59 protein-coding genes (2 of these 59 cut by a window edge) are annotated in these 54,770 nt (G+C 63.9%); 25 read left to right on the top strand and 34 right to left on the bottom strand.

What is annotated here, in order from left to right:
• Positions 1–42, top strand: the 3' end of a protein-coding gene (gene uvrC / locus WBP06_RS05840) for an excinuclease ABC subunit UvrC (protein ID WP_395332764.1). The gene continues 1,920 nt to the left of window position 1, outside the view; the window shows 42 of its 1,962 coding nt (coding positions 1,921–1,962); the start codon falls outside the window, past its left edge; it ends in the stop codon at positions 40–42.
• 16 nt (positions 43–58) lie between these two features.
• Here uvrC and WBP06_RS05845 read toward each other — a convergent pair whose 3' ends face one another.
• Positions 59–733, bottom strand: a complete 675-nt coding sequence (locus WBP06_RS05845; protein ID WP_395332766.1) for a hypothetical protein — start codon at positions 731–733, stop codon at positions 59–61.
• A gap of 212 nt (positions 734–945) precedes the next feature.
• Between WBP06_RS05845 and WBP06_RS05850 the strand changes: the two genes are divergently transcribed.
• Positions 946–3,642, top strand: coding sequence for a M1 family metallopeptidase (locus WBP06_RS05850; protein WP_395332768.1), 2,697 nt, complete (start codon positions 946–948; stop codon positions 3,640–3,642).
• A 206-nt stretch (positions 3,643–3,848) separates the two neighbouring features.
• Here the strand turns inward: WBP06_RS05850 and WBP06_RS05855 are convergent, their stop codons facing one another.
• The 8 genes from WBP06_RS05855 to hisG form a co-directional block, all read right to left on the bottom strand.
• Positions 3,849–4,712, bottom strand: a complete 864-nt coding sequence (locus WBP06_RS05855) for a transcriptional regulator (protein ID WP_395332770.1) — start codon at positions 4,710–4,712, stop codon at positions 3,849–3,851.
• Positions 4,709–5,872 (bottom strand): GNAT family N-acetyltransferase, encoded by a 1,164-nt coding sequence (locus WBP06_RS05860; protein WP_395332772.1) that lies wholly within the window; start codon positions 5,870–5,872, stop codon positions 4,709–4,711. The genes WBP06_RS05855 and WBP06_RS05860 overlap by 4 nt, the downstream gene beginning before the upstream one ends.
• 110 nt (positions 5,873–5,982) lie before the next feature.
• Complete coding sequence (locus WBP06_RS05865; protein WP_395332774.1) at positions 5,983–8,076, bottom strand: sodium-translocating pyrophosphatase; 2,094 nt, start codon at positions 8,074–8,076, stop codon at positions 5,983–5,985.
• 640 nt (positions 8,077–8,716) lie between these two features.
• The gene (locus tag WBP06_RS05870; protein WP_395332776.1) at positions 8,717–9,088 is read right to left on the bottom strand and encodes a hypothetical protein; all 372 of its coding nucleotides are present in this window, start codon (positions 9,086–9,088) and stop codon (positions 8,717–8,719) included.
• A 204-nt stretch (positions 9,089–9,292) separates the two neighbouring features.
• Positions 9,293–10,252, bottom strand: coding sequence for a thiamine-phosphate kinase (thiL, locus tag WBP06_RS05875; protein ID WP_395332778.1), 960 nt, complete (start codon positions 10,250–10,252; stop codon positions 9,293–9,295).
• 70 nt (positions 10,253–10,322) lie between these two features.
• A complete protein-coding gene (gene nusB / locus WBP06_RS05880; protein WP_395332780.1) occupies positions 10,323–10,778 on the bottom strand; it encodes a transcription antitermination factor NusB in 456 nt (151 codons plus the stop codon).
• A complete protein-coding gene (gene hisD / locus WBP06_RS05885) occupies positions 10,775–12,064 on the bottom strand; it encodes a histidinol dehydrogenase (protein ID WP_395332782.1) in 1,290 nt (429 codons plus the stop codon). Before hisD ends, nusB begins: the two co-directional genes overlap by 4 nt.
• Positions 12,064–12,720 carry an ATP phosphoribosyltransferase gene (gene hisG, locus WBP06_RS05890; protein ID WP_395332784.1) on the bottom strand — a complete coding sequence of 219 codons (657 nt, stop codon included), beginning with the start codon at positions 12,718–12,720 and terminating at the stop codon, positions 12,064–12,066. Before hisG ends, hisD begins: the two co-directional genes overlap by 1 nt.
• A gap of 36 nt (positions 12,721–12,756) precedes the next feature.
• Between hisG and WBP06_RS05895 the strand changes: the two genes are divergently transcribed.
• The gene (locus WBP06_RS05895) at positions 12,757–13,854 is read left to right on the top strand and encodes a DUF2332 domain-containing protein (protein ID WP_395332786.1); all 1,098 of its coding nucleotides are present in this window, start codon (positions 12,757–12,759) and stop codon (positions 13,852–13,854) included.
• A gap of 165 nt (positions 13,855–14,019) precedes the next feature.
• On the opposite strand, the gene WBP06_RS05900 is transcribed toward WBP06_RS05895, so the two are convergent.
• Positions 14,020–14,292: a BolA family protein gene (locus tag WBP06_RS05900; RefSeq protein ID WP_395332788.1), complete on the bottom strand. Its 273-nt coding sequence runs from the start codon at positions 14,290–14,292 to the stop codon at positions 14,020–14,022.
• A 39-nt stretch (positions 14,293–14,331) separates the two neighbouring features.
• Between WBP06_RS05900 and WBP06_RS05905 the strand changes: the two genes are divergently transcribed.
• Positions 14,332–14,922, top strand: a complete 591-nt coding sequence (locus WBP06_RS05905; RefSeq protein WP_395332790.1) for a DnaJ domain-containing protein — start codon at positions 14,332–14,334, stop codon at positions 14,920–14,922.
• A 9-nt stretch (positions 14,923–14,931) separates the two neighbouring features.
• On the opposite strand, the gene WBP06_RS05910 is transcribed toward WBP06_RS05905, so the two are convergent.
• The 8 genes from WBP06_RS05910 to WBP06_RS05945 all read right to left on the bottom strand — a co-directional run bounded on the left by WBP06_RS05910 (position 14,932) and on the right by WBP06_RS05945 (position 19,631).
• Positions 14,932–15,417, bottom strand: coding sequence for a GFA family protein (locus tag WBP06_RS05910; RefSeq protein ID WP_395332792.1), 486 nt, complete (start codon positions 15,415–15,417; stop codon positions 14,932–14,934).
• Between the two features lie 8 nt (positions 15,418–15,425).
• The gene (locus WBP06_RS05915; RefSeq protein ID WP_395332794.1) at positions 15,426–15,884 is read right to left on the bottom strand and encodes an SRPBCC family protein; all 459 of its coding nucleotides are present in this window, start codon (positions 15,882–15,884) and stop codon (positions 15,426–15,428) included.
• A 42-nt stretch (positions 15,885–15,926) separates the two neighbouring features.
• Positions 15,927–16,592, bottom strand: a complete 666-nt coding sequence (locus WBP06_RS05920; RefSeq protein WP_395332796.1) for a glutathione S-transferase family protein — start codon at positions 16,590–16,592, stop codon at positions 15,927–15,929.
• Positions 16,589–17,077: a VOC family protein gene (locus WBP06_RS05925; protein ID WP_395332798.1), complete on the bottom strand. Its 489-nt coding sequence runs from the start codon at positions 17,075–17,077 to the stop codon at positions 16,589–16,591. The genes WBP06_RS05920 and WBP06_RS05925 overlap by 4 nt, the downstream gene beginning before the upstream one ends.
• Complete coding sequence (locus tag WBP06_RS05930; protein WP_395332800.1) at positions 17,074–17,700, bottom strand: glutathione S-transferase family protein; 627 nt, start codon at positions 17,698–17,700, stop codon at positions 17,074–17,076. The genes WBP06_RS05925 and WBP06_RS05930 overlap by 4 nt, the downstream gene beginning before the upstream one ends.
• Before the next feature lie 84 nt (positions 17,701–17,784).
• Entirely contained in the window at positions 17,785–18,585 is an 801-nt protein-coding gene (locus WBP06_RS05935; protein WP_395332802.1) for a VOC family protein, read from the bottom strand.
• A gap of 2 nt (positions 18,586–18,587) precedes the next feature.
• The gene (locus WBP06_RS05940) at positions 18,588–18,959 is read right to left on the bottom strand and encodes a DUF1428 domain-containing protein (protein ID WP_395332804.1); all 372 of its coding nucleotides are present in this window, start codon (positions 18,957–18,959) and stop codon (positions 18,588–18,590) included.
• Positions 18,960–18,962: 3 nt separating this feature from the next.
• The gene (locus tag WBP06_RS05945) at positions 18,963–19,631 is read right to left on the bottom strand and encodes a glutathione S-transferase family protein (RefSeq protein WP_395332805.1); all 669 of its coding nucleotides are present in this window, start codon (positions 19,629–19,631) and stop codon (positions 18,963–18,965) included.
• Between the two features lie 152 nt (positions 19,632–19,783).
• Here WBP06_RS05945 and WBP06_RS05950 point away from each other — a divergent pair, with 152 nt between their 5' ends.
• From WBP06_RS05950 to WBP06_RS05960, 3 genes are all read left to right on the top strand, one after another.
• Positions 19,784–20,497 (top strand): winged helix-turn-helix transcriptional regulator, encoded by a 714-nt coding sequence (locus WBP06_RS05950; RefSeq protein WP_395332807.1) that lies wholly within the window; start codon positions 19,784–19,786, stop codon positions 20,495–20,497.
• A gap of 83 nt (positions 20,498–20,580) precedes the next feature.
• Entirely contained in the window at positions 20,581–21,573 is a 993-nt protein-coding gene (gene cobS / locus WBP06_RS05955; protein WP_395332809.1) for a cobaltochelatase subunit CobS, read from the top strand.
• A 229-nt stretch (positions 21,574–21,802) separates the two neighbouring features.
• Positions 21,803–22,318, top strand: a complete 516-nt coding sequence (locus WBP06_RS05960) for a CAP domain-containing protein (RefSeq protein ID WP_395332811.1) — start codon at positions 21,803–21,805, stop codon at positions 22,316–22,318.
• 120 nt (positions 22,319–22,438) lie between these two features.
• On the opposite strand, the gene WBP06_RS05965 is transcribed toward WBP06_RS05960, so the two are convergent.
• Complete coding sequence (locus WBP06_RS05965) at positions 22,439–23,044, bottom strand: hypothetical protein (protein ID WP_395332813.1); 606 nt, start codon at positions 23,042–23,044, stop codon at positions 22,439–22,441.
• Positions 23,045–23,363: 319 nt separating this feature from the next.
• Here WBP06_RS05965 and WBP06_RS05970 point away from each other — a divergent pair, with 319 nt between their 5' ends.
• Entirely contained in the window at positions 23,364–24,773 is a 1,410-nt protein-coding gene (locus tag WBP06_RS05970) for a methyl-accepting chemotaxis protein (RefSeq protein ID WP_395332815.1), read from the top strand.
• Positions 24,774–25,011: 238 nt separating this feature from the next.
• Here WBP06_RS05970 and truA read toward each other — a convergent pair whose 3' ends face one another.
• Entirely contained in the window at positions 25,012–25,758 is a 747-nt protein-coding gene (truA, locus tag WBP06_RS05975; RefSeq protein ID WP_395334050.1) for a tRNA pseudouridine(38-40) synthase TruA, read from the bottom strand.
• A 96-nt stretch (positions 25,759–25,854) separates the two neighbouring features.
• Between truA and WBP06_RS05980 the strand changes: the two genes are divergently transcribed.
• Positions 25,855–26,388: a cupin domain-containing protein gene (locus tag WBP06_RS05980; RefSeq protein WP_395332817.1), complete on the top strand. Its 534-nt coding sequence runs from the start codon at positions 25,855–25,857 to the stop codon at positions 26,386–26,388.
• Positions 26,389–26,391: 3 nt separating this feature from the next.
• Here the strand turns inward: WBP06_RS05980 and fmt are convergent, their stop codons facing one another.
• Complete coding sequence (gene fmt / locus WBP06_RS05985) at positions 26,392–27,300, bottom strand: methionyl-tRNA formyltransferase (RefSeq protein ID WP_395332819.1); 909 nt, start codon at positions 27,298–27,300, stop codon at positions 26,392–26,394.
• Positions 27,301–27,360: 60 nt separating this feature from the next.
• On the opposite strand from fmt, the gene recR reads away from it, so the two are divergent.
• From recR to rmuC, 3 genes are all read left to right on the top strand, one after another.
• On the top strand, positions 27,361–27,957 hold the full coding sequence (gene recR, locus WBP06_RS05990) for a recombination mediator RecR (RefSeq protein ID WP_395332821.1): 597 nt from the start codon (positions 27,361–27,363) through the stop codon (positions 27,955–27,957).
• A 73-nt stretch (positions 27,958–28,030) separates the two neighbouring features.
• The gene (gene def / locus WBP06_RS05995) at positions 28,031–28,600 is read left to right on the top strand and encodes a peptide deformylase (RefSeq protein ID WP_395332823.1); all 570 of its coding nucleotides are present in this window, start codon (positions 28,031–28,033) and stop codon (positions 28,598–28,600) included.
• 68 nt (positions 28,601–28,668) lie between these two features.
• Entirely contained in the window at positions 28,669–30,264 is a 1,596-nt protein-coding gene (rmuC, locus tag WBP06_RS06000) for a DNA recombination protein RmuC (RefSeq protein ID WP_395332825.1), read from the top strand.
• 2 nt (positions 30,265–30,266) lie between these two features.
• Here rmuC and WBP06_RS06005 read toward each other — a convergent pair whose 3' ends face one another.
• The 8 genes from WBP06_RS06005 to WBP06_RS06040 form a co-directional block, all read right to left on the bottom strand.
• Positions 30,267–30,758, bottom strand: a complete 492-nt coding sequence (locus WBP06_RS06005; protein ID WP_395332827.1) for an META domain-containing protein — start codon at positions 30,756–30,758, stop codon at positions 30,267–30,269.
• Between the two features lie 155 nt (positions 30,759–30,913).
• A complete protein-coding gene (locus WBP06_RS06010; protein ID WP_395332829.1) occupies positions 30,914–31,723 on the bottom strand; it encodes a TrmH family RNA methyltransferase in 810 nt (269 codons plus the stop codon).
• A 10-nt stretch (positions 31,724–31,733) separates the two neighbouring features.
• Positions 31,734–32,012 carry an HPr family phosphocarrier protein gene (locus tag WBP06_RS06015; RefSeq protein ID WP_395332831.1) on the bottom strand — a complete coding sequence of 93 codons (279 nt, stop codon included), beginning with the start codon at positions 32,010–32,012 and terminating at the stop codon, positions 31,734–31,736.
• Positions 32,009–32,416 (bottom strand): PTS sugar transporter subunit IIA, encoded by a 408-nt coding sequence (locus WBP06_RS06020; protein WP_395332833.1) that lies wholly within the window; start codon positions 32,414–32,416, stop codon positions 32,009–32,011. The genes WBP06_RS06015 and WBP06_RS06020 overlap by 4 nt, the downstream gene beginning before the upstream one ends.
• 66 nt (positions 32,417–32,482) lie before the next feature.
• The gene (gene rapZ, locus WBP06_RS06025) at positions 32,483–33,445 is read right to left on the bottom strand and encodes an RNase adapter RapZ (RefSeq protein WP_395332835.1); all 963 of its coding nucleotides are present in this window, start codon (positions 33,443–33,445) and stop codon (positions 32,483–32,485) included.
• Between the two features lie 52 nt (positions 33,446–33,497).
• Positions 33,498–33,941: an HPr kinase/phosphorylase gene (locus WBP06_RS06030; RefSeq protein ID WP_395332837.1), complete on the bottom strand. Its 444-nt coding sequence runs from the start codon at positions 33,939–33,941 to the stop codon at positions 33,498–33,500.
• Complete coding sequence (locus tag WBP06_RS06035; RefSeq protein WP_395332839.1) at positions 33,938–35,545, bottom strand: stimulus-sensing domain-containing protein; 1,608 nt, start codon at positions 35,543–35,545, stop codon at positions 33,938–33,940. Before WBP06_RS06035 ends, WBP06_RS06030 begins: the two co-directional genes overlap by 4 nt.
• Positions 35,538–36,308: a response regulator transcription factor gene (locus WBP06_RS06040; RefSeq protein WP_395332841.1), complete on the bottom strand. Its 771-nt coding sequence runs from the start codon at positions 36,306–36,308 to the stop codon at positions 35,538–35,540. The genes WBP06_RS06035 and WBP06_RS06040 overlap by 8 nt, the downstream gene beginning before the upstream one ends.
• Positions 36,309–36,540: 232 nt before the next feature.
• Between WBP06_RS06040 and WBP06_RS06045 the strand changes: the two genes are divergently transcribed.
• The 3 genes from WBP06_RS06045 to WBP06_RS06055 all read left to right on the top strand — a co-directional run bounded on the left by WBP06_RS06045 (position 36,541) and on the right by WBP06_RS06055 (position 39,597).
• On the top strand, positions 36,541–38,148 hold the full coding sequence (locus WBP06_RS06045) for a phosphoenolpyruvate carboxykinase (RefSeq protein ID WP_395332843.1): 1,608 nt from the start codon (positions 36,541–36,543) through the stop codon (positions 38,146–38,148).
• A 140-nt stretch (positions 38,149–38,288) separates the two neighbouring features.
• On the top strand, positions 38,289–39,152 hold the full coding sequence (locus WBP06_RS06050) for a class I SAM-dependent methyltransferase (protein ID WP_395332845.1): 864 nt from the start codon (positions 38,289–38,291) through the stop codon (positions 39,150–39,152).
• A gap of 91 nt (positions 39,153–39,243) precedes the next feature.
• Complete coding sequence (locus WBP06_RS06055; RefSeq protein ID WP_395332847.1) at positions 39,244–39,597, top strand: hypothetical protein; 354 nt, start codon at positions 39,244–39,246, stop codon at positions 39,595–39,597.
• Between the two features lie 74 nt (positions 39,598–39,671).
• On the opposite strand, the gene WBP06_RS06060 is transcribed toward WBP06_RS06055, so the two are convergent.
• Both WBP06_RS06060 and WBP06_RS06065 read right to left on the bottom strand, forming a co-directional pair.
• Positions 39,672–40,064 carry a DUF3597 domain-containing protein gene (locus tag WBP06_RS06060; RefSeq protein ID WP_395332849.1) on the bottom strand — a complete coding sequence of 131 codons (393 nt, stop codon included), beginning with the start codon at positions 40,062–40,064 and terminating at the stop codon, positions 39,672–39,674.
• Positions 40,065–40,267: 203 nt separating this feature from the next.
• The gene (locus tag WBP06_RS06065) at positions 40,268–42,106 is read right to left on the bottom strand and encodes a DUF885 domain-containing protein (RefSeq protein ID WP_395332851.1); all 1,839 of its coding nucleotides are present in this window, start codon (positions 42,104–42,106) and stop codon (positions 40,268–40,270) included.
• A gap of 93 nt (positions 42,107–42,199) precedes the next feature.
• Here WBP06_RS06065 and WBP06_RS06070 point away from each other — a divergent pair, with 93 nt between their 5' ends.
• Positions 42,200–42,409 (top strand): hypothetical protein, encoded by a 210-nt coding sequence (locus tag WBP06_RS06070; RefSeq protein WP_395332853.1) that lies wholly within the window; start codon positions 42,200–42,202, stop codon positions 42,407–42,409.
• A gap of 41 nt (positions 42,410–42,450) precedes the next feature.
• Here the strand turns inward: WBP06_RS06070 and WBP06_RS06075 are convergent, their stop codons facing one another.
• The gene (locus WBP06_RS06075; RefSeq protein WP_132385172.1) at positions 42,451–43,107 is read right to left on the bottom strand and encodes an alpha/beta hydrolase; all 657 of its coding nucleotides are present in this window, start codon (positions 43,105–43,107) and stop codon (positions 42,451–42,453) included.
• Between the two features lie 133 nt (positions 43,108–43,240).
• Here WBP06_RS06075 and WBP06_RS06080 point away from each other — a divergent pair, with 133 nt between their 5' ends.
• From WBP06_RS06080 to parC, 4 genes are all read left to right on the top strand, one after another.
• Positions 43,241–44,296 (top strand): cysteine desulfurase family protein, encoded by a 1,056-nt coding sequence (locus WBP06_RS06080; RefSeq protein ID WP_395332855.1) that lies wholly within the window; start codon positions 43,241–43,243, stop codon positions 44,294–44,296.
• On the top strand, positions 44,293–45,372 hold the full coding sequence (locus WBP06_RS06085; RefSeq protein ID WP_395334052.1) for a cysteine desulfurase family protein: 1,080 nt from the start codon (positions 44,293–44,295) through the stop codon (positions 45,370–45,372). The genes WBP06_RS06080 and WBP06_RS06085 overlap by 4 nt, the downstream gene beginning before the upstream one ends.
• A gap of 1 nt (position 45,373) precedes the next feature.
• Entirely contained in the window at positions 45,374–45,706 is a 333-nt protein-coding gene (locus WBP06_RS06090; RefSeq protein ID WP_395332857.1) for a 2Fe-2S iron-sulfur cluster-binding protein, read from the top strand.
• A 91-nt stretch (positions 45,707–45,797) separates the two neighbouring features.
• Complete coding sequence (gene parC / locus WBP06_RS06095; protein ID WP_395332859.1) at positions 45,798–48,092, top strand: DNA topoisomerase IV subunit A; 2,295 nt, start codon at positions 45,798–45,800, stop codon at positions 48,090–48,092.
• A 52-nt stretch (positions 48,093–48,144) separates the two neighbouring features.
• Here the strand turns inward: parC and WBP06_RS06100 are convergent, their stop codons facing one another.
• Positions 48,145–48,459: a Rieske (2Fe-2S) protein gene (locus WBP06_RS06100; protein WP_395332861.1), complete on the bottom strand. Its 315-nt coding sequence runs from the start codon at positions 48,457–48,459 to the stop codon at positions 48,145–48,147.
• A 179-nt stretch (positions 48,460–48,638) separates the two neighbouring features.
• Between WBP06_RS06100 and WBP06_RS06105 the strand changes: the two genes are divergently transcribed.
• Together WBP06_RS06105 and WBP06_RS06110 are read left to right on the top strand one after the other, a co-directional pair.
• Positions 48,639–50,369, top strand: a complete 1,731-nt coding sequence (locus WBP06_RS06105) for an FAD-dependent oxidoreductase (RefSeq protein ID WP_395332863.1) — start codon at positions 48,639–48,641, stop codon at positions 50,367–50,369.
• 173 nt (positions 50,370–50,542) lie between these two features.
• Positions 50,543–51,316, top strand: a complete 774-nt coding sequence (locus tag WBP06_RS06110) for an SDR family NAD(P)-dependent oxidoreductase (RefSeq protein ID WP_395332865.1) — start codon at positions 50,543–50,545, stop codon at positions 51,314–51,316.
• Positions 51,317–51,327: 11 nt separating this feature from the next.
• Here the strand turns inward: WBP06_RS06110 and WBP06_RS06115 are convergent, their stop codons facing one another.
• Positions 51,328–51,813 carry a hypothetical protein gene (locus WBP06_RS06115; RefSeq protein WP_395332867.1) on the bottom strand — a complete coding sequence of 162 codons (486 nt, stop codon included), beginning with the start codon at positions 51,811–51,813 and terminating at the stop codon, positions 51,328–51,330.
• 200 nt (positions 51,814–52,013) lie between these two features.
• Between WBP06_RS06115 and WBP06_RS06120 the strand changes: the two genes are divergently transcribed.
• From WBP06_RS06120 to WBP06_RS06130, 3 genes are all read left to right on the top strand, one after another.
• Entirely contained in the window at positions 52,014–53,159 is a 1,146-nt protein-coding gene (locus tag WBP06_RS06120) for an acyl-CoA dehydrogenase family protein (RefSeq protein ID WP_395332869.1), read from the top strand.
• On the top strand, positions 53,159–54,076 hold the full coding sequence (locus WBP06_RS06125; RefSeq protein ID WP_395332871.1) for an acyl-CoA dehydrogenase family protein: 918 nt from the start codon (positions 53,159–53,161) through the stop codon (positions 54,074–54,076). The genes WBP06_RS06120 and WBP06_RS06125 overlap by 1 nt, the downstream gene beginning before the upstream one ends.
• A 190-nt stretch (positions 54,077–54,266) precedes the next feature.
• On the top strand, positions 54,267–54,770 hold the 5' portion of the coding sequence (locus tag WBP06_RS06130) for an SDR family NAD(P)-dependent oxidoreductase (RefSeq protein ID WP_395332873.1). Its footprint extends 300 nt past the window's final position; the window shows 504 of its 804 coding nt (coding positions 1–504); it begins with the start codon at positions 54,267–54,269; its stop codon lies off the right edge, out of view.

Consider the following 54,770-nt stretch of genomic DNA (forward strand, 5'->3'; position numbering starts at 1 on the left):
GTGGCGCAGACGATCTACGATTTCTATCACCCCAACGGGTAGGGAGGGCGGATCTCGCCTACTTGCACTTGGCGTGCGTGCCGATGTCGCGCACGTCGCTGGCCTTGCCGTCGGCGGTCGTCATCTGCACGCACTGCCCGGAATCCCGGCGATACCAGATCGTGTAGGACGTACTGCCGCTCTGGAACGCGTCGACATTGGCGAAGCAGCGATTGCGCAGTTCGGTATCGGCGGTGGAGGCGCGCCAGCCATTGAGGTCGGACACGGTAACGGCGCCGTTTGCCGCACCGGTGCCGCTGCCTGAGCTGGATCCGGCATCCGTCGTCTTCTTGTCGTTCGACTTGTGGGAGGCTGCCGCCGCCAGCGCCGCGATCAGGGCCGCGCCTGCCACCACGGCGACGGCGGTGCCCGCGCCGGAGCCCGATTTCTTGCCGCAATCCTTGTCCGTGGCATCGTCGATGGAGCGGATGCGGCCGTTGCGCGTCACCACCGCAACGCAGCGGTCATGCTTGCCGTTCCACCAGAAGGCATGGGCACTCTTCTCGCCATCGTAACCGGTCTGGTAACGGTAACCGCGGTCGTCCAGTTCGCGCTCCGCGGAACTGGCGCGCATGCCGACAAGGTCGTTGAGATCGGAATAGTCCCTGGCCGCGCCCGGTGTCGAAACCATGGCACCGGCAAGCGTCAACGCGATGGCAAAGGCGCGCGTCGCGCCACGATCAGCCCCGTACATTCAATCCCCCGAGTCGAACCCCGATATTGATAGGATTGCAGAAATCGGGGCGAATGTCCTTGCGTCAATTCGATACCAACAGCCGACTCGCATCGACGAACGACATGGCGCGCGGGTGGTCCCGTTGCGAACTTCCGGCTACGACGCGCGCATGACTGGCGCGACGTTCCGATCGCGCAACGGCCACCCGATTTCCCGGAGCTTTCCTCCCCATGCGTTCTTCCTTGCGTACCCTTGCCACGGCCGGTGCCGTGATCGCTTTTGCCGTTTCCGCCCACGCTTTCGCAGCCGCTGCGCCGTCGCAGCCCGCACCAGCCCCCGCTGTCGCGCCGCTTGCCGAAAGCGTACCCAGCGACCTGCCGCGCAATGCCCGCCCGACGCACTATCGCATCGAGGTGACGCCCGATGCGCAGGCGCTGACTTTCACCGGCAAGGTGTCGATCGACGTCACCGTCTTTTCCGCCACCGATGCGCTGGTGCTGCATGGTAACGGCCTGACCGTCGCGAATGCCGCCCTGGTAGGCGGGGACGGCAAGCCGGTTTCGCTGACCGCCACCGCCGACGAGGCGGCGCAGACGCTGCGCTTCGCCGCGCCAAAGTCCATCGCGCCGGGCCAGTACCGTTTGGACATCGCCTATTCGGGCAAGATCGGCACGCAGCCCTCCGGCCTTTTCGCGCTCGACTATCCGGACAAGCGCACCGGCAAGGAAGTGCGCGGCCTGTTCACCCAGTTCGAGGCGCCGGACGCGCGCCGCTTCGTCCCCAGCTTTGACGAGCCCAGCTACAAGGCCACGTTCGACCTTTCGGCCATCGTTCCGGCCGATCGCATGGCGCTGAGCAACATGCCGATCAAGGGGCAGGAAGTGCTGGCCGGCGGCTTGAAGCGCGTAACCTTCGGCACCACGCCGAAGATGAGTTCTTATCTGCTGTTCTTCGGCGTGGGCGATTTCGAACGCTCGGCCCAGAAGGCGGCCGATGGCGTGGAAGTGGGCATCGTCGCCCCCACCGGCAGCGGCAAGCAGGCGGACTTCGCGCGCGAAGGTCTTGCCCAGATTCTGCCGTGGTACGACGATTACTTCGGCGTGAAGTTCCCGCTGCCCAAGCTGGACAACATTGCAGCGCCCGGCACCTCGCAGTTCTTCGGCGCGATGGAGAACTGGGGCGCGATCATGACGTTCGAGCGTATCCTGCTGCTCGATCCCGCCACCACCAGCCCCAACGGCGTGCAGTCGATCTATTCGGTGCAGGCGCATGAAACCGCGCACCAGTGGTTCGGCGATCTGGTGACGATGGGCTGGTGGGACGACATCTGGCTGAACGAGGGCTTCGCCAGCTGGATGGCCGACAAGGTCACCGATCACTTCCATCCCGAATGGAACTGGAAGCTGGGCGGCATCGACGGCCGCGAAGGCGCCATGGCGCTGGACGCACTGCCCACCACGCACCCGGTCGTGCAGAAGGTGCGCACCGTTTCGGAGATGGAACAGGCCTTCGATTCGATCACGTACCAGAAGGGGCAGGCGGTCATCGCCATGCTGGAAGACTACGTGGGGCCGGATACCTGGCGCAACGGCATGCAGCTTTACATGAAGCGCCACGCCTATTCGAACACCGCCAGCCGCGATCTCTGGGCGGCGATGGAAGATGCCGGTGGCAAGGACGTGGACCGCATTGCAGAAGCGTTCACCCATACGCCCGGCGTGCCGTTGCTGCGCGTCAACACGGTGGCGTGCAACGCCGGGCAGACGCGCCTCGATCTGACGCAGGCCGCCTTCACGCTGGATCCGGCGGCACGCCCGGCCGAAGCGCCGCTCTGGCCGATGCCTTTGCTGGTTCGCGTGGGCAGCGCGGAGCCTGCGCGTCACTTGATGGCGGGCCGTAATGAGAGCGTGACGCTGCAAGGCTGCGGTCCGGTGCTCGTGAACGCGGGGCAACTTGGCTATTACCGCACGCTCTATTCGGCACCGGCGGCCAAGGCATTGGTGGGCGCATTCGCCTCGTTCGCGCCGATCGACCAGTACGGACTTGTGCGCGACAATCTGTCGCTGGCGCTGGCCGGCTATCAGGACATGTCCGTCGGCCTCAACTTCCTTGCTGCCTTCCCGAACTCTGCCGATGCCACGCTGGCCGGCAAGGTCGCCGCGCAGTGGCAGTCCGTCTATGGCCTGCTCGACGGTGATGCCGCCAAGCCCGCTCGCACCGTGCTGGGCGCCCGCATTTCGAAGCTCTGGTCGCCGCGCCTCGACAAGCTGGGCTTCGATCCGGCTGCCGGCGAGCCGCTGGTGGACACCAAGCTGCGCGCGCAGCTGATCGAGACGCTGGGTTCCGTGGGCGATCCGCGCGTGGTTGCAGAGGCGCGCCGCCGCCTTCAGGGCCTTGCTGCCGATCCCAAGTCACTTGATGGTCCGCTGAAGGGCACCTGGCTCGCGGTCGCCGCGGCCAACGCCAATCGTGCCGATTGGGAATTGCTGCGCAAGCAGGCCGCTGGCGCGACCAGCTTCGTCGAGCGCCAGATGTATTACTCGAACCTTGGCCAGGCCAAGGATGATGCACTGGCCAAGGATGCGCTGGCACTGGCGATTTCGGGCACGCCCGATGCCACCAGCGCCTCGCAGATCATCACCTCGGTCGCGCGTTCGCATTCGGAAATGGCGTTCGATTTCGTGCGCGCCAATCAGCAGAAGGTCGACGCGCTGATCGAACATTCGGGCCGTGCGCGCTTCTTCGCCCGTATCGTGGCTGGCAGCACCGATCCGGCGATGGTCGCCAAGGTGGAGGCCTATGCCGCGACGCTTCCCGCCGATGAGGCAAAGCCGGTGGTGCAGGCGCTGACCGCTCTGAAGGAACGCATCGCCAATCGCCCGCGCCAGCGCGATCAGGTGGCGAAGTGGGTGAAGTCAGCGAAGTGATTAAGGGAGGGGAGGGCGTACGGCTCTCCCCCATTTTTGCGACCCTAAACGCTAGCTTTAACTCGTCGCCCCCGCGAAGGCGGGGGCCCCGCTTCCTTCTGGCTACCTCTCAGGAACAAGCGGGATCCCCGCCCTCGCGGGGATGACGGTGATGGGGAGGCGTTTGTGTTCAGCCGTCGCTATGAATGGCAGATCGAACCGCTCTGTTACAGTCCGATCCCGACCTTCCGCAGCAACCGCCAAGCCAAGGCCTTGGCGTGATTGCGTGCCGGCCAACGGCCCGGCGCTTTCGGCTTCAGGCCCAGCCTCCGCAGCACGCCGTTGAACGCCCGGGCATCCGCCTCTGCAAAGCTCCATTCGGACCGCCAGGTGATCGAGAGCGAGATCGACGGCTCGGCGCCGTTCTTCACGAAATGCGGTGCCATCACCGGCACGAAGACCGCTTCGCCCGATTGCAGCGCGAACTCACGGCCGCCTTCCAGCAATTCATCGCGCCACTTGAGTTCGCGCCCGCCGCCGGTGTGATAGGTTTCGTGCACTTCGTCCGGCGCGAAGCGGGCGTCCCCGGCGGGGAACTGGGTCATCACCTTTTGGCCGCGCACTTGCAGCAGGATATTGTGCTCGGGATCGAAGTGATAGGGCGTCACGCCTCCGGCAGACGTGACGAAGATGAAGCCCTGCAGCTTCATCATCCGCCCGGTGCGCGGCTCTACGACAGGGCGCAATTCCGCAAGCAGCTCATCCAGCAAGTGGGCGTAGTCCGGATGCTGCTCGACATTTTTGATCACTGCCCACGAATTGGTCGTCTCGATCTCGCGGATGGTGCGGCCGATGGGAATGCCGGTGGGCGCGGGCTTGCCGTCGACGCCCAGCGGCTGGTTGCCGAAATTGTATTCGACCGAGCGGGCAGGGAGTGTTTCGGCGAGCAGGGCCAGTGCTTCCAGTTCCAGCAACGGATGGCTGCGCAGGCCGTGCGCCAGCTTGTGCGGCGTTTCGGGATAGCCCTGTACGAAGGCTTCGCGCGCCGCATCGTCGAAAACGGGGCGACTGGAAGGGGGAAGGGCGTTCATGTGCGGGGTCCTGCGGGGTTGCGCGCCAGTTCGGCGGCGACGAAACGGCGAAACAGGGCGTGGCGCAGACGTCCGCCGATGGCGATGGAAAGCCGCCCGACCTGGCGGCGTTCGCGCCAGATATGGTCGATCATCGGATGATCCTCCGCCGCGCAGCTGTCGGTCCAGTCGATCTCCGGCCGGGTGAGCATGTCGAGATATTCGCGCTGAAGCAGGACGCCGGGTGAGAAGCGAGCGAACCGCTCGTCGAACGCGGTCTTGAAGGAAAAGGCGCCGGGCGGGGCAAGGAATGTCGCCAGCATGGCCACGGGCTTGCCGTCCAGCGTCAGGGCAAGCCGTTCCAGCCGGCCGCGCAAGGCGGCGCCGGCCAATGCATCGCGGAACAGTGCAGCGGTGGGTTCGCCGCTGGCCAGCGCCGATCCGGCGCGGCCTTTCCAGCCGGCTGCTTCAAGCGTCAGGAACTGGTGAATCCAGTCATCGAGCCCATCGTTGCCGTGGCACCGCTCGATCGCGAGATGACCAAGTTCGGCCAGCCGGTTCCACTGGCGACGGATTTCCTTGCGCTTCTTGCCGGAGAGCGAGGCTTCCAGATAGCCGTCGGGCGAAAGGCTGGACTGGAGCAAGGCGCGTTCCTCGCGATGCACTGTCGCACACAGGCGCGGACCCAGCGCGGCGATCAGCCCGCGATGCACCGGACCGTCCAGCGGCATGGCACGTAAATGCAGGAACAACGCCGCTCCGGACGCGCCATCCGCCCAAGCGAGCACGGCACGCCAGAATGCACGTTCGGCTCCTCGTTCGATCAGGGGCGTGCCCAGGAAGGCATTGGCGTGAAGCCAGCCGGACAGATTGGGGATTGGCCAGCGATAATAGCTGCGGCTGCGAACGATCGGCAGCAGGCCCGTCAGTCGTCCATTCCGCTCAAACCGCAGGATGCTTACGCATTCGGAACCGCCAAGGTGGCGCAGCGAGGGCAGCAGGTACCAGCTTTCGCAAAAGGGATTGGGCTCGCTGGCCCGCCGGGAGAGGGCATCCCACGCTGCTTCTTCCTGCACCATCGCTGACCATGGGACACAGGCGATCGTTCCATCCCCGGCAGAGACCGGCATGGCAGGATCGACGATGCCGTCCTCGTGCAGCGGGGGGGAGGAACTGAACATGGACCCTGTCTGTAGCGCCCTGGTTTCAAGGAAACGCTAACGACCCTCCGGAAAAACGAAGGGCGTCGACGGGGAATTCCCGCCAACGCCCTTGTCGCAGATCAGCGTCGTCAACCCGCGGCCAGCGCAGCCAGCAGCAGGAGGGCGACGATATTGGTGATCTTGATCATCGGGTTGACGGCCGGACCGGCGGTATCCTTGTAGGGATCGCCCACGGTATCGCCCGTCACTGCGGCCTTGTGGGCTTCGGATCCCTTGCCGCCGTGATGGCCGTCCTCGATGTACTTCTTGGCATTATCCCACGCGCCGCCGCCCGACGTCATCGAGAGGGCGACGAACAGCCCGCCGACGATCACGCCCAGCAGCAACGCGCCCAGCGCGGCGAAGCCGTTTTCCACGCCGGCGACGAAGCCGATCACGAAGTAGACGACGATCGGCGCCAGCACCGGCAGGAGCGACGGGATGATCATCTCCTTGATCGCTGCCTTGGTCACCAGATCGACCGTTCGGGCATAGTCCGGCTTGGATTCGTAGGTCATGATGCCGGGATTGGCCTTGAACTGCTCACGCACGTCCACCACCACATCGCCGGCCGCGCGGCCCACCGCCGTCATGCCCATCGCCCCGAACAGATAGGGCAACAGCGCCCCCAGCAGCAGGCCGACGATGACATAAGGGTTTTCAAGGCTGAAATCGACGTCGAGATCGGGGAAGAACTCCCGCAAGTCGGTGGTGTAGGCGGCGAACAGCACCAGCGCGGCAAGGCCGGCGGAACCGATGGCATAGCCCTTGGTAACCGCCTTGGTGGTGTTGCCCACCGCGTCCAGCGCGTCCGTCTTTTCGCGCACGCTGTCGTCGAGACCCGCCATTTCGGCGATGCCGCCGGCATTGTCGGTGACAGGGCCATAGGCATCGAGCGCGACGACCATGCCCGCCAGTGCCAGCATGGCGGTGGCCGCATAGGCAATGCCCAGAAGCCCGGCGAGCTGATAGGCGACGATGATGCCGGTCACGATCACCAGCGTCGGCAGGGCGGTCGCCTCAAGGCTGATGGCAAGGCCCTGGATCACGTTGGTGCCATGGCCCGTTTCCGATGCCTTGGCGATCGAGCGGACCGGGCGATAGTTGGTGCCGGTGTAGTATTCGGTGATCCAGATGATCAGCCCGGTGATGACCAGACCGACCAGCGCGCAATAGAACAAAGTGCTGCCGAAAAATCCGGTGGTGCCGATTTCGGCGCTCATGTCGCCCAGCGAGAAGCTGATCGCCCACCAGATCGCCGGGATCGACAGCACCGCGGTCACCAGGAAGCCCTTGTACATGGCGCCCATGATGTTCTTCGAATTGCCGAGGCGGACGAAGTAGGTGCCGATGATGGAGGTGACGATGCAGACGCCGCCGATCAGCAGCGGCAGCGACATCAGGGCGGAAAGGTTGTCGATGCCCTTCATCAGCAGCGCGGTTAGTACCATCGTGGCGCCCACGGTGACGACGTAGGTTTCGAACAGGTCGGCGGCCATGCCGGCACAGTCGCCTACGTTATCGCCCACGTTGTCTGCGATCACGGCGGGATTGCGTGGATCATCCTCGGGAATGCCGGCCTCCACCTTGCCGACAAGGTCGGCGCCGACGTCAGCGGCCTTGGTGAAGATGCCGCCGCCAAGGCGCGCGAAGATCGAAATGAGCGATGCGCCGAAGGCCAGCGCGGTAAGGCCCTGCACCACGGTGCGGTCCTCTCCGCCGACGGTGTGGCCGCCGGGGCCGGTCAGATACCAGTAGAACACCGCGATCGCGAGCAAGGCCAGGCCGGCCACGAGCATCCCGGTGATGGCGCCTGCGCGGAAGGCCAGCGTCAGGCCCGGTTGCAGCCCGGTCTGCGCGGCGGCAGCGGTGCGCACGTTCGATCGGACGGAAATGTTCATGCCGATGAACCCGGCCGCGCCCGAAAGGATCGCGCCGATGACGAAACCGATCGCGGAGATGTGCCCCAGCGTCAGCGAGATGATGATGGCGACGACGATGCCGACCACGGCGATCGTCGAATATTGCCGCTTCAGGTACGCCTGCGCGCCTTCCTGAATGGCGGCGGCGATCTCCTGCATCTTGTCGGTCCCGGCCGGAGCGCCGAGGACCTGTCTGCTCGTAATGAAGCCATAGAGAATGGCAAGAAGCCCCAGGATAATTGCGATCGTGACTGGATTCACAAAACGCCCCCTTTTTTCCCAATGCGAACATTCGCTATTTCGACGGGTTTTCCCGTTCTGGACGTAAAGGGCTATAGACAAGGAGGATTACTGGCAAGCGACTTCGTCCGAAGTCGATTTTGTCGGGGTGGGACTTGTCGGGCAGAGGCATTTTGCCTGAGGGAGTATCCCGCCCGAACGAAGTACGCTGCCCGGAAAGCGGACCTCGCTCCACCCATCCCGCTCATCCAGAGTCTGTCGAAGGATGGGGACCCTTGCGCCAAGTCTTGGGGGCTTCGACAAGCTCAGCCTGAGCGGGTGGGGAGGTCAACTTTGGGTGGGAAGCAGACGTAGTGGTCTATATCGCTACCCTTGATTGACCCGGAGGCGTGCATGGACTTTCAAAATCGCGATTTCGTCGAACTGGTTAAGCGCACTCGCGAGAAATTCGGGATATCAATCCAAGAAGCACATGATCTGATTTTCGCGGACGAGGAAATGCGACGGCTTGTTGCCATTCGGATCAACCGCGAGCCAGAGTGCAGAAAGCAAGCGGCATCCGATATACGTAGCCATTGTGAACAATCCCGATTTGCTCGCGATGGTGAAAGGCTCGTATTTCGTCGCCGGGATGGGCAGCGGGGTTGACCGATTTGGGTGGCTACCGGACATCACAATGCACGTAGGGGATTGGGCGGATCGACATCATCCGCTCCACCTGAAACTCTGATCCAAATGCGCCTAAATGACCATATCCGAAGCCAAGAAGCGTACCCAATCCAAGGAACTCAGAAACCTTCCGCCGCCCAACAAACTTCACGTGATAAGCCGCCACCGGGTAGCGCCCATATTCACTGATGAACACCCCTGATTGTCGATTGGCACTCACCATTACGCCCTCCGCCGTGGCTTCAGACGGATAGTATGCCAGCCAAGGTGCGCGGTGGAAATGCGGCCCACAGGCATCCGCGGCCGTTTGATTTTCGAAGAAGCTCGACCCTTCAAAAAGGTCTATCCACGTTCCTTCGATCACGCGCGTTCGTTGAACGTACGAAATTGCGCCGATCCAAGCGGAGGCGACCAGTGCAACGGCGACGAGTATCAGTGACGGCTTGCGGTACAGCACAGCTCGAAATTAGCTGAATGTTCAATGACGGCAATGGGGCGTAACCGAAACGGCAGCTTAAATACGGCAACTGCTAGGAGCCGTCGTCGCCGCGCAAGTGCGTGCTCCAGTTTAATGCTGGTAACCCAGCCGATCCGGCAGGGAAATCGGCGCCCCCTTCCACTCCAGAACGATGCCGCTACCCTCGGCAACCGTGCCGATGGCGTGGATCTGCGTATCGAGACCCTTGGCTGCCGCGCGCAAGTAGGCGCTGTTCACGGGCGGGGCGGTGAACAGCAGAACGTAGTCGTCGCCTGCCGTCATCGCCGCGATGCGTTGTTCGACGTTGTCTCCGGCGACAGCGCAATAAGCGTCCGAAAGCGGCACTTCGGAGGCATCGAAATGAATGGCCACGCCGCTGGCGTCCGCCATGCGGCGCGCGTCGATCAGCAGCCCGTCCGATACGTCCATCATCGCGCTGGTCAGCGGGGCAAGCGCCACGCCCAGCGCCGGTTCGGGCATCGGGCGGCGATAGCGGTCGATCAGCCAGGCGTGATCGGGGCTGACGTCCTTTACCCGGTCCGACAGCAGGGCCAGGCCCAGGCCGGAATCGCCAAGCGTGCCACTGCACCAAACCAGGTCGCCGGCTTGCGCACCGCTGCGGGTGGGCACGGGCACGTCCTCAAGGCCGCGACCGATGGCAGTCAGCGAGAAGCTGCGCGCCGATCCGCGCGGCATGCGCACAGTGTCTCCGCCCAGCAGGGGCAGGTGGAAATGACGGCAGGCCTGCTCCATGCCGCCCAGGAACGCGCGGTCCCACTCATCCTCACCCAGCGCGTGGGATTTCAGGCAACCGAGCGGTTCGGCGCCTTTGGCGGCAAGGTCCGACGCGTTCACCGCCACCAGCTTCCAGGCGATGCTTTCGGGGGGATCGTCGGCGAGGAAGTGGATGCCTTCGACCAGCGTGTCCATGGTCAGGACGAGCTTTTCGCCGCCGATTTCCAGCACCGCCGCATCGTCCGCAAGGCCGCGCGCAGCCGGGCTGACGGCGATGGCGCGCAGGGCTTCGATGAAGGCGAATTCGCGGGTCATGATATAACAATGGGCCCCGCAGGGCCCATTGTCGAGATCAGGAGTGCACCGTCATGCTGCGCAAAAAAGCTCAGCGTACGGCCTTGGCAACGGCATCGAGCACGCCGTTGACGAACTTCGCCTCGCGCGCGTCGAAGAAGGCGTGCGCAACGTCGAGGTACTCGCCGATCGCCGCGCCCGTGGGCACGTCCGCGCGGGCGAGCAGTTCGTAGGCGCCGGCGCGCAGGATCTGCAGCATGGTCTTGTCGAGACGGACCAGCGTCCAGCCTTCGGCCAGCTTGCCAGACAGCAGTTCGTCGATCTCGTCACGGCGGGCGATCACGCCCTTCACCACGTCATCGAAGAAGGCGACTTCGGCCTTGGCGTACTGGTCCTCGTCGATTTCCGCGCCAAGCCGGTGGCGGTGGAATTCGTCGAGCAGGATGGCCTGCTGCGTGCCTTCCATCTCGAACTGATAGAGGGCCTGAACGGCGGCGAGGCGGGCGGCGGAGCGGGCCTGCTTCGAATTGGGCTGCGATTTGCTCATTGGGAAAGTCTCACGGAAATGGAGCGCGCGTGCGCGGGAAGCCCTTCGGCATCGGCAAGGGCAACGGCGGCGGGGCCAATGGCCTCCAGCGCCGCCTGGTCGAGCTGGATGAAGCTGGTGCGCTTCATGAAATCAAGGACCGAAAGGCCCGATGCAAACCGCGCGCGGCGCCCGGTGGGCAGCACGTGGTTGGGGCCGGCGACGTAATCGCCCACCGCTTCGGGGGTCATGCGGCCCAGGAACACCGATCCGGCATGGCGGATCTTGCGGAACAGGCTTTCGGGATCGTCGGTGGCGATCTCGACATGTTCGGCGGCGAGGGCATCGGCCAGCGCCGGAGCCTCGTCAAAGCTTTCGACGACGACGATCACGCCATAGTCGTTCCACGACTGGCGGGCGGTCGCCTCTGTGGAGAGGGCGGAAAGTTCGATCTCCACCGCTTCGGCAACGGCATCCGCATAGGCCGCATCGTCGGTGATGAGGATTGACTGCGAGGTGGGATCGTGCTCGGCCTGGCTCAACAGGTCGGCAGCGATGCGGCGCGGTTCGTTCTTGGCATCGGCGATGACGAGGATTTCGCTGGGGCCGGCCACCATGTCGATGCCGACGACGCCGTAGAGCTGGCGCTTGGCCTCGGCTACCCAGGCATTGCCCGGGCCGGTGATGACGTCCACCGGGGCGATCCTGTCGGTGCCATAGGCCAGCGCGCCCACCGCATGGGCGCCGCCCACGCGCCAGACCTCATCGACGCCGGCAAGGTGCGCGGCGGCGAGGACGAGCGAATTGACTTCGCCCTTGGGCGTCGGCGTGACGACGACGAGACGCTCGACCCCTGCCACCTTGGCGGGGATCGCATTCATCAGCATCGAGGACGGATAGGCCGCGCGGCCACCCGGAACATAGAGCCCGGCGGCGTCAACTGCGCGCCACACTGCACCAAGACGCACGCCGGCGGCATCGGTATAGTCGCGGTTTTCGGGCAACTGAGCGGCGTGATAAGCGCGGATGCGCTCGGCTGCGAGTTCTAGGGCGCTCCGCAGGTCGGGCGAGAGGGCCTCGAACGCCGCGCGGCAGGTCTCGGCGTCGATGCGCCAGCCGGTCTGGTCGAGGTCGTGGCCGTCGAAGCGGGCGGTGTAGTCGGCCAGCGCCGCGTCACCCCGCGCGCGCACGGCGGCCAGGATATCGGCCACGTCGCGTGCCACATCCGTTGCGCTCTCGCGTCGGTCCGCGACGACGCGCTGGAACGCTTCGGCGAAACCCGCATCCTTGCTGGAAAGGCGTTGCATCAGGCGGCGGCCTTCTGCTCGGCCACCAGCGCGCGGAAGGCGTCGACCAGCGCGGCCACGCGCTCGTCGGTCTTCAATGCGGCGCGATTGACGATGAGGCGCGCGGAAATGTCGAGAATGCGGCTCGTTTCCACAAGGCCGTTTTCCTTCAGCGTGCGGCCGGTCGATACGAGATCGACGATGCGGCTGGACAGGCCCAGCGAGGGCGCCAGTTCCATCGCGCCGTTCAGCTTGACGACCTCGGCCTGCACGCCCAGCTTTTCATAGTGGCGGCGGGTGAGGTTCGGGTACTTGCTGGCCACCCGCAAGTGCGAGGGCAGCGCGCCGCCCTGTTCGCCTTCGCGCTCTGCCACCGACAGGCGGCAATGGCCGATGTTGAGGTCAACCGGGGCGTAAAGGTCGGGATAGGCGAATTCCTCCACCACGTCCGAACCCACGATGCCCACTTGCGCTGCGCCATGCGCCACGAAAGTCGCCACGTCGAAAGCGCGCACGCGGATCAGGCGCATGTCGCTGTTCTCGCACGCGAAAGAAAGGGTGCGAGACTTCTTGTCGTGGAACTCCGCCTCGGGCACCACACCGGCACGTTTCATCAGCGGCAGTGCTTCGTCGAGGATTCGGCCCTTGGGCACGGCAAAGGTCAAGGTTGTCGGCATGGTGCGCGCATAGGCGGCAAGTGACGAAAGGGCAACATGGCACAGGACGAGAAACGATTAGCCAGTGGTTCCCTCGGTGGGTTCGCCAGTGGTTTTGGTGGCAATGTGGCCGAGGCATTCGCCAATCAGGTCGATTATTGCCGCAAGAACGGCGCACCGATCACCGCGCGCATCGTCGCCGCGCTGGCGGCCGTGTTGGACGATCCGGATGCGGGTGCATTTCTGACCCGGATCCGCGAATGGCAGGGCAAGCCGCTGGCGGACGCGGTTCCCTTGCGCGCGGCAGGGGGGATTCATGCGCTGTATCAGTCGGGCGTCGAACCTTCGCTGGCGCCGATCTATGCGGGCGAGGCTGCCGACGATGCGGCGATCGTCGGTGAAGTGGCGAGACGCCGGGCGGACGATCTGATGCCCTGGCTCGATGGGCCGCCGCAGACCAATGAGGCGGGGCGTTCGTCGAATTTCGTGGCGGCCATGCTCTGGCTTGCCGGGCAGGGGCTGCCGGGGCGGTTCGAATGCTTTGAGATCGGCGCGAGTGCCGGGATCAACCTGATGCTGGATCGCTACCGCTATGATCTGGGCGGCGTGGAGACGGGCCCGGAGGCTGCCGTGATGACATTCAATCCGGAATGGCGCGGATCGCCGCCCCCGGCCGAGGCGATTTCATTCGCTTCGCTGAAAGGCTGCGATGTGGCGCCGGTGGACCTTGCCGACCCTGCGCAGGCGCAGCGGTTGCGGGCCTATATCTGGCCTGAACATGCAGAGCGTTTCGCCCGGCTGGACGCGGCCGTTGCCGCGGCAGAGGAGCGCGCTCCGGATCTGGTGAAGATGAACGCGGCCGATTTCGTGGAGCAGCAGCTTGCCGCGCCGCAGGAAGAGGGCGTGACGCGGGTGCTGATGCATTCGATCGTCATGCAATACGTGCCCGAGGACCAGCGCGAACGGATCGGTCGCGCGATGGAGGCGGCGGGTGAAAAGGCCAGTCCGGAAAAGCCGCTGGCGTGGATCGCGGTGGAGGCTGATCGCACGCTTCTGGGGCATGGCGTGAAGGTGCGTTATTGGCCCGGTGGCGAGCAATGGCATTTGCTCGCCCGATCGCACGCGCATGGCGCGTGGATCGAGTGGTTGGGCTAGCCAGCACGTCGCTGCATTTCGTTCCACGCTAAAACACACCCGTCATCCCCGCGAAGGCGGGGATCCCGCTTTTCTTCGCGGCGTGGAGAAAAGCAAGCGGGGCCCCCGCCTCCGCGGGGGCGACGAGGTATTTGAATCAAAGTCAGCGATTTCAACCGCGAGGGCTTATTCCCCCGGAGCGCGCGCCTTGATCGCCACCGCGTGGACGCGGTTACCGGGAATGTCGCCGAGGGCGGCATTGACCAGCCGCTGGCGCTGAAGGCGGGAAACGCCGGCGAATTGCGGCGATTCGATCTCGATGGTGAAGTGCGATTCGCCGCTGCCGTCATCGCCCGAATGGCCGCGATGGGTGGCGGAATCGTTGATCACGTCGAGCTGCGTGGGGGCGAAGGCAGCGGCGAGCAATTGCCGCATTTCCTGTTCGAGAGGTCCGGTCATGGCTTCCATTTAGGCGTTCGATCCCCCATCTGGAAGCCGGTGAGACATTCTAGATTTCATGGCAGGGTCGAATCCGGTGGGCGCGCATGCAGTTGGCCGGGATGCGACGAGGCGGGCGAGTTTCGCGCGCCGGGCGCACGCACGCCCAGTTTCGATGGCCCGGGCGACTACCGCTGGTTCTGTCTGGATCATGTGCGCGAATTCAACGCCGGCTACGACTATTTCGAAGGCATGGATGCGGAGCAAATCTTTCGTGCCCAATCGCCCCTGCATGGCTGGGAAACGCAAACGCGCGCGTTTCGCCCCGATGCGGGCGTGGACGGCGCCCCGCGCTGGGCCGATTTTGCCGACCCGCTGGAAGCGATCAGCGGGCGGGCGAGGGCGCATGTTCACCAGCGCCAGGCCGACATGAAGCCGGAGAATGCCCGGTTTACGCCGGACGAGCGGCGCGCGCTGGGGGTTCTTGGGCTGGATGGGGATATCGATCGCAAGACGCTGCGCCTGCGTTACACGCGCCTGCTGCGTCAATATCACCCCGATCACAACGGCGGGGATCATGGCCATACCACGCGGCTTCAGGCTGTGGTGGAGGCTTATCAGTTACTCAAAAAGGCCCATGCCTTCGCCTGAGCCGTTCGATCAGCGGCCGCGCAGGACACCCCAGCGGGCGGCGCCGTTCTCCCCATAGATGCGCACGACGTCCTTGCCCGAATAGAAGATCGGATACTGTTCCGCATTTTCGGGCAGGACCACCCAGGGCTGCTTGCTCTCGGTAAAGACATGGACATCAGGCGGGCAGGTGTCGGGATCGTCCAGTGTGCCGACACGGACATAGTCGGCCTTGTCGCCCGCGCCGCCATAATGGCTCCAGAGCGCCACCTTGCAGGTGGGGCAGCGCAGGATCGCCTGTCCCTTGCCGCTGAGCGAGGGCGTGTCGATCCGTTCGGGCGCGGCTTCGCCGATCAGTTCCACCCGGTCCGCCTCGATCACGGCGTTGAGCGCGAAGGCCGTTCCGCTTTCGCGCTGGCACCAGCGGCAGTGGCAACAATGGACGACGATGGGATCGTCCAGCAGGCGGTAACGGACTTTGCCGCACGCGCAGCCGCCTTCGGCTCCGCCGCTCAAGCTTCGGCTCAAGCAGCCTTGCCTTCGCAGATTTCGGCGAGTTGTTCGGCGCAGGCGGACCAGCCGTCCTCGAAGCCCATATCGGCGTGCTGCTTCATCGTTTCGGCATTCCAGTGCCGGGCGCGGGCGGTATAGCGGGTGCCGTTGCCTTCGGGGGCAACTTCCCAGATGCCGATCATGAAGGGGCCGGCCGGTTGGAAATCGCCGGTCACGGCATCCGTCGTCACGAAGCGGCGGCCTTCGTCGAACGCGAGGTAGATACCGTTCTGTGGTGCCACTTCGCCGTCCGGGCCGTACATCGTCATCCGGCAGACGCCGCCGGGGCGCCGGTCCTGCTCATCCACTTCGACGCGCCAGGGGCGCGGGCACCACCACTCTTCCTGGCGATTGGCCAGTACGTCCCAGACTTCGCCAACGGGCGCATCGATGTAACGGGTGATGACAAGTTCGTGGTCGGTATCGCTCACGGGCATTCTCTCCGTCTTTTCGTTCGGTCGCGCGCCTATGGGTCAGTCCCGGTCGGGCGCGCCCAGCGGGAAATAAGGGCGGAAGGGGCGGGCATCGTCGACGCAGCGGGCGATGGCGGGCAAGCTCAGCAGATGTGCGCGCCACTGCCGAAGGCGCGGCAGTTCTTCGGGAATGGGGTGGACCCAGTCCGCATAGAACAGCGAAGGCGCGGCGGCGCATTCGATCAGCGTGATGTGATCCATCCGCGGATAGAACCGCAGCCATCCTTCCAGCCAGGCGTAAGTCCGATCCAGCTTCGCGCGCGCCTCGGCACAGCGGGCCAGGTCCGGCGCGTCGGGGTCGCGAATGTATTCGTCCACCACCACCTGCATCACGTTCATGACGTAATTGTCGAAGACGCGATCGAGCATCCGCATGGCGTTTGCCGCATCGGGATCCTCCGGGATCAGCGTGCCCGGAGTAATGTGGTGGCGGTCGATATATTCGAGGATGGAGCTTGCCTCGAACAGCAGGTTTTCGTCGTCGCGGAGAACCGGGAATTTGCCTTGCGGTCCGGCCGTCTGCACGACTTCGGCATTTTCCGGGTGCTCTGCATCCAGGATGCGGAAGGCAAACGGCACTTCGTAGGCATAGAGCGCGATCAGCACCTTCCACGTGTAGGACGAGAAGGGGTGGCCGAAGAGTTCCAGGCTGGGTTCGGGGTTCACGCAGCGCTCCCCGCCAGTGCCGCCTCGATCGTGGCGATGTCGATCTTGCGCATCGTCATCATCGCTTCCATCGCCCGTTTGGCGGCCGCGCGGTCAGGAAGGGTAAGGGCATCGGACAGGACCTTGGGCGTGATCTGCCAGGAAAGGCCCCACTTGTCCTTGCACCAGCCGCACATGCTTTCGGCACCGCCATTGTCGACGATGGCGTTCCAGTAGCGATCAGTCTCTTCCTGCGTCAGCGTTTCGACCTGGAAGGAAAATGCCTCCGAGTGGGGGAAGGCGGGGCCGCCATTGAGGCCGATGCATTCGATGCCCATGACCGAGAATTCCACGGTGATGACATCGCCCGCCTTGCCGTCCGGATAGTCGGTTGGTGAGTTGACGACTTGCGTCACCTGCGTGTCCGGGAAGACGCTGGCATAGAACCGTGCGGCTTCTTCGGCACCGCCATCGTACCAGAGGCATATCCTGTTTTTGGCAGTCATTTCTTCATCTCCGCGATCAGGGTGTTGTCCACCGCCTTGGCGGCCTTGTAACCATCGCGCGCCTGCAGCCGTTCGGCATAGGCGGCGAAGGCCGGGCGTGGAGGCATCGTGCCGAAAGTCAGGCCCCAGTCCACGCTGCTGCCCACGTAGACGTCCGCCATCGTGAAGCGCCCGCCGCAAACCCAGTCGTTGACGTCGAAGTGCTTTTCCAGCGCGTTCATCGTCCGGTCGAAGCTGCCCCAGCCGGCCATCACTTCCTGCTCGGGCGCGGGTTCGCTCTTGAAATGGCGCGATGTGATGGCCTGCTCCACCGGGCCGGAGGCGAAGAAGGTCCAACGGTAATAGTCCGCCATTTCGGTGTCGCTGGGCAGCAGGCCGGCCTCTGGATGCATTTCCGCCAGGTAGAGGCAGATCGCGGCGGCTTCGGTCACTATTCGGTCGCCGGATTCGGCGTGGTGGACCAGGGTGGGCACTTTGCCCATCGGGTTGATGTCCAGGAAGCCTGCCGGCTTGTCCTTCCAGTCGATGATGACCTGATCGTAATCGGCACCGGCCTCATGCAAGGCCCAGCGGGCGATCTGGCCGCGCGACATGGGGTTGGTGTAGAAGGTGTAGTCGGCCATTCCCGTGCTCCTTCACGTGCATCCGGGTGGAACAATTATGGAACAAACGCCCGCCGTCAAGCCTTGATCGGCGGGCGTTGCCGTTCAGTCGCCTTTCGGGCCGACGAGGCCGAATCCCGCGCCTTGCGGGTCCATCGCGACGACGATCCAGTCTCCGCCGGGAACTTCGTGCGGGCCCATCAGGACCTTGCCGCCGTTGTTCTCGATCGCCGATTTCGCCGCCGTGATGGAGGGTACGCCGAAGTAGAACAGCCACATCGCCGGCTGCTGGTCGCTCTGGCGCTGCATGATGGCGCCCAGGGTCTGCCCGTGGTGGCCGATGAAGCAATAATCGCCCATCTCGCCCATCGACATCTTGTCGTTGAACGTGAAGCCGAAGTGCTTGCCATAGAATGCCATGGAGGCGGCCTGGTCCGGGCTGGCAAGTTCGTTCCAGCGCACGTGCTGGTTTTCGGTGACGGAGAAGACGTCGCTGGTGGCGTCGGGATTATCCGCAGGCGGCACCGGCTTCATCAGGTAGATCGGCACGCCCTGCGGGTCCGCAACCATGGCGATGCGGCCCACCGGCATGTCGAAGGCGGGCAATTGCTCGCGCCCGCCCTCTGCAACGATGGCGTGGACTTCGGCATCGACGTCATCGACATTGAGGTAGGGCAGCCAGCAGGGGCGGGCGCCGCCCATCTGCATGTCCCGAGTGATCTGCATCGCGCCGCCGGCCATGCCGCCATCGTCGCGCTGGATCATGCGATAGTCCATCCCGCCGGATTCCGAGGCGGAATGGGGCGTGATCGTCCAGCCGACCACCGCCTTGTAGAAGGCGGCCGCGCCGTCGATGTCGCTGGTGAGCAGTTCGTACCAGATGAAGCTGCCGACAGGATTGCCCATGGTCATTCTCCTACCACGACGACGGGCTGGAACCCGCCGAAGATCATGCGTGCACCGTCGAACGGAGGCGGATTGTTCTGCGGGTCGAAGCGCGGATCGTTCTTCATCAGTTCCATCAGCAGGCCCATCTGCCGATCGCGCGTTTCCTTGTCGGGCCATTCGATCCAGCTGAAGCAGACAGCCTCGCCCTCCTTCGCCTCAACGGCGCGGTGGAAGTCGGTCTGTTTGCCGTGGGGCACGTCGTCGCCCCAGCATTCCCAGACGCGGGTGGCGCCGTATTCGATGAAGTAGGCGTCGAATTCACGGGCGTGCGCGATGAACTTGTCCTTGTTGGCAAGCGGCACGGGGATCACGAAACCGTCGACGTAGGCCATGGTTCACTCTCCTGCGGGGGCGGAATAGGCTTCCAGTTGCTCTGTCAGGGCGCGGCGGAACGCCGGGCGGGCTTCGGCGCGCGCCTTGTAGGCGGCGAGCGCGGGGAAGGCGGCGATCATGTCCGTATGGTCCAGGCAGCGCAGCACCGTGACCATCAGGATATCGGCGATGGTGAAGGGCCCGGCCAGCCAATCGCGGTCTGCCAGCGCCTTTTCGACCACGGCCAGCTTCTTTTCCGCCAGCTTCACCGCGCCCGGACGGGCCTGCGCGGCCCATTCTTCACCGACGTGGAATATGTCGATCGCGTTGATCTGCAGCACATGCGGTTCAACGCTGTTCATCCCGGCGAACAGCCAGGTGATCGCCTGCCAGCGCGTGGCGGAGGCGATGGGCAGCAGACGCGGGTCCTGTTCGCCAAGGTAGAGCAGGATGGCGCCGCTTTCGAACATGCGAATCTCGCCATCGTCGAAGGCGGGAACCTGCGCGAAGGGCTGCCATTCGCGATATTCGTCGCTACGCGGCGTCATCGCATCGAACAGCTCCATCCGGTAATCGCGCCCGATTTCCTCAAGTGCCCAGCGGATGCGCAAATCGCGCACCACGCCGCGCACCGGCGGGGGCACGTTGTTGAATCCGCTGACTACCGTTGCTGCGTTGTCGCACACAGGCATCTGCTTTCTCCCACTGATGGCCATAACACAGGTCCGCTGCCGAGCGACCTGCGAAGTGATTGCCGCGCGTTCTCTTGCGGCGAATCGTTATTGCCTGACGCTGCTCTCATGGGTTACTAAAAGCAACTATGAAGTTACAAAATGAAACCAGTATGACGACGAAGCGAGAAAAGGAGGCCTGCAAGGCTGAGGATGGCAAGACGCGCCATGGCCGCTGGTACGAGGATGCCTGCGGCGGCTCGCTGGCGCTGGAACTGATCGGCGAACGCTGGTCGCTGCTGATCGTGCGCGAGATGCTGCTGGGCCCGCGCCGCTTCAACGAACTGCGCGCCGCGTTGCCCACGCTGAGCGCCAAAGTGCTGACCGAGCGGCTGGGATCGCTGGAGGCATCCGGAATCGTCCGCCGGACGAAACTGGCGCCGCCGGCATCGGTGCAGGTCTATGGGCTTACCGAATGGGGCCACGGGCTGGAGCCGGTGCTGCTGGAATTGGTGCGCTGGGGCCTGCGCTCTCCCGGTCACGATCCCGCACTGGCGTTCACGCCGGTTTCGCTGATGCTGTCGCTGCGCGCCCTGATCGACCGGCCGCGCGCGGGCGATCTTTCGCTGCTGGCGGCTTTCGATATCGGCGACCAGAAATTCGCAGCACAACTATGTGACGGCGAATTGGAGGTTCGCCCGACGGGAGAGGGCGCGATTGCGCCGGACTTGCGCTTTTCGGCCGCCACTGCATCCGATTTTCTCCCGGTCTTCTATGGCAAGCGCTCGGTGGAGGAAGCGGGCGGAAAGCTGGCGATCGAGGGAGATTCCGTCACGGCGGCGCGCTTCATCGATCTTTTCGCACTGCCGCCCAAGTTCCGGGTCTGACGCGAAATACTGGCCCGGCCGATGTCATTCCATGGTCAAAGCCTGTTGCGGTGCAGCGCCCGCTTGTCTACCCGGTACGCACGATGACTGAGTCAGAGACCATGAAGCCCGACAACCGCGACACCACCGTCCTTGCCGCTCCCGACATCGAAGTCGACGTTCGCGAGACGTTCGGCATCGATATCGACATGAAGGTGCCTGCCTTCTCCGTTGCCGATGAGCGTGTTCCCGATCTGGACGAAACCTACGTTTTCGATCCGGACACCACCCTGGCGATTCTGGCGGGCTTTGCCTACAACCGCCGCGTGATGGTGCAGGGCTATCACGGTACCGGCAAGTCGACGCATATCGAGCAGGTGGCCGCGCGCCTGAAGTGGCCGTGCATCCGCATCAACCTGGACGCACACATCAGCCGTATCGACCTGATCGGCCGTGACGCCATCGTGCTGCGCGACGGTCTTCAGGTTACCGAATTCCGCGAAGGCCTGCTGCCCTGGGCGCTTCAGCACCCGGTGGCGCTGGTGTTCGACGAATACGACGCCGGCCGCCCGGACGTGATGTTCGTGATCCAGCGTATCCTCGAAACCGAGGGCAAGCTGACGCTGCTCGACCAGAACCGCGTGATCCGCCCGGACAAGCATTTCCGCCTTTTCGCCACCGCCAACACGGTGGGCCTTGGCGACACTTCGGGCCTCTACCACGGCACCCAGCAGATCAACCAGGGTCAGATGGACCGCTGGAACCTGGTCGTCGGCCTCAACTATCTGCCGCAGCCGGTCGAGACGGACATCGTCACGAAGAAGGTGCCGCAGGTGGACGCCACCACGATCGCCAATATGGTGAAGGTGGCCGATTTCTCGCGCCAGGGCTTCATGAACGGCGATATCTCCACCGTGATGAGTCCGCGCACGGTCATCACCTGGGCGCAGAACACCGCGATCTTCAAGGACGTGGGCTTCGCCTTCCGCCTCTCGTTCCTGAACAAGTGCGACGAGACGGAGCGCGTGATGGTGGCCGAATACTACCAGCGCGTGTTCGGCACCGATCTGCCCGAGAGCGTCGTCTCCAAGGCCTGAGCGCGCCACAACGAACAGGAAAAGGGAGGCTGCGGCCTCCCTTTTTTTGTGCCTTCGCGGGGGTGCTGCGGGATCACCGAAAACCAACCGACTTCGTGGTGCGATCGCGCGCCAGCCAGGGGGCGTGGGTGCTTGTGTTAACTGTTTTCGCGATAGGGTGGGGCTGTTCGGCAAAATGACAGGATTTCCGGTGTAGCTGGGCCGCAAGGTCAGGGATCAAGGAGTTTCAATGGTGTTTGGCGTACTTGCGGCGGCGGCTGTTGCTGCCTCCGGCACCCGGCCTGCCGTGAGTGAAGCTCAGTTTCAGGACATCGTGCTGGCCATGCACAACAAGGAACGGGCTGCCGTAAATTCTCAGCCGCTGCGCTGGAGCGCCAAGCTGGCGCGCGACGCAGGCTACTGGGCGGACAGGCTGGCGGCTTCCAGCGTATTTCAGCACGACGCATCGAACCGGACCGAGGGGGAAAACCTCTGGATGGGAACGCGCGGCGCCTTCGGCGTCGAGGAGATGGTTTCCGGCTGGACCAATGAGAAGATCCCGCTGCGCCGAATGCGCTCCTGGCAGGACAATTACTATCGCGTCGGCCACTACACGCAGATGATCTGGTCCGGGACGACGGAAGTTGGCTGCGCCGTGTCGAAAGGCGTTCAGTTCGAGTATCTGGTGTGCCGCTACGATCCGCCGGGCAATGTCCTGAACGAGAGCCCCTATCGCGGCACCGCCGTGGCGTTTGGCGGGCAATAGACTTTCTGATTCACGACCTGGCAGTGTGGACAAATTCCAATCTCAAAAAGCGTCCGCTCTCGAGAATTTGGGGATGTGGCATGAAGGGCTGGGGGGAGGCCGGCATGAGGGCAAAGGACATTACTTGCCAAATGAAATGGAGCTGAGCTTTTGACCATTCCTCGCCGCTACGCCGTCAAGAAAAACGCACTTTGTCTTTTTTATTATATCGTCATCGGCGTGGGATACTGATGAAGGGGGTGAGTATTTATCGTAAAGGTTGCCAGATTCTAGCGCTTGGCGAACGCGGAATCCACATATATTTTTAAATAAACTGTTGCTAATGCAACGATCTAGAAATTTCATTTCCCAATTTGCCAACCTGCGGTTGAGCTGGTTTTCCCTCTCTTCTTCTACTCGTTTTGCAAACACATTATTAAGCCCGGCGGAGAGGTAAAAGTACCCCTTATATGAAGTCCAGCCCGTTCGGCTTCGAAATGACGGCATGTCGCCTAAGATGGCACCAAGCGTACCATAGCCGCATTCACGGGCGACAAAGTCAATATCTGACTTCATCAGCATAATTTGAGGAAAGGCGTCGTCAAAGGTTCTCAATAAACGTGACGCATCGCTCGGATCGCCTGATCTTTTGGAAGATGGAGCAACTGAAGCCATCAAGGCAAATGCAATTGGTCCAAAAATAACTGCAGCGAGCGAAAAAAGCAGTATACGCAGCGATCTTTGCATATCATCGAACTCGCAAACTTCGATTTCTCAAACGCTAATCTGCCTGCTGGATATCCGCAATGTCGGCGGCTCCGGAAAGGCGGCTTCGAGGTTGAAATCGTGAAAAGCTGCCATCTATCTGGTTCTGGTGGAACCGGACAGATGGCAGCTTTTTCAAGAAAAACCATAAAATCGGGCGGCCCGGCGGCGGAAGAATCAGTCTACGCGGCTTAGTTGAAAGCCCTTAGCGGGCATCCGCCAATCCTTTGTAAATCCCAGTTAGATCACCGGCTCGCCCGAGGCATTCCGTCCTCGCGGAAAATGGTCAGCGAGGCCGACGATGTTCGACTGGTTCGAAAAATACGCACCGATCCGGCTCAAGTTCCGGACCCTCTTCTATCTGCATGGTCTGTGGGGATTGCTCTCCTCCGCCGGTGCGGTTCTCGCCGCCCGACATTTCACGACGGCCGGGATCGGGCTGGCCGTGTTCTCGCTGCTGGCATCGCTGGCGACGGTGAAGATCAGCGGAAAGCTGATCTGCGATCCCTATGTGGAAACGGTCGTGCGCATGGAAGGGTTGGCGGCAGGCGATCTTGCCAGCCCCATCCGGTTTACCGATCACAGCGACTGCGTGGGCCGGATGACCAAGGCCATGGCGGTGTTTCGTGACAATGCCGTCCAGATCCAGTTGAACTCCACCCGTCAGGAGATGGTGGACGCGCTGGAGCGTGGACTGGTCGCGCTTGAAGGCGGGGACATGACCGTCAAGCTGGAGACGGCCTTCGCCGAGGAATACGAAAGCCTGCGCGCCAGCTTCAACCGTACGGTGATCGGCTTGGAGGCGAGCATCGCGCAAGTCGTCTCCTCGGCCGAATGCGTGCGCACCGGCTCGGCGGAAATCCGCGCGGCATCGGACGATCTGGCCCAGCGCACGGCAACCCAGGCCGCCACGCTGGAACGCACTTCCGCTTCCATGAAGAACGTGACCGGAATGGTCGAAGTGACGGCCCGCAGCGCGGGCGAGGTGCGCCTTGCCGTGGGCGCGGCCAGCGGGGATGCCGATGATGGCGCCAAGGTCGTGCGCAATGCCGTCGCCGCGATGGACGCGATCGAGCAGAGTTCGCTGCAGATCAACCAGATCATCGACCTGATCGACGGCATTGCCTTCCAGACCAATCTTCTGGCCCTGAACGCGGGCGTTGAGGCCGCCCGCGCCGGCGATGCCGGCCGGGGGTTCGCCGTGGTCGCCAACGAAGTGCGGGCGCTGGCGCAGCGATCGTCCGACGCGGCGCGCGAGATTCGCGCGTTGATCACCACCTCGTCGACGCAAGTTGCGGAAGGGGTCGATCTGGTCGGGCAGACCGGGCGGATGCTGGAGCGGATCGGCACCAAGATTGCCGAGGTCAACAGACTGGTCGACGCGATCGCCCGTGGGGCGGAAGTGCAGTCGGAGGCTTTGACCGACATCGGCGGCGGCGTGGTGAGCATGGACCAGATGGTCCAGCAGAACGCCGCAATGGTCGAACAGACGGCCGCCGCAGCGCGGGGGCTTGCCTCGGAAGCCCAGGAGCTTGCCGAATTGACCACGCGCTTCAAGCTGAACTCGGGCGAAAGCGGGCCGGTGCGAATGCTGGCCAGGCGCGCGCCCGCCGCGCCGGCAACCGCCTTTGCGCGTCCCGCGCTTTTGCCGGTGCACGGAAATCTGGCGGTAAGCGCTGCAAAGTCTGGCGAGGATTGGTCGGAATTCTAGGTCTACCGGCCTCGGCCGGTTTTCCTACACCACGCCACTCGCGGTAGACGTGTGCGCATGTTTCACGTCGCCCGCAAGCTCCGGAATCCGACGGCAATCTTCGCTCGCAGGCGAAGTCCCGCCGCGCGCAAGGTGACACTCTCTCGTTGCAAGGTGACAGTTTCGGCCCCGGCAGGACATATTTCCCCAGGACCGTGTCAACTGTGTCAAGCGGACTGTCACCTTGTGCCGGTTGGGGTCAGCCCTCCGGATAGGTCGCCTTCACGAAATAGAGCCCGTCCGGCGGGGAATTCAGGCCCAGCGCCTGCCGGTCGCGCGCTTCCAGTGCGTCGGCAACCTGTCGTTCCTCCCAGCGGCCCATGCCCACCAGCGCTAGGCAGCCGACCATCGAGCGGACCTGATGATGCAGGAAGCTGCGCGCCTCCGCCTCGATCAGCACCATCTCGCCCTCGCGCCGCACGTCGAGCCGATCCAGCGTCTTCAGCGCGCTTTGCGACTGGCAGTGGGCCGAACGGAAGGTCGTGAAATCGTGCAGCCCCACCAGTATCTGCGCGGCGCGGTGCATGGCGGCTTCGTCCAGATGCTTGGGCACTTGCCAGGCCTTGCCACGCTCCAGGGTCAGCGGCGCGCGGCGGTTGGCGATGCGATAGATGTACGAGCGCCCGACGCAGGAGAAGCGGGCATGCCAATCGTCCGGCACGATCTCGCAGCCGACGACCGCGATCGGATGTGGGCGCAGGCGGGCGTTCATCCCTTCCGACAGCTGGAAGGGCGTGAACGGCTTGTGGATGTCCATGTGCACTTTCATGCCCAGCGCATGGACGCCGGCATCGGTGCGGCCGGCAGCATGCATGCTGGTGGCCTGACCGGTCAGCGCGAAAGCCGCTTCCTCCACGCTCTGCTGGACCGAGGGGCCGTGCGCCTGGCGTTGAAGGCCCATGTACGGGGCGCCATCGAATTCGAGAGTGAGAGCAAAACGGGTCATCGCGCCGCCGATACAGGACTGCGGCTCCGCTGCAAACGGCTTGGCGTGCGCGGCGAAGCGGCGCATCCTTGCCGCAATGCATGTGGGAGAGCGCAAATGGCCGAGGAACGAGCCCGCTTCGAGATATTCCGGGGCGGCAATGCGCCCACTCTGAACGAGTGTGGCTGCATGACACTGGCCGGCGAAGCCCCCAACATGATCGCCGCGCTGCCGCTCTTTGCCGGGGCCGGTCCGGAAAGCGGCGAACTGGTGGACGTGCCCTATCGCCGGCCGGGCATGAGCCTTGCGCGGCTCCTGCTCAAGAGCGGCTTCGCACTGCCGCTTCACAGTCATGACTGCGATTGCCTCTATTACATCGTAGCCGGCAGTGTGGAACTTGGCACCGAAACGCTGGTGGCAGGCGATGGCTTTTTTGTCGGCAGCGAGGTTCCCTATGCCTACGTTGCCGGGCCGGAGGGCGCGGAAGTGCTGGAATTCCGTGCGACCGATGCATTCGACATTCGCGTACGCGACAAGTCGCCGGAAGGCTGGGCCAAGGCGGTCGACAAAGTGCGCGAGGCGCAGGATCGCTGGGCGAACGAGCCGCCGCCCGTCCGCCGTATTCCTGAAAAGCTTATCGGCCCGTCCTGACGGTCAGCCGAGGCGCGTGCCGGTCGGGATCGGCCGCCCACGCAGCAGGTCCGCCGTGTCCATGGCGGGCTTGCCGGCGCGTTGGATGCGCGTGACACGGATGGCTCCTTCAGCGCAGGCGACGGAGAGCGCGTCGTCCAGCGTTACGCCGGGTTCGCCCGAACTCTCGACGATATCGGCGGCCAGCACCTTGTACCGCTCGCCGTCGAGTTCGAAGAAAGCCCCCGGCGCGGGCATGAAGGCACGGACTTGCCGCTCGACCTGCTCGGCCGGAAGCGTGAAGTCGAGCCGGGCTTCGGCCTTGTCGATCTTCTTCGCGTAGGTGACGCCGTCCTCGGGCTGGGTGACGGCGCGATGGGCGGCCAGATCACGGAGGGTACCGACCATGAGTTGGGCGCCCTTTTCCCCCAGTTCCGTGGTCAGTTCACCGGCAGTCTTGCGGTCGATCGTGGTGCGCAGCGTCGCCAGCATCGGCCCGGTGTCCAGCCCGGCTTCCATCTGCATGATGGTTATCCCGGTGGTCGGATCGCCGGCAAGAATCGCCCGATGTATCGGTGCCGCCCCGCGCCAGCGCGGCAGGATCGAGGCGTGAATGTTCAGGCAGCCAAGGCGCGGCGCATCCAGCACCGCCTGCGGGAGCAAAAGGCCATATGCCGCAACCACAGCGATATCGGCGTCCAACGCGGCGAACTTTTCCTGTTCTTCCGCGCTCTTGAGCGAAACCGGGTGGCGCACTTCGATGCCGCGCGCCTCGGCTTCCTTGTGAACCGGCGAAGGGGTCAGTTCCTTGCCGCGACGGCCGCCGGGGCGCGGCGGCTGGCTGTAGGCGGCCACGACTTCGTGCCCGGCCTCGACCAGCGCAACGAGCGCGGGCACTGCGAAATCGGGCGTTCCCATGAAGACGATGCGCATGGTGTGGGGAATTCTCCAGAAGGCTTCCGCTAAGGCTCTGGAGGCCCTATCTCCGGCGCCATGGCATCGCAAGAGATCGAGACGCTTACCGGCGCGCTGTCGCGCCTTCCCGGCCTGGGGCCACGTTCCGCCCGCCGCGCGGTGCTATGGCTGATCAAGCGGCGCGAGACGTCACTGGTGCAACTGGTCGATGCGCTTGCGGCGGTGCGCGAGGCGCTGGTCGAATGCCAGACCTGCGGCAATATCGACACCACTAACCCCTGCGGAATCTGCGCCGATCCGCGTCGCGATGCGGGTTCGCTTTGCGTGGTGGAGGAAGTGGCCGACCTCTGGGCGCTGGACCGCGCACGGCTTTTCAATGGCCGCTATCACGTCCTTGGCGGCCGATTGTCCGCGCTCGACGGTGTGCGTCCGGAGGACCTGACGATCGATAACCTGCTCCAGCGAGTAGAGCAGGGTGGAATCGACGAGGTGGTGCTGGCCATGAACGCCACGCTCGAAGGGCAGACCACCGCGCACTATATTGCCGAGCGTCTGGAAGGGCTTCCAGTCCGCATCACCCAGCTTGCACATGGGCTGCCGGTGGGCGGCGAACTGGACTATCTGGACGAGGGAACGCTGGCGCAGGCGATACGGGCGAGGCGGCCTGTCGCCTAGGTCCGGCTTCGCCGATCACTGTCATCGAAGCGTCCATCTTGCGAGAATCGGCCATCGCGCTTATTTGCAAGGCATGGCTATCCGTGAAATCCTCGAAGTTCCCGATCCGCGTCTCAAGCAGGTTTCGGTCCCCGTCGAAAAGTTCGATGACGAGCTCAAGACGCTCGTCGAAGACATGTTCGAGACGATGTATGACGCGCCGGGTATCGGCCTCGCCGCGATTCAGGTGGGCGTGCCGCTGCGCGTGCTGGTGATCGACCTCCAGCCGGACGACGAAGATGCTGAGCCGGAGGTTTGCTCCGCGCATGGTGGACACCACCACACGCACCAGCCGACCAAGAAGGAACCCCGGATCTTCATCAATCCGGAAATCCTCGATCCGTCGGAAGAGCACACCGTCTACCAGGAAGGCTGCCTTTCGGTGCCGGAGATCTTCGCCGACGTCGAACGCCCCTCGCGCATCCGCGCGCGCTGGCACGACCTTGATGGCAAGGTCCATGAAGAGGACATGGACGGCCTGATGGCCACCTGCCTTCAGCACGAGATGGACCATCTCGAAGGCATTCTCTTCATTGACCACCTCTCGCGCCTGAAGCGCCAGATGGCGCTCAAGAAGCTGGACAAGCTGCGCAAGGCGGCCTGATCCAGCGCATTGGGGAAAAGCCGGTTTGAGGACTGGCGTTCTCTGAATGTTCCGGATATGCTGCCGGAATGGAAATCGCTGTCGTCGCCATTCTCGCGCTCGTTGTCGGCCTTGGGGCCGGCTGGTTCTTCGGGTCCAGGCCCGTGGTAGAATGGCGACATCGGCACGAATCCCGCGATCGTGAAGCGCGCGAGCTCGATGAGAAGTTCCGCGCCGCGATTCGCGACCTCGCTTCTGCCAGCGAGCGCGCCAGCCGCGCAGACGGCCTTTCCGAAGAACTCGATCGCGTTCGCGTCGATCAGGCCCAGGCGATGGAACTTGTTCGTCGCAACCATGACGAGGCGGTTGAGCGCCTGCGCGGTGAACAGGGCTTGGTGTTGGAGCGCACGCGTGTCGATCTGACCCGGACTCTCGAAAATTCCCGATCCGAGCACGCGACGCTGGTCGATGCACTCCGCCGCGAACAGCGTGAGCTAGCCTCGGAACTGGCGACGCTCCGAGAAAAGTCCGCCAATTTCGATGAACAGAAGCGCCTGCTGATCGAAGCGCAGGAGGCTCTCCGCAAGGAATTCGAAAATGCCGGCGCCAAAGTGCTGGCGGGCGCGCAGGAAGCGTTCCTGAGCCGCGCGGGTGCGCGTTTCGAAGAAAGCGAAAAGGCCAACGCCGAGCGGATCGCCACGCTGTTGGCCCCGGTCGGCGCTCGGCTGAAAAGCTACGAAGAACAGGTCACTGCGCTGGAGGCGAAGCGCGTTGATGCCTTCGGACAGCTTACGGGGCAGATCGAGGCGTTGCGTGTCGGTCAGGAGCAAGTGCGGGCAGAAGCCGTTCGCCTCGGCAACTCGCTGCGCAATGCCCCGAAGGCCCGTGGCCGCTGGGGTGAGCAACAGCTCAAGAATGTGCTCGAACAGTGCGGACTTACCGAACATACCGATTTCGTGACCGAGCATTCGGTCGAGACAGAGGAGGGGCGCCTGCGCCCCGACGCGATCGTGCGCATTCCCGGCAACAAGCAGCTCGTCATCGACGCGAAGGTTTCTCTCAACGCCTATCAGGATGCGTTTGAGGCTGACGACGAGACGCGGCGCGCCGCTTTCCTGGACCAGCATGCGGCATCGATGCGCAACCACATCCAGACGTTGGGCAACAAGAGCTATCAGAGCCAGTTCGAGAACGCGCCGGATTACGTGCTGATGTTCGTGCCTGGTGAGCATTTCATCGCCGCTGCGCTCGATCACGATTCCAGCCTGTGGGACTACGCGTTCGAACGGCGCGTGCTGCTGGCCAGCCCGACCAACCTCGTGGCGATCTGCCGGACGATCGCACAAGTCTGGCAGCAGGAAGGTCTTGCCAAGGAAGCGCGGGAGATCGGCAAGCTTGGCAGTGATCTCTACGACAGCCTTGCCAAGACACAGGACGATCTTGGCAAAGTGGGACAACACCTTGGACGCGCGGTGAACTCGTTCAACGCATTTGCCAGAACTTACGAAGGCAATGTGATGAGCCGCGCACGGCGTCTTACTGAAAAGCACATCAAGATCGGCAAGCGTGAAATTTCCGATGATGTACCGGCGGTAGAAGAGATGCCGCGCTACGCCGAATCCGGTGGCCAGCTTGCCGATTTCTCAAGCGATCTTGAAGTGGAAGGTGCCGAAGCGGCGGAGTAGGCTTAAAAGGCCTTCTCGCCGGCTTTATCATTGCCGGCAACGCTGGTTTCGCGTTGCAGTTCCGCGGTGTGGCCGCTGGATTGCAGGGTCATGCGATTGTTGTCGATGACAAGACGGGGCGTGGCGACGAGGAGGGCGCCGATGGCCTTTTCCTGATCCCATGCAGGCGTAGGGCAACTCATCTCGGTGAGGGAGAGAGGGCCGGCAATGAGCCGGTCGTCATCGACATGCCATGGGCCGTCCATCTGGTTGCAACCAACGCGGATGCCGATTTTACGCCCTTCGAACGTGATCTTGGCTCCATCTGCCTGTGGGCGTTGGCCGTCTATCAGGGTGATTCGCCAGGAACTGCGGGCAAGCTGCGGATCGCCGTTGCCGCCGGAACTGGAACAGGCAGCAAGCATGGCGGCGCAGGACGCCGGAAAAATCGCGTGACGAAGCATGCGCAAGCTTCTGGCATGTCCCACCTGAGGCTGTGATGAACACTTGCGCAAGAATCCCGGCCGGGTGGCATTCAATCCGGCAACTTGGGCGCCCGGCAACTAGCGCGTATTGGCAGGCGAGGCCCGGTGAGAACGATCAAGCGTGTGCAGGGAGGCTTCGCTTCCCTGCCTATGCCCTTTTCTTCAATATCCCGACCTGACCGAAATCAGTCGGCACGCAGATGTGCGAGAGCCTCGTAAGCCAGTACGGCACCGGCTACCGCGGCATTCAGGCTGTCCGCGCGTCCCAGCATCGGGATCGTCACGCGCAAGTCGCAAGCTTCCTCATACTCTTGGGGAAGCCCCTGTAATTCGTTGCCCACCATCAGGAAGCACGGCGCGGCATAGGGTGCCTCGCGGTAATCGGTCGGATCGCGCAGCGAAGCTGCGACCAACTGGCCTTCACCGCTGCGCAGCCAGGGCAGGAATTCATCCCAACGCGCAGTGACGATCTTCTGTGTGAAGATTGCCCCCATGCTGGCGCGTACGGCTTCGACCGAGAAGGGGTCTGCGCAGTCATCCAGCAGGATGAGGCCGCCCGCGCCGACGGCATCGCCGGTGCGGAGCATCGTGCCCAGATTGCCCGGATCGCGCAGGGCTTGCGCCACCAGCCAGATCGGCGCGGCTGCGCGGTCGAGATTGGCAAGGCGCGTGTCGAATTCCGCGAAGACGCCCGCGACAGCCTGCGGATTGTCCTTGCCGGTGACTTTGGCCAGGATTTCGACGTCCATTTCCACGACGTCGCCGCCGGCAGCCACCACAGCATCCTCCAGCGCGTCGAGCAACGGGTGCGGATCGCGGCCGATCGCCATGACCAGCATCTCGGGCACGATGCCGCATTCGCGTGCATCGGTCAGCAAGCGCAGACCTTCGGCAAGGAAGCGCTGTTCCCGCTTGCGGTGCTTCTTCTCGCGCAGGGAGCGCAGGAACTTGACCAGCGGGTTCGAAAATCCGGTAATAGTGCGGCGCTCGGCCAAGGTACTGCCCTTATTCTTCGCCGAAACCGTCGCGGACAAGGCCGGCCAGCAGGTTCAGCGCTTCGGGCGCGCCTTCGCCTGCGCAGGAAATCTCGATGCTGTCGCCTTTGGCAGCGCCCAGCATCATCAGGCCGAGAATGGAGTTGCCGGCCGCTTCCACACCGTCCTTGCCAACCTTGACGAGTACCGAGGTCGGCAATTCGGCCACATGGTTGACGAACTTGGCACTGGCGCGCGCGTGCAGGCCGCGCTGGTTCACGATCAGGACGGTCTCACTGCAATCGTTCATGCGGCATCTTGTCCCAGATATTCGCTGGCAATGGTAATGTAATTGCGTCCAGCATCGCGCGCGGCGGCGGCCGCTTCCCGCACGGACATGCAGGCGCGGGCCTTGGCGAGGCGGATCAGCATCGGCAGGTTGATGCCGGCGATCACTTCCACGCGGCCGGCTTCCATCAGCGAGATCGCCAGATTGGAGGGGGTGCCGCCGAACAGGTCGGTGAGGATGATGACGCCTTCGCCGCTGTCGACCGCGACGATTGCATCGGCAATCTCGCTGCGACGGCGTTCCATGTCGTCATTAGGACCGATGCAGACAGTCGCCACCGCCGACTGATCGCCGACGACGTGCTCCATCGCGTGTACGAACTCTTCGGCGAGATTGCCGTGAGTCACCAGGATCATGCCGATCATGCTGGAAACGGGCTCCGAAATTTTTCTTGCTTGGGCGACCAGGTAATGTGTTCCCGGGGTACTTGTTCATCGTTCACGCCGCTGACCTCCTTCCAGAAGATCGGCTGCTCGCGAGCCCAGGTTGCGGTGCAACAATGTGGGCGAAAATCCCGCTTCGCGCAAGGCCGCAGCCATGCGTTCGGCTGTGTATACCGACCTGTGCCGGCCGCCGGTGCAGCCGAAGGCAATGTGGACATAGGCCTTGCCCTGCGCCCGATAGCGCGGAAGCAGCAGCAGCAGCAGGTCGCGAATGCGTGCGAAAGCCTCATCAAAGGCGGGATCGCGGCGAATATAATCGCCGACCGACGCGTCCAGCCCGGTCATCGGGCGCAGTTCCGGATCCCAATGCGGGTTTTCCACGAAGCGCATGTCGAAGACGAGATCGGCAAGCGGCGGCATCCCGCGCGAGAAGCCGAAGCTGGAGATGGTCAGCGTCAGATCGTCGGGCTCGTCCGTGGAGAAGCGCTCGCGAATCACGCGCTGGAGGTCGTTCGAGGTGAATTCCGTGGTTTCGACCAGCAGGTCCGCCCAGCGACGCAGCGGTGCCAGCAATTCGCGCTCGGCCCGGATGCCGGTGTCCACGGGCGCGTCGGCAGCCAGCGCATGGCGGCGGCGGGTCTCATTGAAGCGGCGTTCCAGTTCCTTGCTGGAACAGTCGAGGAACAGCGTATTCACCTCGACATCGCTGCGCTCGCTGAGTGCCTTTACCTGGGCGATCACGCGTTCGGGGTCGAACCCGCGCGTGCGGCAATCGAAGCCGATCGCCAGCGACGGGCGTGGAGACTGGTCTGCAATCGGGGCGCTGTCTATCAAGCGATCGAGCAGGCGCACCGGGAAGTTATCGATGATTTCCCAGCCAAGATCCTCAAGCACCCGCAGCGCGGTCGTCTTGCCGGCACCGAGCATGCCGGTGACCAGCAGCACGCGCTGTCGGTCGGAAACGGTGCCGCGCTCCGACAATTGATCGGTTTCGGGGGAATCGAGGGTCATGGGGGCCTGTTTGCGCCGGGCGGCACCGAAAGGGAAGGGGGCGGTAGGAGAGTCAGCAAACCCTGTTGCCAAAGTGGGACAGTGCCAGTTCCGCTTTGAGTGCGAGGGAGCCACCGTGTGGCCACAGACGCACCAGCGGAAGCGCGATTCCGGCGATTTCGATGGTTTCGGCCGTGTCGATGAAGCGCGGCGCTTCCGGATCGAGCGCGATGACGAGCACGACCGGGGCTTCGTCGACGCACGGAAATGCGAGAATCCCCAGGTTGCGCACTTCCATCAGCCCACGCGTATTGGGATGGGGGTGGGCCAGAAGGCGGTTTTCCGCGACTTCCAGGAGGACGCCGTCGTCACCGACCAGCACGGCGCCGCGATCGATCAGTTCCAGCGCGAGTGTCGATTTGCCTGCACCGGAATCGCCTTCGATCAGTATGGCGCGGCCATCAATGGCGACGCAGGTCGCTTGGCGAACGCTGGAAGATGCAGGGACCATCGTCATTCGCCCTGCCATGCGGGAAGCGAGAACACCAACCGGGCGCCATGTTCGCCGTCGGTCCGATCAGTCGCGCGCAATTTGCCGAAATGGGCCTCCACGACGGTGCGCGCGATGGCGAGGCCGAGGCCACTATGCTTGCCGAACTCCTCCCCGGATGGGCGGAGCGAATGGAAGCGTTCGAAGATGCGTTCGCGCGCGGCCTGCGGAATGCCCGGACCATGATCGGAAACCGCGATGATCACGCGCTGGCCTTCGCGCGCCAAGGCGATTTCGATCGGGGCGCCGCCGGGTGAGAACGAGATCGCATTGTCCAGCAGGTTCTGCAGTACGCGTTCCAGTCGGCCCGCATCGCCCGCCACCACCAGTTCGTTCTGGGCGACGAGATCGCCTGGCTCCGTGATCTCGACCGGGCAATTGCCATTGACGCCGCGCTGTTCGCGTTCGGCGACGAGCGCGCGGACCAGGCGTAGCATGTCCACCGGCTCGAACGTGGTGCGGCTGAGTTCCGCGTCGATGCGGCTTGCGTCGGCGATTTCGGTCACCAGAAAGTCGATCCGCCGCACGTCGTCCTTGGCGATGCCGATCAACTGACGACGCAGGCCGGGTTCGTCCACGCGGTCCAGGCTTTCGAGCGCGCTGCGCAGCGAGGTGAGCGGGTTCTTGAGTTCATGCGCGACGTCGGCCGCGAAGCTTTCCACCGCGTCGATGCGCTGGCGCAGCGCACCGCTCATATCCGATACCGCACGGGCCAGCAGGCCGATCTCGTCCCGCCGATCAGGCAGGCGGGGCACGACCACGCTGCGATCGCGGCCGAGGCGTACGCGCACGGTGGCCCGCACCAGCTTGCGCAGCGGTTCGACGATGGTGCGGGCAAGGAACAGCGAAAGCAGGATGGAAACGCCCAGCGCGCCGCCAACGATGAAGGCCAGCGTCTGGCGCGCCATGCGCACGTTCTCGGTAATGTCGCGGGCATTGCGGGTGACGAGCAGTGCACTGCCGTTCCTGCCCACCGGCGTGGCGGCGATGATGACGGGCGTTCGGTCCGGCGCGGCTTCGTGGCTCACTTCCGTGCGTCCGGCAGCGATTGCCGCTGAAATTTCCGGCCAGGCCCGAGCGTCCGCATCGGGGTTGTCGTGGTAAGGGGGGACTGGCGGCGAGCCGAGCACGAAGTCCATGCTGCGATCCAGTTCGCGCGCGGCATCCTGCAACCATGGCTCCGTGGCCGGGTCGACCAGGGTGTATGACGGAGGGGCCAGTTCGAAGCTGTCTGCCACCAGACGCCCCTTGGCATCGAATAGCCGCAGGCGGAGCGCTTCGCTTGATCCAATCCGCGCAATCAGGTCCCGACGCTGGGGTTCCGGCGTGGCGGCCAGTGCATGGGCAACGATCTCTGCCTGAGAGGCGGCAAGGCGATAGCGCTCGTCCAGCAGTTCGCGCCGATAGCTGTCGAGGTAGAACAGGCTGCCGGCCAGCAGGGCCAGCGCGATCACGTTGACGGCCAGAATGCGGGCAGTGAGCGAGACGCGCCACGGCAACCCGAGCCGCGCGCGGAGCGGGGCCTTTCGAGAGCGGGATGAGGCGCGCGGCGCGCGGAGGCGGTCAGCCATCGGCGAAGGAGTAGCCCGCGCCATAAAGCGTGTCGATCGCCGAAAACTCGGAGTCCACGGCGCGGAACTTGCGACGCAGGCGCTTGATGTGGCTGTCGATGGTGCGATCGTCGACATAGACGTCTTCGCTATAAGCCGCGTCCATCAGCTGGTTCCGGCTCTTCACCACGCCAGGCCGCATCGCCAGCGCTTCGAGGATCAGGAATTCGGTGACCGTCAGCGAGACCGGCTTGCCTTGCCATGAGACCTGATGGCGGGCGGGATCAAGTTGCAGGCGTCCGCGCACTACGGTTTCGGGCAGGTTCTCTGCAGTGGCGGCATCGGCAGGTGCGCGAACCAGTTCGCTGCGCCGCAGGATGGCGCGAATGCGCGCGACCAGCAGGCGCTGGCTGAAGGGTTTGGTGATGTAATCGTCCGCACCCATGGCCAGGCCCAGCGCCTCGTCCGGCTCCTCGTCCTTGGACGTGAGGAAGATGACCGGCAGGCTGGATTGTGCGCGAAGGGCCTGCAGCAAAGTGAGGCCGTCCATGCGCGGCATCTTGATATCGAAGATCGCCAGGTCCGGTGGGTTATCCAACAACGCCTTCAGGGCGGCTTCGCTATCGGTATAGACACGGGTGGCGAAGCCCTCGGCCTGCAGGCCGATCGAAAGCGTCGCCAGAATGTTGCGGTCATCGTCGACCAGCGCGATCGTCTGGGGCCGTGCGGCACTGTCGCTGCGCGGCGCTTCGTTGTGCCCGGGCGATGTCGAAGGCTCTGCCATGGGGCTGATAGGGTTCCTCTTTTCGCTTGGTGATTACGCCTAGCGGCACTGCGACAAGCTGACAATCTCCGTTCCGGACGCAAAAGAGATCACGTTCGTCGCAACCCGATTGGTTTATTTTCCTGTGGATTTGACGGAAAAGAGGGGCGCGATTAAGCGCGCCCCCGAGTCTTGCGTAAAAATGTCCGGACGCCGATCGATCCCGATCGAGAGGCATCTGAAAATGGAGGAGATGACATTGACCGCTACCCTTAACTACTCGCTCGCCAAACAAGGCATTGAAACAAGCGCGGAAATATTCGCGAACCTGGGCACGGCCCCGCTCGTCGAACATGCGGTCAGGAACGGAGAGGGCGTGCTGAGCGTCGACGGTCCGTTCGTGGTCGCCACCGGCAAGCACACTGGTCGTTCGGCCAAGGACAAGTTCATCGTCAAGGATGCCGAGACGGAGAACACGGTGTGGTGGGGCAAGACCAACGTCGCCATGACGCCGGAGCACTTTGCTGCACTGAAAGAGGACTTCCTGAAAGCGGTCGCTGAGAAAGACACGCTTTACGTCGCCGACCTGTTCGGCGGTTCGCAGCCCGAGCACCGCGTCAACGTGCGCGTGATCAACGAATTCGCCTGGCACAACCTGTTCATCCGCACCCTGCTGGTGCGGCCGACCACGACCGAACTCGAAGGCTTCGCGCCCGAGTACACGATCATCGACCTGCCCAGCTTCCGCGCCGATCCTGAGCGCCACGGCAGCCGCAGCGAAACCGTGATCGCGGTCAACTTCACCGAGAAGCTGATCCTGATCGGCGGCACATCCTATGCGGGCGAAATGAAGAAGTCGGTCTTCGGCATCCTCAACTACCTGCTGCCCACCAAGGGCGTGATGCCGATGCACTGCTCGGCCAACATCGGGCCCGAGGGCGACACCGCCGTGTTCTTCGGCCTTTCCGGCACCGGCAAGACCACACTTTCGGCGGACGCTTCGCGCACCCTGATCGGTGACGACGAGCATGGCTGGTCGGACACTGCCGTGTTCAACTTCGAAGGCGGCTGCTACGCTAAGATGATCCGTCTTTCGGCCGAAGCCGAGCCGGAAATCTTCGCCACCACCAAGCGTTTCGGCACCGTGCTCGAAAACGTGGTGATCGATCCGGTGACGCGCCAGATCGATCTCGACGACAACTCGCTGGCTGAGAACAGCCGCGGTTCGTACCCGATCGACTTCATCCCGAACACGTCGGAAAAGAACCTCGGCCCGGTTCCGAAGAACATCATCTTCCTCACCGCAGACGCTTACGGTGTGCTGCCCCCGATCGCGCGTCTCACGCCCGATCAGGCGATGTACCACTTCCTCTCGGGCTATACCGCGCGCGTCGCCGGTACCGAGATCGGCGTGACCGAGCCGGAAGCCACCTTCAGCACCTGCTTCGGCGCGCCGTTCATGCCGCGTCACCCGTCGGTCTACGGCAACCTCCTGAAGGAGCGTATCGCCAAGGGCGGCGTGAAGTGCTGGCTGGTCAACACCGGCTGGTCGGGCGGCAAGGCCACGATGGAAGGCATCAAGCGCATGCCGATCAAGGCCACGCGCGCGCTGCTCAACGCCGCGCTCGACGGCAGCCTGAACACCGCCGAGTTCAAGGAAGATCCCAACTTCGGTTTCGAGATCCCGGTCGCAGTTCCGGGCGTCGACGCCAAGCTGCTCGATCCGCGCGCGGCCTGGGCTGACGGTGCGGAATACGACAAGACCGCGCAGACGCTGGTGAAGCAGTTCATCGACAACTTTGCGCAGTTCGAAGCGCACGTCGACGAAGGCGTTCGCAAGGCTGCGCCCGTCTCCGCCTGATCGGCTTGGACGCAAGCAAACAAAGGGCCCCGAAACACTCGCTTCGGGGCCCTTTTTGCTGTCCCTCGGGGGGCGCTTCGGGGCTTTGAATACCCCTCATAAATTGATATTCACTCGCAATAGCAATTTATGAGGCAACTATGACGCGCAGGAATGTCTATCAGGTGTCGGATTGGAACGGCATCAGCGGTGAGCGGTGGGTGAGCAATCAGGCTCGTCTCGATGTCATGTTGGCTCCGTTCGGCGATGCTGCGCTGGAGACTGCCGCACCACAAGCAGGGGAGCGCGTGCTCGATGTCGGGTGCGGAGCAGGGACCCAGACGTTCGAAATCGGACGGCAGGTGGGGCCACGCGGGCATGTTCTGGCGCTCGACATCTCCACGCCGCTGGTGGAACGGGCGCGCCAGACGATGCCGTCGAACCTGCCGGTTACATTCGATGTGGCGGACGTCAGCGTCGCGCCGCTTCCCGTGCAAGCCTTGGACCTGCTCTACTCGCGGTTCGGAGTGATGTTCTTCGACGATCCCGTCGCAGCATTTTCCCATATGCGCCTTTCGCTGCGGCCGGGTGGACGGCTGGCTTTCGTTTGCTGGCGCAGTGCGGCGGAGAACGATTGGGTTCGTCTGCCGATGGGGGCGATCAAGGGCATCGTGCCGCCATCGGCACCGCCGCCCGCCGACGCGCCTGGGCCGTTCTCGTTCGGCGATCGCGCGCGGGTGGAAGGCATAGTCGCCGCGGCGGGCTTCGTGGAATGTCAGATGCGTCCCTTCGATCACACCATCCATTTCGGCCTGGGCGAGAGCCGTGATGCTGCGGTGGCTGACGCGGTGAACATGGCGTTCGAGGTGGGGCCACTGTCGCGGGCGCTGGCGGACCAGTCTGAAGTAATTCGTGAACGGGCGCGGCTGGCCGTGCATTCCGCATTCGCCGCGCGCCCTGGGGAGCGCTCCGTGCAGATCGAAGGCGCGGCATGGATCGTCACGGCTCGCAATCCGGGGCTTTGATCGCGGGCTGCTTGACGATGCTTGCGGAAAGCCTTCCGTTCGTCATCGTTTCCATCCATACTCGCCGCGCATCCATCAAGGAGACTGCACCATGGGAATTTTCGACGGTATTCTCGGACAGGTCAGCGATCACCCCGATGTCGAAAATCTTGCCGGCAAGTTGGGCCTCGATCCGGCCACGACTGAAAAGGCAATTGCCGCACTTGGCTTTGCGCATCAGCAAGAGGGCGATACCGCGCAACTGGCGGCGGAAAAGACCGGCCTTGGCGTGGGCACGATCCAGCAGATCATCTCGTCCATCGGTGGCGAGGGCTCGCTGAGCCAGTTTGCCAGCATGGTGTCCAGCGATCCCTCCAAGTTCACGTCCTTCCTCGACAAGGACGGTGACGGCAGCGTGATCGACGATATCACCGACATGGCAAAGGGCCTGTTCGGCAAGAGCTGAACGGCACCATAGTGTGACAGGAAAAGGCCGCTCTGCCTAAGCAGCGCGGCCTTTTCTGTGCGTTGGTAGAGCTGCTAGTCCAGCATATCCGCTGACACCACACCGCCATGGGCGGCCAGTTGGCGCAGCGTTTCCTTGTGCAACCACAGGTTCATTTCGGCAGAACCGTCCAGCGCGCCGGTATAGCCCAGTTCCTGGGCCAGTTCCTTGCGGTTGGCGAGGCTGGAATCGATATTCAGCACTTTCATCAGATCGACGATCGAGTGCTTCCAGTCGAGGTTCTGGCCCGCCGCCATTTCTGTGAGCACGGCATTCACGTCCACAGGCTCCGCGTCGACCGGGGGCGGTGCAGCGGCGGGTGCGGGAGCTGCTGCTGCAGGCGCGGCGGCAGGCGCAGCCGCCGGGGGAGGCGGGGCGGCCTTCTTCTTTCCGAAAATGGCATCCTTGATCGAACCGAAGATGGACATGGACGTACTCCTTGCCAGAGTCGCGACGGCCAAAGCCGCAGCGGGCTTAGTTTCGGGGGAGGTGCATACCGAGCGCCGCCAACAGCAAGGGCCGGAGTCGAACCTTGCGTCCACGGCGACACGATCCTGCCTGCAACCCGCCGCTCTGCCTATGTCCCGCCCGCGCTCATGGGGCGTGGTGCCCCATGAGCGCGGTGGAGCGATCAGCGCGCCTTACGGCCCGCGATATACTCGTCAATATTGGTGGCCAGCACGTCCAGCGGTACGTTGCCGCCATCGACCACGGCCTGATCGAAATCGCGCAGATCGTAGGCCGAACCCAGCGCCTGCTGAGCACGGGTGCGCTGGCGGTTGATTTCCGAATGGCCCATCTTGTAGCCGCAGGCCTGGCCAGGCCATGAGCAGTAACGGTCCACTTCGCTGGCGATCTCGTCCGCATTGCTGCCGTTCTTCTCCACGAAGAACTGCACTGCCTGCTGGCGCCCCCAACCCTTGGCATGAAGGCCGGTGTCCACCACCATGCGGCAGGCGCGGAAGGCGATGGACTGAAGATAGCCCAGGCGACCGACCGGATCGTCGTCATAGGCACCAAGCTCGTCCGCCAGTTGCTCGCCATAGAGCGCCCAGCCTTCGGAATAGGCGTTGAAGGCCAGCATCGATCGGATCAGCGGCAGGCGGTTGGCATATTCGCCCTGCCAGACGTGGCCGGGGATCGCCTCGTGATGGACCAGCGTGGGCAGGTCGTACTTGCGGTGCAGGTCGGTGGAGCGGAGGTTGATCCACATCTTGCCAGGCACCGTGCCGTCCTTCGAACCGCCGCCGCCGTACGCCGTGGGCGCGCCGGGCTCTTCGGAAAGCGGCAGGCGGCGTACTTCCACCTTGCCGCTGACTGGATCGCGGAAAGCGCGCGGCATCTGCGCGCGGATCCAGTCGACGCGCTTCTGGATGAAGGCCATGATCTCGGCACGGCCGGGGTCGCCTTCGGGGAACATGAAGCGCTTGTCGCCGCCCAGCGCGGTCATGCGTTCACCCACGGTGCCGGTGGTGTAGCCCAGAGACTTCAGGATCGGATCCATGCGGGCGTGCAGCGCGGCCAGTTCCTCCAGTCCGCGCTTGTGGATTTCCTCTGCCGGAACGGTCGTGGTGGTGCTGGCGCGCAGGGCCCAGGCGTAGAACTCGTCGCCATGGGGGCGGGCGCCCATGCCCGGATCGCTCTTGGCAAGGCCGCGCTGGCGCTTGAGTTCGGCAAGCTGGCGTTCCAGTGCCGGCACTACTTCGCCAGAGACGATGGCCTTGGTGCGGCTTTCCCAGTTGCCGGGGATCGTCTTGGTGCGGCCGACCAGCGAGGAGACCATGCCGCCGCCATTGTTACGCGCCTCAGCAATGGTGCTTTCCATCTGGGCGATCGCGCGGTCCAGCAGGAAGTCTGGCGGGACAAGGCCCTTGTCGGTCGCCGCGCGCATACGCTCCAACTCGCCGTCAAGCTGCGTGTCGAACTGCGAAAGGCGGGAGACGTAGGCCTCGGCATCGGCGGCATTTTTCACCGGATGATCGGCGTCGAGGAACTTGGGCGTGTCGAGATAGGCGCCCACGTTCTGGATCACGACGTAGGGCGTATTGCGCCAACCGCCCACGGCCACGTCGCCATAAGGCTGGGCCAGACCGTCCAGCGCGGTGCGATAGGCGCTGCGGATCACGGCAAGGCTGGTGCGGTCCGCATGGTCGAGGCCGGTGGTGTCGAACGCCTCCACGCGGGCGACATCGGTGCGCAGGGTCTTCGCCAGCGCATTGCGGCCCGCGAAGGAGCGGTCCTCAAGCCGCGAACGGAGGTCTGCGTGCGCGCCGGTATCGACGCCCAGGCTGGTCGCGTTTTCGGGTGCGTGGGCAAGCAGGTTCCACGCGATCGAATCGAGTAGCGCGGAAGCGGCCTGCTGGCCCGAAGGCGCGGCGGCCAGCGCGCGAGCGCCCGGCAGTGCCAGCGCTGCGGTTCCGGTGGCGAGAAGCTGCAGAGTGGTGCGGCGCGAGAGGGGCGCGGTTCCCATGACTTGGTTCTTCATGGGCGGCGAAACTGGCGAGCGGTGGGCCGTGTGTCAAACCCGCTCGATTGCCGAACCGTGCTGGGCTAGGGGAAAACGATGGATATTGCGCTTTCCCTGCTCGTTCTCACCATCGTCGCCCTGCTGCTGGGCGCATTCGCACTGTCTCGGCGAGGGGGTTATCGCAAGCAAGCGGTGCTGATGGTCGTGCTGGCGGCGGTGATGGCGGTGAATGTTGCGATCTGGACATTGCCGACGCCGGGCGGTGAGACGCTGGCCAGTGCCGCAAAGGAAAAGGCGCCGGAGTAGCCCTCCGACGCCTTCCTGTTCGTATCGCGATTTTGCGCCGGTTATTTGATCGGGCAATCCGGCGAGAGGCGCATGTCGAGGTAGTTGTCGACCGAGCGCATAAGATCGTCGATCTCGTTCTCGAAGAAGTGGTTGGCGCGTGGAATCTCATCGTGGTGGATGGTGATGTGCTTCTGCGTGCGCAGCTTGTCGACCAGCTTCTGCACTGCGTTCGGCGTCACCACCGTATCCGCCGCACCCTGGATGATGATGCCCGATGCGGGGCAGGGCGCCAGGAACGAGAAGTCGTACATGTTGGCGGGCGGTGCCACCGAGATGAAGCCGCGAATCTCCGGGCGGCGCATCAGCAGCTGCATGCCGATCAGCGCGCCGAACGAATAGCCCGCGATCCAGGTGGTCGAAGCCTCGGGATGGATCGACTGCACCCAGTCGAGCGCGGCTGCTGCATCCGAAAGTTCGCCCACGCCGTTGTCGAAGCTGCCCTGGCTGCGACCAACGCCGCGGAAGTTGAAGCGCAAGGTGGCGAAGCCGCGTGCCACGAACGCCTTGTACAGGTGCTGGGTGACGCGGTCGTTCATCGTGCCGCCGGCCTGCGGGTGCGGGTGAAGGATCATGGCCACGGGCGCGCGCGGACGCGTTGCGGGCTGGAAGCGGCCTTCAAGGCGGCCTTCGGGTCCGGGAAAAATGACTGCGGGCATGTGTTTGCGGGCCTGACCTGTTGAAACTCCCGCAAAATACCGGCGGCGATTTGCCGCATCGGCACTCACGGGAGTGGAAAACGAATGGTTCGCTATATAGAAACAACCGGCCCGAAAACAACTTTTGCAAACAATGGCTCCTGAACAGACCTATCTAGACCACGCCGCGACCACCCCGATCATGCCCGAGGCGCGCGATGCCTGGCTGCAAGGGGCGGCAATCTGGGCGAATCCCTCCAGTCCGCACAAGGCCGGTCGCGCCGCGCGTGCGGCGCTGGAAGACGCGCGCGATCGGTTGAAAAAGGCGCTCAATTGGCAGGGTGAACTGATTTTCACCTCCGGCGCGAGCGAGGCGCTGGCGATCGGCCTTGGCCGGGCCAAGGTGCAACGGCGACTGGTTTCTGCAGTGGAGCATGATGCCGTGTTCCGCGCCGCGCCCGATGCGCAGGAACTGCAGATGCGTGAGGGGGAGGTCGATCCCGAAGCTTTGGCGGCCGCGCTTGCCATGCCGTGCCGTCCCGTCGTCGCAGTCCAGTCGATCAATTCGGAGACGGGCACGATCCTGCTGCCTTACGTCGATAATCCTTTGGCGACGCAAGTGCGCGCAGCTGGCGGGCTGTTTCTGGCGGATTGTTCGCAATCGGCGGGCAAGATGGCGTTGCCCGATGCGGATATGGTGGTTCTTTCCGCGCACAAGCTGGGCGGGCCGATCGGCATCGGCGCGCTGCTGGTGAAGGATTTCGCCATGCTCGAACCCAGCGGCGGTCAAGAGCGCGGCTATCGTGCCGGCACCGAGAACTTGCCCGGCGCGCTCGGCTTCGCGGCGGCGCTGGAAGCACGGACGTTGGATGACTGGGCGACTACCGCCGAACAGCGCTTTGATTTCAAGAATGCGCTGTTCCAGCATGGAGAGGTGCTTCAGCCGGGCGTGCAATGCTCGCACATCTTCGCCGTCGCCGCACCGCATCTGGCCGCGACCGCGATGTTGATCCGCATGGACGCGATGGGCTTCGCGATCTCTGCGGGAAGCGCCTGCTCCTCCGGCACCCTCAAGCAAAGCCGCGTCCTGAAAGGCTTCGGCATCGATGAGGATCTTGCCCGCCGCGCCGTGCGCGTCAGCATCGGCTGGAACACGACGCCCGGCGAACTCGACGCATTTGCGGAAGCATGGGCCCGCGTGAACGGATGATCTACCTCGACTATCAGGCCACCACGCCGCTCGCCCCCGAAGCGCGGGAAGCGATGTTGCCGTGGCTCGGCGGTCCGGAGGGCGTGGGCTTCGCCAATCCCCATAGCCCGCATCGCCCCGGCCGCGGTGCTGCCGCCATCGTCGAAGTCGCGCGCGAGCAAGTTGCCGCATTGTTGCCGCCGGGGGGCAGGGTGGTCTTTACCTCAGGCGCGACGGAGGCGATCAACCTCGCGCTGTTCGGCAGTGGCGCGCGCCGCTTGGCGGTTTCGGCCGTCGAACATGCCGCCGTACTGGACGCGGCGCGCGCGATCGATCCCGGGGTGACGATGCTGCCGGTCGACAGCGCAGGGTTGGTCGATCCGCAGGCTGCCATTCCCGGTGGGACCGGCCTCGTCGCGGTCATGCAGGTCAACAATGAGATCGGGACGATCCAGCCCGTGGAGGCGCTGGCGCGGACCGCGCACCATGCCGGCGCGCTGTTCCTCTGTGACGCCGTGCAAGGCGCAGGCAAGATCACCCCGCCCGTCGCAGCCGACTTCATCGCGGTGTCCGGGCACAAGCTCTATGGTCCCAAGGGCATCGGGGCGCTCTGGATTCGCGATGGGATCGACATTCAGCCATTGATTCACGGTGGTGGGCAGGAGCAGGGCTTGCGTTCCGGTACGTTGAGCCCTGCACTTTGCGCCGGTTTCGGCGCGGCGGCGGCGCTGGCGGAGCGCCGCATGGAGGAAGACGCCGCCCACGTCGAAACGCTCTGGGCACGGGCGCGCGAAATTCTCTCCCGCTGGACGCTGAACGGCTCCGCCGCGCATCGCTGGCGTGGAAACCTCAATCTGCGGCTGGACGGGGTGGATGTCGCAAGGCTGATGTCTGACTTGCGCGACGTGGCGTTTTCGGCGGGATCGGCTTGCGCCAGCGGCTCTGGTCGGCCTAGCCATGTGCTCAAGGCGCTGGGGCTTTCCGACGGCCAAGCCAAAAGCTCTATCCGTTTGGGATTCGGGAGATATACTGATCTCCGGGAAATCGAGGATGCCTGCGCACGTATCGATGCCGCAGCAGCGGCGCAGGGAGTCTGAATTGTTGAACGTCAGATTTGTTACCGCCGAAGGTGCGTCCATCACGGCCGAGGCTGAGCCGGGCACGCGCCTCCTTGCCCTCGCGCAGCGTTGCGGGATGCCGCTTGAGGGAACCTGCGAGGGACAGATGGCCTGTTCCACCTGTCATGTAATCATCGCACCTGAATGGTTCGACGTTCTGGACCCGGCCTCCAATGACGAGGAAGACATGCTGGACCTTGCCGCCGGCGTCACCCGGACCAGCCGCCTGTCTTGCCAGATCGAACTGACCGATGCGCTGGATGGCCTGGAAGTGCGCATCCCCGGTGTCTCGCGCGACATGCAGATCGGCTGATCCTGAAGAATCGGAACGAATCGGGAAACCAAGCTCTGGAAAACACGGGAATCCGACTTGGCACCGGCAGGAGCGCTGCTAGGCTTCCGGAATGGTGACCACGACCGACGAAGATTCAGACCCGTTCGACGCCATTGTCGACGCGCCTTTCGATGCCGCGCTTTCGCAGCGCTACCTCGTCTATGCGCTTTCGACGATCACGGCCCGCTCGCTGCCGGACTTGCGCGATGGTCTGAAGCCGGTACACCGGCGCCTGCTCTGGGCGATGCGGCAGCTGAAGCTGGATCCGGCCAGCGCCTACAAGAAATCGGCCCGCGTCGTGGGTGACGTGATCGGTAAGTACCACCCGCATGGCGATGCGTCGGTCTACGATGCGATGGTCCGCCTCGCGCAGGATTTCTCGCTGCGCTATCCGCTGGTGCAGGGCCAGGGCAATTTCGGCAATATCGACGGCGATAACGCGGCAGCCTACCGGTACACCGAGGCAAGGCTGACGCGCACGGCGATCCACCTGATGTCGGGGCTGGACGAAGGCACTGTCGACTTCATCCCCACTTACAACGGTGAAGAGAGCGAGCCGGAAATCTTCCCCGGCATGTTCCCGAATCTGCTGGCGAACGGCTCCACCGGCATCGCCGTGGGCATGGCCACCTCTATCCCCAGCCACAACGTCGCAGAGATCATCGATGCAACGATGATGCTGGTCGACAATCCCCATGCCGAGCACGAACAGCTGATGCAGGTGTTCCATGGCCCGGACTTCGCCACCGGCGGCTTGGTGGTGGACAGCCCCGAAGCGATCAGCCACGCCTATGAGACCGGCAAGGGCGCCTTCCGCGTGCGCGGCCGTTTCTCGACCGGCAAGGATGCGGCGGGCAACTGGGAAGAATCCGGGATCGAGCGACTGGGCAGCGGCCAGTGGCAGCTCGTCATTTCCGAAATCCCCTACATGCTGCCCAAGGGGAAGCTGATCGAGCAGGTTGCCGCGCTGATCGGCGAAAAGAAGCTGCCGATCCTGGAAGACGTGCGCGACGAGAGCGACGAGCAGATCCGCATCGTCTTCGTGCCCAAGAGCCGCAACGTCGATCCGGAGATGCTGAAGGAGAGCCTCTACAAGCTCACCGATCTGGAAAGCCGCTTCTCGCTCAACCTCAACGTGCTGGATTCGCACCGCACGCCGGGGGTGATGGGGCTGAAGCTGTTGCTGTCCGAATGGGTCTACAGCCAGATCGACATCCTGCTGCGCCGTACGCGGCACCGGCTGGAAAAGATCGCCTCGCGCCTGGAACTGGTTGCCGGCTACATCATCGCCTACCTCAACCTCGACCGGATCATCGAGATCATCCGTACCGAGGATGAGCCCAAGCCGGTGATGATGGCCGAGTTCGAACTGACCGATCGGCAGGCCGAAGCCATCCTCAACATGCGCCTGCGCAGTTTGCGCAAGCTGGAGGAAATGGAGCTTCGCAAGGAGCATGAGGAACTGTTGCGGGAGCAGGACGAACTCAACAAGCTGCTGGAAAGCCCGGCCCGCCAACGCACGCGTCTGAAGCGCGACCTGACCACGTTGCGGAAGGAATATGCCGAGGATACCGAACTCGGCCGTCGCCGCACGACGATCGCGCAGGCTACGCCCACGGTCGAATTCAGCATGGACGCGATGATCGAGAAGGAACCGGTGACGGTGATCTTCTCGGCCAGGGGCTGGGTGCGTGCCGCCAAGGGCCACGTTCCGCTGGACGGCGATTTCAAGTTCAAGGAAGGCGACGGCCCTGCGTTTGCGTTCCATGCGCAGACCACGGACAAGATCCTGATCGCGCTGGACAATGGCCGTTTCTATACGGTCGGTGCAGACAAGCTTCCCGGTGCGCGCGGCTTTGGTGAACCGATCCGTACGATGGTGGACATCGATGCCGATGCGCACATCGTGGCGGCGCTGCCGTTCAAGCCGAAGTCGCAGATCTTGCTGGCGTCCAACGTCGGGCGCGGTTTCGCGGTGGAGGCCGAGGAATTGCTGGCCGAAACCCGCAAGGGCCGCGCGGTCATGTCCACGAAGCCCGGCGTCAAGCTGATGATCGTGCGTGAGATTCCGGCCGAACACGATCACGTCGCCGTCGTTGGCGATAATCGCAAGCTGGTGATCTTCAGCCTTGAGGAATTGCCGCTGATGGCGAAGGGGCAGGGCGTCACGCTCCAGCGCTATCGCGATGGCGGGCTGTCGGACCTCATCACGCTGAAGCTGGAGGATGGCCTTTCGTGGACGATGGGCGGCGAATCCGGCCGCACGCGGACCGAGAAGGACATGGGGCTGTGGAAGGTCGCACGCGGCGCGGCAGGCCGTCTGCCGCCGACCGGGTTCCCGCGCGATAACAAGTTCCAGGGATAATGGCAGGGACCGGGGCGCCGATTAGCGGGCGCTCCGGGCTTGCTTGCGGACTTCAGACGGCGACTTCGATGGTGTCGCCTTCTATCCGCACCTCATAAGTCTCGATCGCGATTGTCGCGGGCGGGTTCATCGGTGCGCCTGTCTCCAGATCGAAGCGGGCGCCGTGGACCGGGCATGATATCCAGCCATTGCGCATCCGGCCGCATTCCAGCGTCTCGTAGGCATGACTGCACAAGTTGCGGACGGCGAAGATGCGATCCTTCGTGTTGCACAAGAGCATGCTGATCCCGTTCACCTCGACAACGATCTTGGCGCCGGCGGGAACGTCTTCCAGTTTGGCTGCGGCAACGAAGGTCTTTTCGCTCATCTTCTTCCCGGTTTTGCGTGGGGTCTTGTTCTGCGACCTGCTTGTCGCGCCTTCGTGGCGCAAGGGCCGGCAGGTCGCAAGCAGGATCAAGCAAGAGGCTGTACCGTGGCGGTCATTTCGTGGGCAAGCCGCCGACGCGATAAGACGCGTGAAAGAACATGCGCTTCGGGAGAATACGGGTGGCAACCAAAGGCAGAAGCGACGAGAGCTTCGATGTCGTGGTGGTGGGATCGGGCTCGGCCGGGGCGATGGCCGCGCTGCGTAGCGCGGACCTAGGCCTGAAAGTCTTGATCGTCGAGAAAGCGCACAAGTTCGGCGGCACTTCGGCGACGTCCGGTGGGGTGATGTGGATCCCCAATCACGGGCTGGATGGCGACAAGGGGGACAGCCGATCATCCGCGCTGGAGTATCTCGACGCGACCATCGGCGTGCCGGTGAACCGCGAGCGGCTGGAAGCTTTCGTGGATGAAGCGCCGAAGATGCTGCACTTTCTTAAATCGACCGGAGTGCAGGTAGCGGCGGCCGCTTGGCCGGACTATTTCCCGAACCGGGCGGGCGCGCGGGCGGATCGTTCCGTAATCGTGCCGACTTTCGACGGGCGTCGACTGGGAGATGGTCGCTACGCCTTGATGCGGGAGCAGTACAACCGCTTCAAGCTGTTCGGCCGCTATGCGATGGACCTGACCGAGACCTTTGCGCTGATGATGCAGTCCAAGGGCTGGCGCATGGTCGCGGGCAAGATGATCGGACGATACTGGATGGACCGTTCGACGCGCAAAGTCTCGCACCGCGACAAGCGCTTCACCCAAGGCGCGGCGCTGATGGGCGCGACTTACGAACAGGTGTTCGCGCGCGATGTCGACCTTCGGCTGGAGACGGCGCTGGAAGGGTTGGCGGTGGACGAAGGCGGACGTGTCACCGGGATCGAGGTGTCCAACTTCGGTCGCAAGTACACCGTGGAGGCGCGGCACGGCGTGGTGCTGGCGGCGGGCGGATTCGAATGGAATCAGGCGCTGCGGGATCGCTTCTATCCGGTGCCGGGGCTGACGCGGCACTCCTCGACGCCTGAGGATGGCAATCGTGGCGAGGCGCTGGTTGCGGCGGAGGCGGTGGGCGCGTCCACGGAGCACACATCGCAAGGCTGGTGGATTCCGACGATGACGTTGCCAATGAAGGGTGCGTCGAATTTTCACGAAATCCATCAGGCAGCATTCGATGTGGGCCGTCCATGGAGCGTGGTCGTCAATCGCAAGGGCGTGCGCTTCGTGGATGAGGCGTGCGGGTACGACCAGTTCGGTCAGGCGATGGTACGCGATCAGATCGAGAGCGGCGCGAACTGTCCGTGCTGGCTCATCTTCGATGCCAAGTTCCGCAAGAAGTTCAGCGCCGGCGGTTTGATGCCCACGGTCCATACGCCCGAACACAAGGTGCCGGACGACTGGTGGGATCACTACGTGTTCCGCGCGGATACGATCGAGGAGCTTTGCGCCAAGACGCATTTGCCGGTGGAGGCGGTGCGGCAGACGGTCGCCAACATGAATGCCTATGCGAAGACGGGCGTCGATCCCGAATTCGGGCGGGGCATGAACCCCTATGACCAGATGTTTGGCGATCCCTCGTCCACCCCCAATCCGAATATCGGGCCGATCGACAAGGCACCGTTCTATGCGGTGCCGATCAATAACGGTGATCTGGGCACCAAGGGCGGCTTGCGCTGCGATGCACGGGCGCGGGTGTTGGATGGGGCAGGGCAGCCGATTGCGGGACTTTACGCGGCGGGGAACAATTCGGGGACGCCGTTCGGGGACACGTATCCGGGAGCAGGGGCGACCATCGGGCCGGCAATGACCTTCGGCTTCGTTGCGGCCAATGACATTGCCGAACGGGCGGGAAACCAGCGAGCGGGCTGAGGGCTTGAAGAAGCGGGATCCCGGCCTTCGCGGGGATGACGAAGCAGCTTGGATTTGGCGAAGCTTCGATCAGCACACCGCCAATCAGATGCGTGCAAATAATATTCCGTCATCCCCGCAAAGGCGAGGATCCCGCTTCTTCAAGCGGTGGCGGAGCAAGCGGAGCAGGATAGATGCAAGGCAATGTAGCAATCGTCACCGGAGCGGCAGGCGGCATAGGCGAGGCGATCGTGCGAGCACTGGGGGCGAAGGGCGTCAAAGTCCTGGGCACCGGACGCAATGCGGAGAAGCTTCAGGCGCTGAAGGACACGCTCGCGGGTACGGTAGAGTTCGAATTCATCGCCATTGACGCCACGGCCGATGAAGCTCCTCGCGCCATTGTCGATGCCGCGATGGACAAGTTCGGGCGGCTGGATGTGCTGGTGAACAATGCCGGATCGTTCAACTTCGGCCCCGTGGACCAGACCACCGATGCCATGTTGGACGAAGTGCTGGGCATTTCCCTGCGGGCGCCGTTCCGGCTCTGCCGGGAGGCATTGCGGGAGATGGGCGCGGGAAGTTCGATCCTGTTCATCGGCTCTACCTGGGGCCTCTACGGCACGCCGGGCGGAGGGGCCTATTCCACCGTGAAGGCCGGGCAGATCGGGCTGATGCAGACCATGGCGGCCGAATATGGTCCGCGTGGTATCCGATCGAATTACGTTGCGCCGACCGTGGTGCGTACCGAGATGACGACTGCGTTCTGGGACCTCGACTTTTTCCGCCGCACCAACCACGAACTGACCCCGCTCCAGCGCGACTGCTCGGCGGCGGACATCGGCAACATGGTGGCCTTCCTCGTTTCGGATGAGGCGGGTTTCGTCAATGGACAGACCATTGCCGTCGATGGCGGCATTTCGACCACGCGCTATGTATCACCCGCCGCGATTGGGGCTGTCCGCCAGTAATTGCGTCGTCTCTAGCGGGGCGGTTTGCAGGCCTTGCCTTCGTAGGCGAAGCGGATCGTCTTGTATTCGCTGCCGCTCCAGCGGGCGATGGGGAAGCAGAATCCGGGGCCGCCGATCTCGATGTCGGGGTAGCCGTCCACGCCGCGCGTCGTCTGGAAGGTGGCAATGCCGGTTTCGTTGGCCATGACCTGCCAACCGGACGGCGTCTGGCGCAGAAGTTGAAAGCCTGCGCCGGCCATGCCGAAGCATTCGGTGCCGTCCGCCGTGATCAGCGCTTCGGCGCGGCCGTCTCCGTTAATGTCCTTGAATTCCACGTTCTGGCGCGTGACGGTGGTGGCTCCGTCGCAGCCTTTCCAGGTATTGCCGGCCTTAACATAGCCGGCCGCGCGCATGAGTTGGTCGAACTGAGCAGGCGTCAGCGCCGGTTTCGGTGCCTGCGCCGCTGCCGGAACTGCAAGGACAAGGGCGAGCAGGGCGGTTCTGTAGGCAGCAGGCATCGTTCCTCCCCATTCCGGCCTTCGGCCGGCCTGGTAAACCCCTTGCCGCCGAAGGTGCGGCGATCCTCCTTGCCCGTCAATCCGGACGAACCACCAGTCGGTTATGGCCAAGAGACGGTTTTCGCCGGGGCGTTGGTCCTGCGCTTGTGGGCCGTGGGTGCGCTGGGTAACGCCGGAGGAAAGCAAAGACGAAGGATGCCATGCAGTTCGAATGGACCGAGGAACAGGACGCGTTCCGGCACAAGATCCGGGACTTTTTGCATGCGAACCTGCCGAAAGACTGGGAAAAGTTCTCCGAACATGGCCCCGCGTCGCCCGCGTTGACGGCTTTTGCGCGCACGTTTTGTGTGAAGCTGGCCGAAGTCGGCCTGCTGTTCCCGCACTGGCCGCAGGAAATGGGCGGCGAAGGGCTCGGCCCGTGGGAGCAGCAGATCCTTTCCGAAGAGATGTGGATCGCCGGCGAGCCACGCGGCGGGCAGTACATGAACGTCAACTGGATCGGCCCGACGCTGGAGAAGTACGGCACTGCCGAGCAGAAAGCGCGCTACCTGGAACCGATCACGCGCGGGGAGTCGCTGTGGTGCCAGGGCTTTTCTGAGCCCGATGCCGGATCGGACCTTGCCAGCTTGCGCACCCGCGCGGTTCTGAAGGACGGAAACTACGTCATCAACGGCCAGAAGATCTGGACGTCCTACGCGGGCCTTGCCGATACCTGCTTCCTGCTCACTCGCACCAGCGACGACCGCAAGAAGGGCATCACCATCGTCCTGGTGCCGATGGATACGCCGGGCATCACCGTGCGCCAGATTCCCTCGCTGATCGGTGAGGGTGATATTCACGAAGTCTTCTTCGACGATGTGACCGTGCCTGAAACCGCTCGTTTTGGCGAGGAAGGGCAGGCCTGGGAGATCGTCGCCTATTCGCTGCGTAACGAGCGACTGGGAATCCCCCGCTTCACGCTGGCCCGTGCCGCGCTGGACCGGGCGGTAATGACATTGCAGGAGCGAGGTGATTTCGCCCGCGAGTATGTTCGCATCGAGGCAGCGCGCTGCGCGGCGCTTTGCGAGGCGGCGGGAACGGCGAACTATGCCGTCGTGCAGAAGCGCGTGGACGGGCTGGCGATCGGCGCGGAGTCCAGTTCGGCACGCTATGCCACCGTCATGGCCGAACGCGCCGTCTGCGAATTCGTGGTGGAATTTCTGCCCGAAGCGCTCGCGGGCAAGTCGCCCTACCTCAAGATGCATCACCAGCGGGGTATCGTTGCCGGGGTCGCCGCCGGGTCCGCCGAGATCCAGCTCAACATCATCGCCAGCGACGTGCTGGAACTGCCCCGGGAGCCGCGCTGATGCAGCTTGCCTTGAATGAAGACCAGACACAGGTCCTCGATTTCGTCGAGGCCCTTGCGCGGCCGTTCGCTTCCGCACCGCTGCACGATGCTGGATTGGCGTTGGAGAGTGAGGAACTCGACGCTGCCCTGGTGGAGAACGGTTTCCTCGATGTCATGGCGGTCGAGGAACTGGGCCCCGTCACCGCCGCGCTGGTGGTCGAGAAGTTGGCCCGCCTGCCGTTCGCGGTGGAGGCTGCGGCATCGGCCCTGGTGCGCCCGCTGATCGATCCGGAACTGCCGCGTCCGCTCTGCCTGGTGGAGGAAGGACGGACTTCGGCGCTGCTGCGCTTCCTGCGGCCGGGTGCGACGGTGGTTGTCGTCGGTCCCTCGGGCGTGCGCAGCTTTACGGCCAGCGAAGACCTGATCGCTTCGGCGCAGGAGGATACGCTCTATGCCTATCCCGTCGCGTTCCTCACCGGTTTGCCCGAGGCGATGACCGCGCACGATATCGATCCGGCAGAGGTGACGCGCGCTTGGCGCGTGGCGATGGCGGCGGAAGCGGCGGGCCTGCTGGGTGCGGCGCTGGCAAGCGTCGTGACCTATGTTTCCGAGCGCAAGCAGTTCGGCCGGCCGCTGGCGACGTTCCAGGCGATGCGGCACCGGCTTGCCGAAGCGCAAGTGGTGACCAACACCGCCTACTGGCTCGCCATGCGGGCGGCGGCGAGCGAGAATCAGGCCGATGCGGCGATGGCTTTGCTTCATGCGCAGGAGGCGGCCAAGCGGGTCTGTTACGACTACCACCAGTTCCTTGGTGGCATGGGCATGACGCTGGAGCATCCGCTGCACTTGTGGACCTATCGGTTGAAGCTGCTGACAGCAGAACTGGGCGGCCGGGGAGCGCAGGGGCTCGCCGCCGCCGAGGCGCTCTGGGGATAGTTGCGTCGCAGAGCCTACATTGCCGACGGGTTTCGTTTTGGCATGGTGGTTCTCCCGATTGCCTGATGCCGATAACTCCCGGCGCGATGGCGTAAACGCGCGCGCGATATCCGGTCCGGTACGGTCGCGGCGGGTGCGAGGCCATGCAAAAATCCCTGCCGACACAGAACATCGACGAGTGAGAGCAAGGATGCAGGGAAGAGATCTGATCGATCTGGACGGGCAAGTGGCGCTGGTCACCGGTGCAGGCCAGAACGCCGGGCGGGCGACGGCGCTGGAACTGGCGCGGCACAATGCCGGCGGTATCGCCGTCAACGATTTCGTGCCCGAACGGGCCGAGGCGGTGGCGGCCGAAGTGCGTGCCATGGGCGTGCCTGCGCTTGCAGTGCCGTTCGACGTTACCGATCTTGAAGCGGCAAAGGCTGCCAATGCCGCGATCACGGCGGAACTGGGTGCGGCGACGGTGCTGGTGAACAATGCCGGCATGGCGGGCCCCGGTGCCTCGATCCGGCCATCGCAGCATTTCTGGGAGGAAGATCCCGCCCACTGGCAGCGCTATCTGGGTACCAATCTCTACGGCGTCTACAATTGCTGTTTCGCCTTCATTCCCAACATGGTCGAGGCGAAGCGGGGGCGCATCGTCACCATCGTTTCGGATTCGGGACGGGTGGGTGAGGCCAAGCTGGCGGTCTAT

The organism is Novosphingobium mississippiense, from assembly GCF_044029535.1.
GTDB lineage: Bacteria > Pseudomonadota > Alphaproteobacteria > Sphingomonadales > Sphingomonadaceae > Novosphingobium.

What these genes read in the sequence shown, in the direction of transcription:
- WBP06_RS05845 (WP_395332766.1), bottom strand. Translation starts at nt 733, where the DNA reads ATGTACGGGGCTGATCGTGGCGCGACGCGCGCCTTTGCCATCGCGTTG.
- WBP06_RS05850 (WP_395332768.1), top strand. Translation starts at nt 946, where the DNA reads ATGCGTTCTTCCTTGCGTACCCTTGCCACGGCCGGTGCCGTGATCGCT.
- WBP06_RS05855 (WP_395332770.1), bottom strand. Translation starts at nt 4,712, where the DNA reads ATGAACGCCCTTCCCCCTTCCAGTCGCCCCGTTTTCGACGATGCGGCG.
- WBP06_RS05860 (WP_395332772.1), bottom strand. Translation starts at nt 5,872, where the DNA reads ATGTTCAGTTCCTCCCCCCCGCTGCACGAGGACGGCATCGTCGATCCT.
- thiL (WP_395332778.1), bottom strand. Translation starts at nt 10,252, where the DNA reads ATGACCCGCGAATTCGCCTTCATCGAAGCCCTGCGCGCCATCGCCGTC.
- nusB (WP_395332780.1), bottom strand. Translation starts at nt 10,778, where the DNA reads ATGAGCAAATCGCAGCCCAATTCGAAGCAGGCCCGCTCCGCCGCCCGC.
- hisD (WP_395332782.1), bottom strand. Translation starts at nt 12,064, where the DNA reads ATGCAACGCCTTTCCAGCAAGGATGCGGGTTTCGCCGAAGCGTTCCAG.
- hisG (WP_395332784.1), bottom strand. Translation starts at nt 12,720, where the DNA reads ATGCCGACAACCTTGACCTTTGCCGTGCCCAAGGGCCGAATCCTCGAC.
- WBP06_RS05895 (WP_395332786.1), top strand. Translation starts at nt 12,757, where the DNA reads ATGGCACAGGACGAGAAACGATTAGCCAGTGGTTCCCTCGGTGGGTTC.
- WBP06_RS05900 (WP_395332788.1), bottom strand. Translation starts at nt 14,292, where the DNA reads ATGACCGGACCTCTCGAACAGGAAATGCGGCAATTGCTCGCCGCTGCC.
- WBP06_RS05925 (WP_395332798.1), bottom strand. Translation starts at nt 17,077, where the DNA reads ATGACTGCCAAAAACAGGATATGCCTCTGGTACGATGGCGGTGCCGAA.
- WBP06_RS05930 (WP_395332800.1), bottom strand. Translation starts at nt 17,700, where the DNA reads ATGGCCGACTACACCTTCTACACCAACCCCATGTCGCGCGGCCAGATC.
- WBP06_RS05935 (WP_395332802.1), bottom strand. Translation starts at nt 18,585, where the DNA reads ATGGGCAATCCTGTCGGCAGCTTCATCTGGTACGAACTGCTCACCAGC.
- WBP06_RS05940 (WP_395332804.1), bottom strand. Translation starts at nt 18,959, where the DNA reads ATGGCCTACGTCGACGGTTTCGTGATCCCCGTGCCGCTTGCCAACAAG.
- WBP06_RS05945 (WP_395332805.1), bottom strand. Translation starts at nt 19,631, where the DNA reads ATGCCTGTGTGCGACAACGCAGCAACGGTAGTCAGCGGATTCAACAAC.
- WBP06_RS05950 (WP_395332807.1), top strand. Translation starts at nt 19,784, where the DNA reads ATGACGACGAAGCGAGAAAAGGAGGCCTGCAAGGCTGAGGATGGCAAG.
- cobS (WP_395332809.1), top strand. Translation starts at nt 20,581, where the DNA reads ATGACTGAGTCAGAGACCATGAAGCCCGACAACCGCGACACCACCGTC.
- WBP06_RS05960 (WP_395332811.1), top strand. Translation starts at nt 21,803, where the DNA reads ATGGTGTTTGGCGTACTTGCGGCGGCGGCTGTTGCTGCCTCCGGCACC.
- WBP06_RS05965 (WP_395332813.1), bottom strand. Translation starts at nt 23,044, where the DNA reads ATGCAAAGATCGCTGCGTATACTGCTTTTTTCGCTCGCTGCAGTTATT.
- WBP06_RS05970 (WP_395332815.1), top strand. Translation starts at nt 23,364, where the DNA reads ATGTTCGACTGGTTCGAAAAATACGCACCGATCCGGCTCAAGTTCCGG.
- truA (WP_395334050.1), bottom strand. Translation starts at nt 25,758, where the DNA reads ATGACCCGTTTTGCTCTCACTCTCGAATTCGATGGCGCCCCGTACATG.
- WBP06_RS05980 (WP_395332817.1), top strand. Translation starts at nt 25,855, where the DNA reads ATGGCCGAGGAACGAGCCCGCTTCGAGATATTCCGGGGCGGCAATGCG.
- fmt (WP_395332819.1), bottom strand. Translation starts at nt 27,300, where the DNA reads ATGCGCATCGTCTTCATGGGAACGCCCGATTTCGCAGTGCCCGCGCTC.
- recR (WP_395332821.1), top strand. Translation starts at nt 27,361, where the DNA reads ATGGCATCGCAAGAGATCGAGACGCTTACCGGCGCGCTGTCGCGCCTT.
- def (WP_395332823.1), top strand. Translation starts at nt 28,031, where the DNA reads ATGGCTATCCGTGAAATCCTCGAAGTTCCCGATCCGCGTCTCAAGCAG.
- rmuC (WP_395332825.1), top strand. Translation starts at nt 28,669, where the DNA reads ATGGAAATCGCTGTCGTCGCCATTCTCGCGCTCGTTGTCGGCCTTGGG.
- WBP06_RS06015 (WP_395332831.1), bottom strand. Translation starts at nt 32,012, where the DNA reads ATGAACGATTGCAGTGAGACCGTCCTGATCGTGAACCAGCGCGGCCTG.
- WBP06_RS06020 (WP_395332833.1), bottom strand. Translation starts at nt 32,416, where the DNA reads ATGATCGGCATGATCCTGGTGACTCACGGCAATCTCGCCGAAGAGTTC.
- rapZ (WP_395332835.1), bottom strand. Translation starts at nt 33,445, where the DNA reads ATGACCCTCGATTCCCCCGAAACCGATCAATTGTCGGAGCGCGGCACC.
- WBP06_RS06030 (WP_395332837.1), bottom strand. Translation starts at nt 33,941, where the DNA reads ATGACGATGGTCCCTGCATCTTCCAGCGTTCGCCAAGCGACCTGCGTC.
- WBP06_RS06035 (WP_395332839.1), bottom strand. Translation starts at nt 35,545, where the DNA reads ATGGCTGACCGCCTCCGCGCGCCGCGCGCCTCATCCCGCTCTCGAAAG.
- WBP06_RS06040 (WP_395332841.1), bottom strand. Translation starts at nt 36,308, where the DNA reads ATGGCAGAGCCTTCGACATCGCCCGGGCACAACGAAGCGCCGCGCAGC.
- WBP06_RS06045 (WP_395332843.1), top strand. Translation starts at nt 36,541, where the DNA reads ATGACATTGACCGCTACCCTTAACTACTCGCTCGCCAAACAAGGCATT.
- WBP06_RS06050 (WP_395332845.1), top strand. Translation starts at nt 38,289, where the DNA reads ATGACGCGCAGGAATGTCTATCAGGTGTCGGATTGGAACGGCATCAGC.
- WBP06_RS06055 (WP_395332847.1), top strand. Translation starts at nt 39,244, where the DNA reads ATGGGAATTTTCGACGGTATTCTCGGACAGGTCAGCGATCACCCCGAT.
- WBP06_RS06060 (WP_395332849.1), bottom strand. Translation starts at nt 40,064, where the DNA reads ATGTCCATCTTCGGTTCGATCAAGGATGCCATTTTCGGAAAGAAGAAG.
- WBP06_RS06065 (WP_395332851.1), bottom strand. Translation starts at nt 42,106, where the DNA reads ATGGGAACCGCGCCCCTCTCGCGCCGCACCACTCTGCAGCTTCTCGCC.
- WBP06_RS06070 (WP_395332853.1), top strand. Translation starts at nt 42,200, where the DNA reads ATGGATATTGCGCTTTCCCTGCTCGTTCTCACCATCGTCGCCCTGCTG.
- WBP06_RS06075 (WP_132385172.1), bottom strand. Translation starts at nt 43,107, where the DNA reads ATGCCCGCAGTCATTTTTCCCGGACCCGAAGGCCGCCTTGAAGGCCGC.
- WBP06_RS06080 (WP_395332855.1), top strand. Translation starts at nt 43,241, where the DNA reads ATGGCTCCTGAACAGACCTATCTAGACCACGCCGCGACCACCCCGATC.
- WBP06_RS06085 (WP_395334052.1), top strand. Translation starts at nt 44,293, where the DNA reads ATGATCTACCTCGACTATCAGGCCACCACGCCGCTCGCCCCCGAAGCG.
- parC (WP_395332859.1), top strand. Translation starts at nt 45,798, where the DNA reads ATGGTGACCACGACCGACGAAGATTCAGACCCGTTCGACGCCATTGTC.
- WBP06_RS06100 (WP_395332861.1), bottom strand. Translation starts at nt 48,459, where the DNA reads ATGAGCGAAAAGACCTTCGTTGCCGCAGCCAAACTGGAAGACGTTCCC.
- WBP06_RS06110 (WP_395332865.1), top strand. Translation starts at nt 50,543, where the DNA reads ATGCAAGGCAATGTAGCAATCGTCACCGGAGCGGCAGGCGGCATAGGC.
- WBP06_RS06115 (WP_395332867.1), bottom strand. Translation starts at nt 51,813, where the DNA reads ATGCCTGCTGCCTACAGAACCGCCCTGCTCGCCCTTGTCCTTGCAGTT.
- WBP06_RS06120 (WP_395332869.1), top strand. Translation starts at nt 52,014, where the DNA reads ATGCAGTTCGAATGGACCGAGGAACAGGACGCGTTCCGGCACAAGATC.
- WBP06_RS06125 (WP_395332871.1), top strand. Translation starts at nt 53,159, where the DNA reads ATGCAGCTTGCCTTGAATGAAGACCAGACACAGGTCCTCGATTTCGTC.